Annotated in this window: 53 protein-coding genes (2 of these 53 running past the window's edge); 30 read left to right on the forward strand and 23 right to left on the reverse strand. The window is 68.3% G+C overall.

Translation table 11 applies throughout. The features are described from left to right. Nucleotides 1-252: the 3' end of an aminopeptidase P N-terminal domain-containing protein gene (locus HV742_RS07715; protein WP_175144749.1), read on the forward strand. It extends 1,092 nt beyond the left edge of the window; only the last 252 of its 1,344 coding nucleotides appear in the window; its start codon lies off the left edge, out of view; its stop codon occupies nucleotides 250-252. 62 nt (nucleotides 253-314) lie between these two features. On the opposite strand, the gene HV742_RS07720 is transcribed toward HV742_RS07715, so the two are convergent. Then, complete coding sequence (locus HV742_RS07720) at nucleotides 315-779, reverse strand: TM2 domain-containing protein (protein ID WP_049071651.1); 465 nt, start codon at nucleotides 777-779, stop codon at nucleotides 315-317. 79 nt (nucleotides 780-858) lie between these two features. Here HV742_RS07720 and HV742_RS07725 point away from each other — a divergent pair, with 79 nt between their 5' ends. From HV742_RS07725 to ruvA, 6 genes are all read left to right on the forward strand, one after another. Continuing rightward, a complete protein-coding gene (locus HV742_RS07725) occupies nucleotides 859-2,028 on the forward strand; it encodes a UbiH/UbiF/VisC/COQ6 family ubiquinone biosynthesis hydroxylase (protein ID WP_175144750.1) in 1,170 nt (389 codons plus the stop codon). An 81-nt stretch (nucleotides 2,029-2,109) separates the two neighbouring features. Further along, nucleotides 2,110-3,135: a tRNA dihydrouridine synthase DusB gene (dusB, locus tag HV742_RS07730; protein ID WP_054416514.1), complete on the forward strand. Its 1,026-nt coding sequence runs from the start codon at nucleotides 2,110-2,112 to the stop codon at nucleotides 3,133-3,135. Nucleotides 3,136-3,171: 36 nt separating this feature from the next. Continuing rightward, entirely contained in the window at nucleotides 3,172-3,411 is a 240-nt protein-coding gene (locus tag HV742_RS07735; RefSeq protein ID WP_006217670.1) for a helix-turn-helix domain-containing protein, read from the forward strand. A 101-nt stretch (nucleotides 3,412-3,512) separates the two neighbouring features. After that, a complete protein-coding gene (gene purH, locus HV742_RS07740; RefSeq protein ID WP_049071647.1) occupies nucleotides 3,513-5,102 on the forward strand; it encodes a bifunctional phosphoribosylaminoimidazolecarboxamide formyltransferase/IMP cyclohydrolase in 1,590 nt (529 codons plus the stop codon). Beyond that, nucleotides 5,102-5,650, forward strand: coding sequence for a crossover junction endodeoxyribonuclease RuvC (gene ruvC, locus HV742_RS07745; protein WP_049071645.1), 549 nt, complete (start codon nucleotides 5,102-5,104; stop codon nucleotides 5,648-5,650). The genes purH and ruvC overlap by 1 nt, the downstream gene beginning before the upstream one ends. A 90-nt stretch (nucleotides 5,651-5,740) precedes the next feature. Continuing rightward, nucleotides 5,741-6,313, forward strand: a complete 573-nt coding sequence (gene ruvA, locus HV742_RS07750; protein WP_006393160.1) for a Holliday junction branch migration protein RuvA — start codon at nucleotides 5,741-5,743, stop codon at nucleotides 6,311-6,313. Nucleotides 6,314-6,416: 103 nt separating this feature from the next. Here the strand turns inward: ruvA and HV742_RS07755 are convergent, their stop codons facing one another. From HV742_RS07755 to HV742_RS07775, 5 genes are all read right to left on the reverse strand, one after another. Then, a complete protein-coding gene (locus HV742_RS07755; protein ID WP_175144751.1) occupies nucleotides 6,417-7,337 on the reverse strand; it encodes a complex I NDUFA9 subunit family protein in 921 nt (306 codons plus the stop codon). A 115-nt stretch (nucleotides 7,338-7,452) separates the two neighbouring features. Further along, nucleotides 7,453-8,418 carry a threo-3-hydroxy-L-aspartate ammonia-lyase gene (locus HV742_RS07760; RefSeq protein WP_049071641.1) on the reverse strand — a complete coding sequence of 322 codons (966 nt, stop codon included), beginning with the start codon at nucleotides 8,416-8,418 and terminating at the stop codon, nucleotides 7,453-7,455. Between the two features lie 91 nt (nucleotides 8,419-8,509). Further along, on the reverse strand, nucleotides 8,510-9,583 hold the full coding sequence (gene ruvB, locus HV742_RS07765; RefSeq protein ID WP_049071640.1) for a Holliday junction branch migration DNA helicase RuvB: 1,074 nt from the start codon (nucleotides 9,581-9,583) through the stop codon (nucleotides 8,510-8,512). A gap of 96 nt (nucleotides 9,584-9,679) precedes the next feature. Next, entirely contained in the window at nucleotides 9,680-11,233 is a 1,554-nt protein-coding gene (locus HV742_RS07770) for a sensor histidine kinase (RefSeq protein WP_049071639.1), read from the reverse strand. Beyond that, on the reverse strand, nucleotides 11,233-11,934 hold the full coding sequence (locus HV742_RS07775; RefSeq protein WP_175144752.1) for a response regulator: 702 nt from the start codon (nucleotides 11,932-11,934) through the stop codon (nucleotides 11,233-11,235). Before HV742_RS07775 ends, HV742_RS07770 begins: the two co-directional genes overlap by 1 nt. A gap of 222 nt (nucleotides 11,935-12,156) precedes the next feature. Between HV742_RS07775 and HV742_RS07780 the strand changes: the two genes are divergently transcribed. Together HV742_RS07780 and recQ are read left to right on the forward strand one after the other, a co-directional pair. Further along, nucleotides 12,157-13,464 carry a hypothetical protein gene (locus tag HV742_RS07780; RefSeq protein WP_059269409.1) on the forward strand — a complete coding sequence of 436 codons (1,308 nt, stop codon included), beginning with the start codon at nucleotides 12,157-12,159 and terminating at the stop codon, nucleotides 13,462-13,464. A gap of 94 nt (nucleotides 13,465-13,558) precedes the next feature. Beyond that, a complete protein-coding gene (gene recQ, locus HV742_RS07785) occupies nucleotides 13,559-15,388 on the forward strand; it encodes a DNA helicase RecQ (RefSeq protein WP_175144753.1) in 1,830 nt (609 codons plus the stop codon). 102 nt (nucleotides 15,389-15,490) lie between these two features. On the opposite strand, the gene HV742_RS07790 is transcribed toward recQ, so the two are convergent. Together HV742_RS07790 and HV742_RS07795 are read right to left on the reverse strand one after the other, a co-directional pair. After that, the gene (locus HV742_RS07790) at nucleotides 15,491-16,546 is read right to left on the reverse strand and encodes a cytochrome d ubiquinol oxidase subunit II (RefSeq protein ID WP_100502908.1); all 1,056 of its coding nucleotides are present in this window, start codon (nucleotides 16,544-16,546) and stop codon (nucleotides 15,491-15,493) included. Continuing rightward, a complete protein-coding gene (locus HV742_RS07795) occupies nucleotides 16,543-17,886 on the reverse strand; it encodes a cytochrome ubiquinol oxidase subunit I (protein ID WP_175144754.1) in 1,344 nt (447 codons plus the stop codon). Before HV742_RS07795 ends, HV742_RS07790 begins: the two co-directional genes overlap by 4 nt. Nucleotides 17,887-18,022: 136 nt before the next feature. Between HV742_RS07795 and HV742_RS07800 the strand changes: the two genes are divergently transcribed. Then, nucleotides 18,023-19,789, forward strand: coding sequence for a glutamine--tRNA ligase/YqeY domain fusion protein (locus HV742_RS07800; protein WP_063580729.1), 1,767 nt, complete (start codon nucleotides 18,023-18,025; stop codon nucleotides 19,787-19,789). Between the two features lie 268 nt (nucleotides 19,790-20,057). Here HV742_RS07800 and HV742_RS07805 read toward each other — a convergent pair whose 3' ends face one another. From HV742_RS07805 to HV742_RS07815, 3 genes are read right to left on the reverse strand one after another with little or no spacing between them, the layout of a single operon-like run. Continuing rightward, the gene (locus tag HV742_RS07805; protein ID WP_082707123.1) at nucleotides 20,058-21,050 is read right to left on the reverse strand and encodes a Bug family tripartite tricarboxylate transporter substrate binding protein; all 993 of its coding nucleotides are present in this window, start codon (nucleotides 21,048-21,050) and stop codon (nucleotides 20,058-20,060) included. 50 nt (nucleotides 21,051-21,100) lie between these two features. After that, nucleotides 21,101-22,342, reverse strand: a complete 1,242-nt coding sequence (locus tag HV742_RS07810; protein WP_175144755.1) for a CaiB/BaiF CoA transferase family protein — start codon at nucleotides 22,340-22,342, stop codon at nucleotides 21,101-21,103. After that, nucleotides 22,339-23,265: a hydroxymethylglutaryl-CoA lyase gene (locus HV742_RS07815; RefSeq protein ID WP_175144756.1), complete on the reverse strand. Its 927-nt coding sequence runs from the start codon at nucleotides 23,263-23,265 to the stop codon at nucleotides 22,339-22,341. The genes HV742_RS07810 and HV742_RS07815 overlap by 4 nt, the downstream gene beginning before the upstream one ends. Nucleotides 23,266-23,368: 103 nt before the next feature. Here HV742_RS07815 and HV742_RS07820 point away from each other — a divergent pair, with 103 nt between their 5' ends. The 4 genes from HV742_RS07820 (at nucleotide 23,369) to minE (ending at nucleotide 26,385) form a co-directional block, all read left to right on the forward strand. Further along, nucleotides 23,369-24,100 (forward strand): IclR family transcriptional regulator, encoded by a 732-nt coding sequence (locus HV742_RS07820; RefSeq protein ID WP_059269407.1) that lies wholly within the window; start codon nucleotides 23,369-23,371, stop codon nucleotides 24,098-24,100. Nucleotides 24,101-24,190: 90 nt separating this feature from the next. Continuing rightward, entirely contained in the window at nucleotides 24,191-25,120 is a 930-nt protein-coding gene (minC, locus tag HV742_RS07825) for a septum site-determining protein MinC (protein WP_049071626.1), read from the forward strand. A gap of 188 nt (nucleotides 25,121-25,308) precedes the next feature. Then, entirely contained in the window at nucleotides 25,309-26,124 is an 816-nt protein-coding gene (minD, locus tag HV742_RS07830) for a septum site-determining protein MinD (protein WP_049077490.1), read from the forward strand. A 3-nt stretch (nucleotides 26,125-26,127) separates the two neighbouring features. Continuing rightward, entirely contained in the window at nucleotides 26,128-26,385 is a 258-nt protein-coding gene (gene minE, locus HV742_RS07835) for a cell division topological specificity factor MinE (RefSeq protein ID WP_006388977.1), read from the forward strand. 130 nt (nucleotides 26,386-26,515) lie between these two features. Here the strand turns inward: minE and HV742_RS07840 are convergent, their stop codons facing one another. The 5 genes from HV742_RS07840 to ettA all read right to left on the reverse strand — a co-directional run bounded on the left by HV742_RS07840 (nucleotide 26,516) and on the right by ettA (nucleotide 29,901). Next, the gene (locus tag HV742_RS07840) at nucleotides 26,516-26,740 is read right to left on the reverse strand and encodes a YMGG-like glycine zipper-containing protein (RefSeq protein ID WP_049071625.1); all 225 of its coding nucleotides are present in this window, start codon (nucleotides 26,738-26,740) and stop codon (nucleotides 26,516-26,518) included. Between the two features lie 190 nt (nucleotides 26,741-26,930). Next, nucleotides 26,931-27,464 carry an isochorismatase family protein gene (locus tag HV742_RS07845; RefSeq protein WP_049071623.1) on the reverse strand — a complete coding sequence of 178 codons (534 nt, stop codon included), beginning with the start codon at nucleotides 27,462-27,464 and terminating at the stop codon, nucleotides 26,931-26,933. A 67-nt stretch (nucleotides 27,465-27,531) separates the two neighbouring features. Beyond that, a complete protein-coding gene (locus HV742_RS07850) occupies nucleotides 27,532-27,909 on the reverse strand; it encodes a type II toxin-antitoxin system VapC family toxin (RefSeq protein ID WP_049071622.1) in 378 nt (125 codons plus the stop codon). Further along, nucleotides 27,896-28,102, reverse strand: a complete 207-nt coding sequence (locus tag HV742_RS07855) for a type II toxin-antitoxin system VapB family antitoxin (protein WP_175144757.1) — start codon at nucleotides 28,100-28,102, stop codon at nucleotides 27,896-27,898. The genes HV742_RS07850 and HV742_RS07855 overlap by 14 nt, the downstream gene beginning before the upstream one ends. A gap of 125 nt (nucleotides 28,103-28,227) precedes the next feature. Beyond that, a complete protein-coding gene (ettA, locus tag HV742_RS07860; RefSeq protein ID WP_006388972.1) occupies nucleotides 28,228-29,901 on the reverse strand; it encodes an energy-dependent translational throttle protein EttA in 1,674 nt (557 codons plus the stop codon). A 106-nt stretch (nucleotides 29,902-30,007) separates the two neighbouring features. On the opposite strand from ettA, the gene HV742_RS07865 reads away from it, so the two are divergent. Next, nucleotides 30,008-30,871 (forward strand): AAC(3) family N-acetyltransferase, encoded by an 864-nt coding sequence (locus HV742_RS07865; protein WP_254600995.1) that lies wholly within the window; start codon nucleotides 30,008-30,010, stop codon nucleotides 30,869-30,871. 13 nt (nucleotides 30,872-30,884) lie between these two features. On the opposite strand, the gene HV742_RS07870 is transcribed toward HV742_RS07865, so the two are convergent. After that, nucleotides 30,885-31,811 carry a DMT family transporter gene (locus tag HV742_RS07870; RefSeq protein WP_175144758.1) on the reverse strand — a complete coding sequence of 309 codons (927 nt, stop codon included), beginning with the start codon at nucleotides 31,809-31,811 and terminating at the stop codon, nucleotides 30,885-30,887. A 99-nt stretch (nucleotides 31,812-31,910) separates the two neighbouring features. On the opposite strand from HV742_RS07870, the gene HV742_RS07875 reads away from it, so the two are divergent. Continuing rightward, on the forward strand, nucleotides 31,911-32,699 hold the full coding sequence (locus tag HV742_RS07875; protein ID WP_175144759.1) for an AraC family transcriptional regulator: 789 nt from the start codon (nucleotides 31,911-31,913) through the stop codon (nucleotides 32,697-32,699). 110 nt (nucleotides 32,700-32,809) lie between these two features. Next, nucleotides 32,810-33,340 carry a hypothetical protein gene (locus HV742_RS07880; RefSeq protein WP_175144760.1) on the forward strand — a complete coding sequence of 177 codons (531 nt, stop codon included), beginning with the start codon at nucleotides 32,810-32,812 and terminating at the stop codon, nucleotides 33,338-33,340. Between the two features lie 480 nt (nucleotides 33,341-33,820). Here HV742_RS07880 and HV742_RS07885 read toward each other — a convergent pair whose 3' ends face one another. From HV742_RS07885 to HV742_RS07910, 6 genes are all read right to left on the reverse strand, one after another. After that, complete coding sequence (locus tag HV742_RS07885; RefSeq protein ID WP_068956062.1) at nucleotides 33,821-34,816, reverse strand: ABC transporter ATP-binding protein; 996 nt, start codon at nucleotides 34,814-34,816, stop codon at nucleotides 33,821-33,823. Beyond that, on the reverse strand, nucleotides 34,813-35,793 hold the full coding sequence (locus tag HV742_RS07890) for an ABC transporter ATP-binding protein (protein WP_175144761.1): 981 nt from the start codon (nucleotides 35,791-35,793) through the stop codon (nucleotides 34,813-34,815). Before HV742_RS07890 ends, HV742_RS07885 begins: the two co-directional genes overlap by 4 nt. A gap of 149 nt (nucleotides 35,794-35,942) precedes the next feature. Continuing rightward, the gene (locus HV742_RS07895) at nucleotides 35,943-36,857 is read right to left on the reverse strand and encodes an ABC transporter permease (RefSeq protein ID WP_026382652.1); all 915 of its coding nucleotides are present in this window, start codon (nucleotides 36,855-36,857) and stop codon (nucleotides 35,943-35,945) included. Next, entirely contained in the window at nucleotides 36,857-37,846 is a 990-nt protein-coding gene (locus tag HV742_RS07900) for an ABC transporter permease (protein ID WP_006388963.1), read from the reverse strand. The genes HV742_RS07895 and HV742_RS07900 overlap by 1 nt, the downstream gene beginning before the upstream one ends. Nucleotides 37,847-37,912: 66 nt before the next feature. After that, the gene (locus HV742_RS07905) at nucleotides 37,913-39,484 is read right to left on the reverse strand and encodes an ABC transporter substrate-binding protein (RefSeq protein ID WP_175144762.1); all 1,572 of its coding nucleotides are present in this window, start codon (nucleotides 39,482-39,484) and stop codon (nucleotides 37,913-37,915) included. Nucleotides 39,485-39,723: 239 nt separating this feature from the next. Continuing rightward, on the reverse strand, nucleotides 39,724-40,218 hold the full coding sequence (locus HV742_RS07910) for a MarR family winged helix-turn-helix transcriptional regulator (protein WP_068951015.1): 495 nt from the start codon (nucleotides 40,216-40,218) through the stop codon (nucleotides 39,724-39,726). A gap of 371 nt (nucleotides 40,219-40,589) precedes the next feature. Between HV742_RS07910 and HV742_RS07915 the strand changes: the two genes are divergently transcribed. The 13 genes from HV742_RS07915 to HV742_RS07975 form a co-directional block, all read left to right on the forward strand. Continuing rightward, nucleotides 40,590-42,815 (forward strand): ferredoxin family protein, encoded by a 2,226-nt coding sequence (locus HV742_RS07915; protein ID WP_175144763.1) that lies wholly within the window; start codon nucleotides 40,590-40,592, stop codon nucleotides 42,813-42,815. A gap of 11 nt (nucleotides 42,816-42,826) precedes the next feature. After that, nucleotides 42,827-44,371, forward strand: coding sequence for an indolepyruvate oxidoreductase subunit beta family protein (locus HV742_RS07920; RefSeq protein ID WP_175144764.1), 1,545 nt, complete (start codon nucleotides 42,827-42,829; stop codon nucleotides 44,369-44,371). Between the two features lie 22 nt (nucleotides 44,372-44,393). Continuing rightward, entirely contained in the window at nucleotides 44,394-45,371 is a 978-nt protein-coding gene (locus HV742_RS07925) for a PDR/VanB family oxidoreductase (RefSeq protein WP_175144765.1), read from the forward strand. 27 nt (nucleotides 45,372-45,398) lie between these two features. Continuing rightward, nucleotides 45,399-46,712, forward strand: a complete 1,314-nt coding sequence (locus tag HV742_RS07930) for an aromatic ring-hydroxylating dioxygenase subunit alpha (protein WP_020925006.1) — start codon at nucleotides 45,399-45,401, stop codon at nucleotides 46,710-46,712. Continuing rightward, nucleotides 46,709-47,200: an aromatic-ring-hydroxylating dioxygenase subunit beta gene (locus HV742_RS07935; RefSeq protein ID WP_059269399.1), complete on the forward strand. Its 492-nt coding sequence runs from the start codon at nucleotides 46,709-46,711 to the stop codon at nucleotides 47,198-47,200. The genes HV742_RS07930 and HV742_RS07935 overlap by 4 nt, the downstream gene beginning before the upstream one ends. A 9-nt stretch (nucleotides 47,201-47,209) precedes the next feature. Further along, a complete protein-coding gene (locus tag HV742_RS07940) occupies nucleotides 47,210-48,841 on the forward strand; it encodes an AMP-binding protein (protein ID WP_175144766.1) in 1,632 nt (543 codons plus the stop codon). Then, nucleotides 48,838-50,013, forward strand: a complete 1,176-nt coding sequence (locus HV742_RS07945; protein WP_175144767.1) for a thiolase family protein — start codon at nucleotides 48,838-48,840, stop codon at nucleotides 50,011-50,013. Before HV742_RS07940 ends, HV742_RS07945 begins: the two co-directional genes overlap by 4 nt. Further along, on the forward strand, nucleotides 50,010-51,251 hold the full coding sequence (locus tag HV742_RS07950) for an SDR family NAD(P)-dependent oxidoreductase (protein WP_175144768.1): 1,242 nt from the start codon (nucleotides 50,010-50,012) through the stop codon (nucleotides 51,249-51,251). Before HV742_RS07945 ends, HV742_RS07950 begins: the two co-directional genes overlap by 4 nt. 31 nt (nucleotides 51,252-51,282) lie before the next feature. After that, a complete protein-coding gene (locus tag HV742_RS07955) occupies nucleotides 51,283-52,068 on the forward strand; it encodes a cyclase family protein (RefSeq protein WP_068951001.1) in 786 nt (261 codons plus the stop codon). A gap of 38 nt (nucleotides 52,069-52,106) precedes the next feature. After that, the gene (locus tag HV742_RS07960; protein ID WP_026382659.1) at nucleotides 52,107-52,835 is read left to right on the forward strand and encodes an SDR family NAD(P)-dependent oxidoreductase; all 729 of its coding nucleotides are present in this window, start codon (nucleotides 52,107-52,109) and stop codon (nucleotides 52,833-52,835) included. Between the two features lie 163 nt (nucleotides 52,836-52,998). Continuing rightward, nucleotides 52,999-54,147 (forward strand): ABC transporter substrate-binding protein, encoded by a 1,149-nt coding sequence (locus tag HV742_RS07965; protein ID WP_006388950.1) that lies wholly within the window; start codon nucleotides 52,999-53,001, stop codon nucleotides 54,145-54,147. A gap of 141 nt (nucleotides 54,148-54,288) precedes the next feature. Beyond that, nucleotides 54,289-55,329, forward strand: coding sequence for a branched-chain amino acid ABC transporter permease (locus HV742_RS07970; protein WP_054416489.1), 1,041 nt, complete (start codon nucleotides 54,289-54,291; stop codon nucleotides 55,327-55,329). Further along, a protein-coding gene (locus tag HV742_RS07975; RefSeq protein WP_175144769.1) for a branched-chain amino acid ABC transporter ATP-binding protein/permease crosses the window boundary here: on the forward strand, nucleotides 55,326-56,066 show its 5' portion. It continues 1,053 nt past the right edge of the window; the window shows 741 of its 1,794 coding nt (coding positions 1-741); its start codon is at nucleotides 55,326-55,328; its stop codon lies beyond the right edge, outside the window. The genes HV742_RS07970 and HV742_RS07975 overlap by 4 nt, the downstream gene beginning before the upstream one ends.

Here is a 56,066-nt window from a genome sequence, read left to right on the forward strand (position 1 = left end):
GATGTGGGCGACTACCGCCAGCCGGGCGGCGCTGCCGGCGCGGAACGCCCGTGGCGCAAGCTGGAAACAGGCATGATGCTGACGATCGAGCCGGGCATCTATGTGCGCCCCGCCGACGACGTGCCCGAGGCCTACTGGAACATCGGCATCCGTACCGAGGACGACGCGCTGGTGACGGACGAGGGCTGCGAGCTGATCACCCGCGGCGTGCCGGTGCAGGCCGGCGAGATCGAGGCGCTGATGCGCGAATGAGCGGGCGGCGCGCAGGCCGGCCGGCGTGGCCTCGGCCACGCTCGTGAGGGCGGCCCGAGGGGCTACAGTGTCAGGCCGTCCAGCCAGCCCATCGCCACCCACACATAGACCACCACCATCGCGATCGCGAACATCGACACGGTGGCGCCCACCAGGCAGGCCAGGATGGCCACCAGCACCGGCCCCCAGCCGGTCCTGGGGGACGGCGGCAATCCGGGGTTGTAGCGGCGGTCGAACTTCTCGTCGGGCATCAGCGAGAACACCGCGCTCTCGATGAAGCCGTCGATCATGGGAATGAACACCAGGAAAAAGGCCGGGTTGTCGTACCAGACCGGGTAGTAGCGGAACGCGCAGAACAGGCTGAGCAGGGACAGCGCCGTCACCAGCCAGGCGTAACGCCGGCCCAGGTACCACCAATGTGCGCCGAGCCACCCGAACAGACAGGCCAGCAGACCGACGGCGACCTTGCCGCGGGGGCGGCGCGGGATTGCGGCGGACAGCGAAGAAGAAGCCTCGAGCTGCGTCATATCAATCAACCGGTGAAGGGTCCCGGGCGCCAAGCCGCGCCGGCAGACCTGGATTGTAGTGGACGGGTAAAATCCCGGCATGACTATCTCCGCCTTCGACATTGCGATTCTCGGCGCCGGCCCCGTGGGGCGTGTCCTGGCGTTGATGCTGGCGCGCGTGGCGCCGGACCCCTCCCGCATCGCCCTGCTGCAAGGCGCCAGCCCGGCCCCCGTGACGCCAGCCGCCGCCATTCCCGCGGCCGATCCGCGCGTGCTGGCCATGAACCATGGCAGCCGCGTGCTGCTCGAATCGCTGCACGCCTGGCCCGCCAAGGCGGCGGACATCCTCAATATCCACGTCTCCCAGCGCGGCCGGCTTGGCCGCAGCGTGATCCGCAACACCGACTTCGACGTGCCGCAGCTCGGCTGCGTGGTCGCCTACTCGGCGCTGCACGCCAGGCTGGAGGAATGCGTGGCCGCCAGCGGCGTCACGCTGCTGTCCGGCCCGCCCGCCGTGGTCGACGGCCAGGACGCCGACGGCGTGCGCATCAGCCAGGGCGACACCGCCCTTGCCTGCCGCATCGCCGTGCAGTCCGACGGGGCCGGAGGCAGCGATGTGCGCCGCGACTACGGTCAGCACGCCCTGCTGACCACCACCCAAGCCAGCCTGCCGCGCCGTGGCTGGGCCTGGGAGCGCTTCACCGCCGAAGGGCCGCTGGCGCTGCTGCCGCATCCGCAGATGGCGGACGCCTATTCGGTGGTCTGGTGCAGCGCGCCCGAGCGCGCGGCCGAACTGGCGGCGCTGGACAACACCGCCTTCTCGCAGGCGCTGACGACGGCCTTTGGCGACCGCCTGGGCCGCCTGACGTGCCAGGCGCCGCGCCATGTCTTCCCGCTGGCGCTGAGCGCGCGCCGCGGGCTGGTGCAAGGCCGCGTCGCCGTGATCGGCAATGCGGCGCAGACGCTGCACCCGGTGGCCGGCCAGGGGCTCAACCTGGGACTGCGCGACGCCGCCCGGCTGGCCCAGTCCCTGGGCGGCTGGCTGACCCAGCCGAATGCCAGTCCCTCCCACGCGCTGCAAGACTTCGCCCGCGCGCGCCAGGTCGACCGGCTCATCACCGCCAGCGTCACCGACCTGATGCCGCGCATCTTCGCCACCGGCCTGGCGCCGGTCGAACACGCCTGTGGCCTGGCCTTGCTGGGCCTGGATCTGGCCGCGCCGCTGCGGGCGCCGCTGGCGCGCCATCTGCTGCAGGGCTTCCGGGCCTGATCCTCCCTTTTTTTGTCGGCCTGTTACCAAGCTGTTGCGGACGAAAAAAGAGGGTTCGATCGAGCCGGTTAAAATGTGACCATGCGCATCGGCCCGTGGACTCTCCCCAACAACGTTCTGGTCGCGCCCATGGCGGGCGTGACGGATCGTCCTTTCCGACAGCTCTGCAAGAAATTGGGGGCCGGTTACGCCGTCTCGGAGATGGCCGCCAGCAACCCGAAGCTGTGGGACAGCGTCAAGACCTCGCGGCGCCTGAACCACGACGGCGAGATCGCCCCCATTTCGGTGCAGATCGCCGGCGCCGACCCGGCCATGATGGCCGAGGCCGCCGTGTTCAACGCCCACAAGGGCGCGCGCATCATCGACATCAACATGGGCTGCCCGGTGAAAAAGGTCTGCAACGTGGCCTCGGGCTCGGCCCTGCTGCGCCACGAAGACCTGATCGCCCGCATCCTGGACGCCGTGGTCGAGGCCTGCGCGCCGCTGGGGGTGCCGGTCACCCTCAAGACCCGCACCGGCTGGGACCGCGACAGCCGCAACGCCCTGCGCGTGGCCAGACTGGCCCAGGATGCCGGCATCGCCGCCCTGACGCTGCATGGACGCACCCGCGCCGACCTCTATACGGGCGAGGCGGAATATGACACTATCCGCGCCGTCCGCGCCGAGCTGAAAATTCCGCTGATCGCCAATGGCGACATCGACTCGCCCGAAAAGGCCAGGCGCGTCCTGGATTACACTGGCGCCGACGCGGTCATGATCGGCCGGGCGGCCCAAGGGCGTCCCTGGATCTTCCGCGAGGTCGACCATTACCTGCGCACGGGCGAAACACTGGCCCCTCCCAGCTATGGGGAAATGCGCGAACTGCTGCTCGAACATCTCGACGACCACTACCGCTTCTATGGCGAACACACCGGCGTACGCACGGCGCGCAAGCACATAGGGTGGTATCTGGACGGCCTGCCGGGCGCGGACTCGTTCCGCGACCGCATGAACCTCATCGACAACACCCGCGACCAGTGGCGGGCGGTGTCGGAATGGTTCCTCAATCTTTCCCGTGACGGCAACCCCAACCCGGCGCCTGTCGCGAAAGCCCTGCTGGCGGCATAACCGCCTCAACACCAACATAAAAATATCTGTACTCCGATGAGCAAGAAAGATGTCCTGGAAGAATGCGTGCGCGCCAGCCTGGAGCGCTATTTCGAAGACTTGGGCGAATCCGAGCCCCACGACATGTGGGACATGGTGATGCGCTGCGTGGAGCGCCCGGTCCTCGAAGTGGCGTTGGAACGGTCCGGCGGCAACCAGTCGCGGGCATCCGAAATGCTGGGCATCACGCGCAACACCCTGCGCAAGAAACTGCTGGCCCATAACATCCAGGTATAGCGCATCGCCGCGCGGGCGGCCGCTGGCGCGCCCCGCATGACAGATTTCCCATCCCGACCTGAAGCGAGACAGGCGCCCGCGCCCCACTCCCGTCCCTCACCATGAAAATCGAAACCGCCCTGCTTTCGGTGTCCGACAAGACCGGCATCGTTGAATTTGCCCGCGCCCTGGCCGCGCGCGGCGTGCGCCTGCTGTCGACCGGCGGCACCGCCAAGCTGCTGGCCGAGTCCGGCCTGACCGTCACCGAAGTGGCCGCCCACACCGGCTCGCCCGAGATCCTGGACGGCCGCGTCAAGACGCTGCATCCGAAGATCCACGGCGGCCTGCTGGCCCGCCGCGACAGCGCCGAGCACATGGACACCATCAAGGCGGCCGGCATCGATCGCATCGACATGCTGGTGGTCAACCTGTATCCGTTCCGCGAAACGGTGGCCAAGCCCGACTGCACCTTCGCCGACGCGGTCGAGAACATCGACATCGGCGGCCCGGCCATGCTGCGCGCCGCCGCCAAGAACCATGGCACCGAGGCCGGTGGCGTGACGGTGGTGATCGACCCGGTCGACTACTCGCGCGTGCTGTCCGAAATGGACCAGGGCGGCGGCACCTCGTACGGCCTGCGCCTGGCGCTGGCCGCCAAGGTCTACGCCCACACCGCCGCCTACGACGGCGCCATCGCCGCCTACCTGACCAGCCTGACCGACGCCGAACCGGCGCAGGACGCCGTGCCGGCGCGCCAGGAATGGCCCGGCACCCTGACCCTGCAGGTCAAGCAGGAACAGGCCCTGCGCTACGGCGAGAACCCGCACCAGACCGCCGCGTTCTACGTCGACGCGCAGCGTCCGGCCGGCCTGCTGGGCAACTACCGTCAGCTGCAGGGCAAGGAACTGTCGTACAACAACATCGCGGACGCCGATGCCGCCTGGGAATGCGCGCGCAGCTTCGAGGCGCCCGCCTGCGTCATCGTCAAGCACGCCAACCCCTGCGGCGTGGCGGTCGCGGCCGACACGCTGGGCGCGTACCAGCAGGCCTTCAAGACCGACCCGACCTCGGCCTTCGGCGGCATCATCGCCTTCAACCGCCCGGTCGACGCCGCCACCGCCGAGGCCGTCAGCGCCCAGTTCCTGGAAGTGCTGCTGGCCCCGGCCTATGACGGCGCCGCGCTGGCCATCCTGGCCGCCAAGAAGAACGTGCGCGTGCTGGAAGTGCCGATGGGCACGGGCCAGAACGCCTTCGACGTCAAGCGCGTCGGCGGCGGCTGGCTGGTGCAGAGCCCGGACGCCTACAACGTGCCGCGCGACGCCCTGAAGGTGGTGACCAAGCGCCAGCCCACCGAACAGGAAATGAACGATCTGGCGTTCGCCTGGAAGGTCGCCAAGTACGTCAAGTCCAACGCCATCGTGTTCGTCGGCGGCGGCATGACCCTGGGCGTCGGCGCCGGCCAGATGAGCCGCATCGACTCGGCCCGCATCGCCTCGATCAAGGCCGAGAACGCCGGCCTGACGCTGAAGGGTTCGGCGGTCGCGTCGGATGCCTTCTTCCCCTTCCGCGACGGCCTGGACGTGGTGGTGGCCGCGGGCGCGACCTGCGTGATCCAGCCCGGCGGCAGCGTGCGCGATGACGAAGTCATCGCCGCGGCCGACGAGCATGGCATCGCCATGGTGCTGACCGGCACCCGCCACTTCCGCCACTGATGCGCGTCCTCGGCATCGATCCCGGCCTGCGCCGCACCGGCTTCGGTGTGATCGATGCCGACGGCCCGCGCCTGCGTTATGTCGCCAGCGGCACCATCGTGGTGCCGCCGGCGCTGACGCTGTCCGAACGCCTCAAGGTCATCCTGGACAACCTGCGCCAGGTGGCGCGCGACACGCAGCCCGACGTGGCCGCGCTGGAAATCGTCTTCCTGAACACCAATCCGGCCTCGACCCTGCTGCTGGGCCAGGCCCGCGGCGCGGCGCTGTGCGCGCTGGCCGACAGTTCGCTGGCGGTGCATGAGTACACCGCGCTGCAGATCAAGAAGGCCGTGGTCGGCACCGGCCGCGCGGCCAAGGAACAGGTGCAGATGATGGTGCAGCACCTGCTGGCGCTGGACGGCACCCCCGCCCCAGACTCGGCCGACGCGCTGGCCTGCGCCATCTGCCACGCCCACGTCGGCCCCTTGCAGGACCGGCTGACGGAATTGGGCACGCGCCTGAGCCTGAGCGGCAAGACCCGCCTGCGCAACGGCCGCCTGCTCGGCTGAGCCCCGCCCCCCGCTTCGCGCGGACCCGTATAGAATCCCCGCATCCGCCGCGACTGACGCGGCCCCATCTTCTGCCAGGCCATTGCCACCATGATCGGACGCATCACCGGAACCCTGATCGAGAAACTGCCGCCCACCGTCTGCGTGGACGTCAACGGTCTGGGCTATGACATCGACGTGCCCATGAGCACGCTGTACTCGCTGCCGGAAACCGGCGCGCGCGTCACGCTGTACACGCACCTGACCGTGCGCGAAGACGCCCACATCCTCTACGGCTTCGCCACCGCGGGCGAACGCAGCGCCTTCCGTGAACTGATCAAGGTCAGCGGCATCGGCGCGCGCACCGCGCTGTCGGTGCTGTCCGGGCTATCGGTGGCCGACCTGGCCCAGGCCATCACGCTGCAGGAATCGGGCCGCCTGACGCGCGTGCCCGGCATCGGCAAGAAGACCGCCGAACGCCTGCTGCTGGAAATGCGCGGCAAGCTGGGCGCGGACATCGGCGCCACCGCGCATCCGGTGCAGGATAACCAGTCCGACATCCTGAACGCCTTGCTGGCGCTGGGGTACTCCGAGAAGGAATCGTTGTCGGCCCTCAAGACGCTGCCCGAAGGCGTGGGCGTGTCCGACGGCATCAAGCAGGCCTTGAAAGCGCTGGTGCGCTGAAGACGCGCCCTCCGGGCCGCCGCTGGCGGATCATTGCGGTCGTGGCAGGCGCGGGGCAAACGTCATGCGCCTGCGGCCCCCCCGCCGACGCAGGCGGCCCGCCCTAGCGCGCCGCCCCCAGGTAACCGGGCGCCACCGCCTCCAGCCCGGTCGGCACCACGTTCAGCTCGGGCGCCATCGGCGCGCCGCAGATGTTGTCGCTGCGCAGGGAATCGAGGTTGTCGCGCGACATCAGCGGCGGGCCCGGCAGGCATTCGAACAGCAACGCCTGCATGCGGCCCACGCCCATCGGCACGCTCACCACCGGACGCGGATGGCCGGCCCAGCCGGCGCACAGGCGCGCGATCTCGCCCAGGGTGTAGACCTGCGGCCCGCCCAGCTCGTAGGTCTTGCCGCAGGTGTGCGTATCGCCCAGCGCCGCCAGCATCGCCGACACCACGTCGCCCACGTACACGGGCTGCATGCGCGCGTTCGCGCCGGCCAGCGGCAGCACCGGCAGCCAGCACGCCAGACGCGCGAACAGGTTGGTGAAATTGTCGTCCGGTCCAAACACCACCGAAGGACGGAATATGGTCCAGCCCCCTTCGCGCCAATCGGCCAGTTCCTGCTTGATGGCCGCCTCGCCGTCGCCCTTGGAACGCTGGTACATGCTGGCGCCATTGGAATCCGCCCCCAGCGCGCTGATGTGCAGCAACCGGCGCACGCCCTGGCGGCGGCAGGCCCGCGCGATACGCTGCGGCAGGTACACGTGCGCCTGCGCGAAGTCGGAACCGTAGGGACGGCCGGCCTTGCCATGCAGGATGCCGACCAGGTTGACCACCACATCGCAGTCGCGCACCAGGCGATCGAGCGCGTCATCGTCGTGCACGTCGCTGGCAAGCAGCGTGACGGTGGGCAGAAGCTGGAGTTCACGCCCCTGGCCGTAACGGCGGGTGGGCACCAGGATCTGGTGCTGTCCGCCCGCCAGCCGGGCGATGAGATGACGGCCGATGAAGCCGGTGCCGCCAATGACAAGGATACGCATGAAGCAGCCCCTGTTCTTCAGGATTCAGGCCCGATTCTGCCCTGCACGGGCCGCCTCCGCAAGCGTGCCACCAAAGCACCGGACGATATCCCGCCGGCGCCTCAGCCTGAACGGGTCAGCCGGCCAGCAACTTGCCGTAGGCCGGAAGATCGACGTTGCCGCCGCTGATGATGACGCCGACCCGCGCGCCCCGCACCGGCACCACGCCCTGCAGCACGGCCGCGGCCGCGAGACAGCCGGTGGGTTCGACCACCATCTTCATGCGCTCGGCGAAGAACTTCATGGTCGAGACCAGTTGCTCATCCGTCACCGTGACGATGTCGCGCACGTGCTTCTGGATGAGCGGGAAGGTCAGATGGCCCAGATGCGTGGTGGCGGCGCCGTCGGCCAGCGTCTTGGGCGCCTGGATGCGGACGATCTCGCCCTTGCGCAGCGACTGTTGGCCGTCGTTGCCGGCTTCCGGTTCGACCCCGTAGACCAGGCAGCGCGGACTGAGCGCGAACGCCGACAGCGCCGACCCCGACAGCAGGCCGCCGCCCCCCAGGCACACGAACAGGTAGTCCAGCTCGCCGACATCCTCGAACAATTCCTTGGCCGCGGTGCCCTGGCCGGCGATCACGTCCTCGTGGTCGTACGGCGGAATCAGCGTGGCGCCGGTCTCGGCCTGGATGCGACGGGCGATCTCTTCGCGATCCTCGGTGTAACGGTCGTAGGTGACGATATGGCCGCCGTAGCCTTCGGTGGCGGCGCGCTTGGCCGCGGGCGCGTCCAGCGGCATGATGATGGTGGCCTTGACGCCCTGCAGCCTGGAGGCCAGCGCGATCGCCTGCGCATGGTTGCCCGACGAGAACGTGACCACGCCGGCGGCGCGCTGCTCGGGCGTCAGCCGGGCGATGGCGTTGAAGCCGCCCCGGAACTTGAACGCGCCCATGCGCTGGTAGTTCTCGCACTTGAAGAACAACGAGGCGCCGGCGATGGCGTCGGCCGTGGTCGAGGTCAGCACCGGCGTGCGGTGCGCCTGGCCAGCCAGGCGCTCGCTGGCGCGCGCGACGTCGTCGAAGGTGGGCAGTTCGGGCAGCATGTAAACGGTCCTTTGATTGCGAAGAGAATCGAAAGCAGAACCTACGGATCATAAACCCCGGGACGCCCCCTCCCCGGGATGCCCGACCGATTTATTTGCCGAACAGCTCGCCGCTGCCGCTGGCGGCGCCGGCGGGCGGCGTCAGGCCCAGATGGCGCCAGGTGGTCAGCGTGGCCGTGCGTCCGCGCGGCGTGCGCTGCAGGTAGCCGTGCTGGATCAGGTAGGGTTCGATCACGTCCTCGATGGTGTCGCGCTCTTCGCCGATGGCCGCGGCCAGGCTGTCCACGCCCACCGGGCCGCCATCGAACTTGTGAATGATGGCTTCGAGCAGCTTGCGGTCCATCAGGTCCAGGCCCTGCGGGTCGACCTCGAGCATGGCCAGCGCGCGGCCGGCGACGTCGGCGTCGATGGTGCCGCCGGCCTTGACCTCGGCGTAATCGCGCACGCGCCGTAGCAGGCGGTTGGCGATACGCGGCGTGCCGCGGGCGCGGCGCGCCACCTCGGCGGCGCCATCGGAAGTAATGGTGGCGTTGAGCAGGCCCGCGCTGCGGGTGACGATGCGGCCGAGATCGTCGGCGTTGTAGAACTCCAGCCGCGAAACGATGCCGAAGCGGTCGCGCAGCGGGTTCGTCAGCATGCCGGCGCGGGTGGTGGCGCCGACCAGCGTGAACGGCTGCAGGTCGAGTTTGACGCTGCGGGCCGCCGGCCCTTCGCCAATCAGGATGTCGATCTGGAAATCCTCCAGCGCGGGGTAGAGAATTTCCTCGACCACGGGCGACAGGCGGTGGATCTCGTCGATGAACAGGACGTCGTTCTTTTCCAGGTTGGTCAGCAGCGCGGCCAGGTCGCCCGGGCGCTCGAGCACGGGGCCGGAGGTCTGGCGCAGCTGCACGCCCATTTCGTGCGCGATGATGTGGGCCAGCGTGGTCTTGCCCAGCCCGGGCGGGCCGAACAGCAGCACGTGGTCCAGCGCCTCGCCGCGCTTGCGGGCGGCGGCGATGAAGATTTCGAGCTGTTCACGCGCGCGCTGCTGGCCGACGTATTCTTCCAGCGCCTTGGGCCGCAGGGCGCGTTCGATCGACTCCTCGTTGGGCGACGCCGGCTGGGGCGCCACGATACGGGGCGCGTCGGGACGGGAGGAAAGCGAATCGGACTGGATGGCCATGGTGCGGGAACGACAGGATACTGAGCGGGATGCTGCATCGTACCGTAACCGCCGGGCGCGGGGCCGGCGCCGGGCGCAAAACGGGCCCGGGCCGGATCAGGCGCCGTCCGCGACCGGCAGCTTGACCCGCACGCACAGCCCGCCCGATTCGGCCTGCAGCAATTCCAGCGAGCCGCCGTGGGCGCGGGCGATGGCCTCGGCCAGCGCCAGGCCCAGGCCGACGCTGCCGGTGCGGGTGCGGGCGTCGTCCAGGCGGCTGAACGGCCGCAGCGCCTCCAGGCGGCGTTCCGGCACGATACCGGGGCCGTGGTCGGCCACGTCCAGCACCGCGTGGCGGCCTTCGCGCCGCAGGCTGACGTCGACGGGCGGCGCGCCGTGGTTCAGGGCATTGCCGATCAGGTTGTCGAGCAGGCGGCCCAGGGCGACCGCGTCGCCCTGCACCACCAGCGTGTCGTCGCCGTCCGCGGTCTTGAGGTGAATGTCGGTGCCCGCGCCGCGCCAGGCATTGACGCGCTCGGTCAGCCAGTCGGGCAGCACCATCGACGCGTATCGGTAGGCCGCCGGATCGGTGCCGCGCACGAAACCGATGAACTGGTCGACCATGTGCTGCATGTCCTGCAGGTCGGTGCGCAGCCCTTCCTTCAGGGCCGAATCGTCGGCCAGTTCAATGCGCAGCCACATGCGCGACAGCGGCCCCTTCAGGTCGTGCGGCAGGCCCGACAGCAGCGTGCGCCGGACCGAATCGGATTCGGCCAGCGCGTCCAGCATGGCGTTGAAGCGTTCGCCCAGCACGCGGGTTTCGTGCGGACCGGAGGGCTCGACCCGCTGCGGCTGGCCGGCGGCCAGGCGGTCGGCGGCGTCGGCGAGCCGCGTGATGGGCCGGGTGATGTGCCAGGAGAAGCCCACCGCCAGCAACAGCAACAGGCCCAGTCCGCCCAGCCAGGCGGCGATCAGCGGCGTGGCCACCGGGGGATCGAGGCGGTCCAGCGGGATCACCAGCCATTCACGCAGGCGCGGCGCATCCTCGCTGGCCGGATTGGGCGCCAGCGAGATGAATATCTCGGGCGTGGGGCCGCGCGACAGCGCCACCCGGGTGCCGTCGTTCAGGCGTTCGTTGAGTTGCTGCACCAGGCCACGCAGGTCGCGGCGGATGTCGTCGGGCTCGGGCTTGTAGCGGCGCACGCGCTCCTCGTGCTCGCGCTGGCGCTCTCGTTCGGCCTGCGCGTCGTCCATGTCGCGTTCGCCGCCGCGCATCTCGGGCGGCAGGGGCGGCCCCTGGATCTGCGAACTGGGCGGCGGTGGAGGCGGAGGCGGCGGATGCTGCATGTTGCGCGGCGGCGGCCGGCGGCCATTGAAGCGTTGCAGCTTGGCTTCGGCCGGCAGCACCCGCGACCACAGGCGCCATTGGTTCTGCGAAGCCGCCCGCACGAAATCGGCGCGATCCTCGGCCGGCACCTGCGACACAGCGGCGCGCAGGGTGCGGATGGTGGTGGTGATGTAGCCGATGGCCACGTCTTCCATGAACTTGTGGCGGAAGTACGAGACCGTCACGAGCGTGGCCGCCTGCGTCAGCAGCACCGACCCGAGAATCAGCAGGATGAGCCGCGCCCGCAGCGAACGCGGAACCAGGAAACCGGCGGAAAGGCGCATCAGGGCGAGAACCGGTAGCCGATGCCCCAGACGGTCTGGATCCAGCGGGGTTGCTTGGGATCGTCCTCGATGACGCGGCGCAGGCGCAGGATGGCGATGTCGATGGCGCGGTCGTTGCGTTCGCCGGCGTCGTCGTCGCGCGCCAGCGCCAGCAGGCGTTCGCGCGACAGCGGCTTGCCGGCGTTGCGCACCAGGGCTTCGAGCAGGTTGATTTCGCCGCCGGTGAGCTTGACCACCGAGCCGTCGCGCGACAGCTGACGCGTGGAGGGATCGAACAGGAACGGCCCGAACGCGACCGGGGCGTCCTTGGTCAAGGCCGACGGGCCACGCTTGCGCCGCAGCACGGCCTCGATGCGGGCCAGCAGCTCGCGCGGATCGAAAGGCTTGCCGACGTAATCGTCGGCGCCGGCCTCCAGGCCGATGATGCGGTCGACGGCCTCGTCGCGGGCGGTCAGCAGGATGACGGGAATGTCTTCGCCCTGTTCGCGCAGGCGGCGACAGGCATCGGCGCCGTCGCCGCCGGGCAGCATGCGATCCAGCACCAGCAGGTCGGGGGCGTAGCGGGTGATGCGTGACGGCAGGTCGCTGGCATCCGGCGCCAGCAGCGTGTCGTAGCCGTGGCGGTTCAGGTAGTCGGCCAGCAACTGGCGCAAGGCCGGGTCGTCGTCGACGACCAGCAGCTTGGTGTGGTGATTGTCCATGGTTGCCATAGTGGAGCCGTCCGCCGCTGGCGGCAAGAGCCGGGAAATCATCTGAAATATACCTGTTGCACGATGTTTGCCGGCGATGCTGGCCCGTTGCCGCCGACATCGCCGCCAGCCGGGACTGGCCCTAAAATACTGGACATTGCCCCGCATACGCTGGTCCGGTTTACTAAAAATCGTTTACAGCTGGGGCAACGTCCCCTTTCTACACTGTTGGTTATGGTCGCCCCTGCATCCTGGCGCAGGCGGCTGCTGCACACGGCGTTGACGGCTGGCCTGGCCAGCCCGTTGATCCCCGCGTCCGGCGCGCCCGCCGCCCCCTCGTCTCCCCCGCCGGCCCCGGCCTATGTGGCGCGCGGCATCGGCGTGCTGTCGCCGGTGCAGCCGGTGCCGGTGCGGCCAGCGCCGTCGATGGCGTCGCGGGCCGTGCCGCTGGACCCGTCGCCCTGCGACCTGCAGACCAGCGAGCCGGCCATGGACACCAGCGTGGCCGGGGGCAACGCCGATGCCGACGTCATACCGGGGACGGGCTCAACCCTGTCCGGCGACGCCGCCGCCAGCCCCCTGGGCTGTGAGCCCCCACAGACGGCCGCGGCGCCGGCCGATACCCCCGACTACTCGTTCGACCTGGAAAGCGGGGACGTACCACGGGTGCCCGTGGTCGTGATCTCCGGCGTATCGCGGCCGAGCCGCCCCTGGTTCGCCTCGGTCAGCGGCCAGGACGGCCTGCGCTACGGCGGCGACCGCAACTGGGTCTACCGCAACACCACCGGCCCCTCGTTTTCGGTGGGCAACATCAACGCCAATGCGCCCACCTGGGGCAGCAGCGCGCCGGTCGGCGGGCTGCAGATCTCCAATCTGCCGAGCACCACGGCGCCGCTGGCAGAGGGCAGCTTCGGCTATTCCTCGTCGCTGGGGCGACTCAACCGCATGGATCCATCGGCCACCTCCGGGGCGGTCGACTATGGCGCTTCGGTCGGCAACAGCACCGTGCGCTACGGGCTGACGCCGGTGCTGACGCTGGAAGGCCAGATGCAGAGCGCGCCGTCGCTGACCACCCGCGGCATGGGCACCACCTATGCCGCCGGCGACTACGGCACCTTCCAGGCCGGCGCCACCCAGAGCTCGTTCGATGCCGCCAGCGCCTGGCGCTACCGCTTCGGCTACAGCGTGGACGTGGCCGACGCGGTCAACCTGGGCTACACCAACGAACAGATCGGCGCCGGCTTTGGCGACCTGTCGACCTATTCCGGCGGCGTGGCCGCGGCGCCGCAGACCCGCAACACCCTGACCGCCGGGGTGCCGATCACCGGCTGGGGCACGCTCAGCGGCACCTATTCGGGCCTGCACGAAGGCTCGGCGCTGGCCGAGCAGCGGGTCGGCCTGAGCCACAGCATGTTCGTGGCGCCCAAGGTCAAGCTGGCGGTGGGCGCCGACCGCGACATCATTTCGGGCAATTACGAGTGGCGCGCCAACCTCAGCATGCCGGTGGACACCTTCATGCGCGGCACCTGGCTGAGCTGGTGACGCGGCCGGGCCGGTGGACGAAAATGCCCCCCCGCGCCCGGGCCGCCAAATTTGCGGCTTAAAATCCCCGCCATGATGCTCACGGCCTACCCCCATGTCTGACACGCGCGCCCTCGGAGTCCTGCAGCGCGTTTTCGGTTACGAATCCTTCCGCGGCGACCAGCAAGCCATCGTCCAGCAAGTCATCGACGGCGGCGACGCGCTGGTCCTGATGCCCACCGGCGGCGGCAAGTCGCTCTGCTACCAGATCCCGTCCCTGGTGCGCGAAGGCACCGGCATCGTCGTCTCGCCCCTGATCGCGCTGATGCAGGACCAGGTCGACGCGCTGACCGAACTGGGCGTGCGCGCCGCGTTCCTGAATTCGACCCAGGAATGGCGCGTGGCCCGCGACGTCGAACAGGCTTTCCTGGCCGGCGAGCTGGACCTGCTGTACGTGGCGCCCGAACGCCTGCTGACCGACCGCTGCCTGCAACTGCTGGAACGCGGCAACATCGCCCTGTTCGCCATCGACGAGGCCCACTGCGTGTCGCAATGGGGCCACGATTTCCGGCCGGAGTACCTGGGCCTGTCGATGCTGCACGAGCGCTGGCCGGACGTGCCGCGCATCGCGCTCACCGCCACCGCCACCGCCGAGACCCGCACCGAGATCGCCCAGCGCCTGTCGCTGACCGACGCGCACCACTTCGTCTCCAGCTTCGACCGCCCCAACATCCGCTACCGCATCGTCGAGAAGAACGAGGTGCGCAAGCAGTTGCTGGACATGATCCGCACCGAGCACGAGGGCGAGTCCGGCGTGGTCTACGCCCTGTCGCGGGCACGCGTCGAGGAAACCGCCGAATTCCTCTGCAACCAGGGCATCGACGCCATGCCCTATCACGCCGGGCTCAGCCCCCAGGTGCGCGCCGCCAACCAGGCGCGCTTCCTGCGCGAGGACGGCGTGGTCATGGTCGCCACCATCGCCTTCGGCATGGGCATCGACAAGCCCGACGTGCGCTTCGTGGCGCACATCGACCTGCCCAAGTCGGTCGAGGGCTACTACCAGGAAACCGGCCGCGCCGGCCGCGACGGCCTGCCCGCCACCGCCTGGCTGGCCTACGGCCTGCAGGACGTGGTGCAGCAGCGCCGCATGATCGACGAGTCCCCCGGCGACGACGCCTACCGCCGCCGGCTTGGCCAGCAACTGGACGCCATGCTGGGCCTGTGCGAAACCGTGGAATGCCGCCGCGTGCGGCTGCTGGCGTACTTCGGCCAGCACATCACGGCCTGCGGCAACTGCGACGTCTGCCTCGACCCGCCGCAGGCCTGGGACGGCACGGTGGCGGCGCAGAAGGTGCTGTCCGCCGTGTACCGGCTGTGGAAGGAACGCGGCCAGCGCTACGGCGCCGGCCACATCATTGACATCCTGCGCGGCAAGGTCACCGACCGCACCAAGCAGCACGGCCACGAAACGCTCAGCGTGTTCGGCGTGGGCGAAGACCTCAGTGATACCGCCTGGCGCGGCGTGCTGCGCCAGTTGCTGGCGCAGGGCCTGCTGACCGTCGACAACGAAGGCTACGGCACGCTGGCCCTGACCGAAGGCAGCCGCGCGGTGCTCAAGGGCGAGCGCCAACTGATGCTGCGGCGCGAATCCGAGAAGAAAGCCCGCTCCGGCAAGACCAGCGGCAGCCGCGCCAAGGCCGCCGCGATCGACCTGCCCGCCGAACTGCAACCGGTGTTCGAGGCGCTGCGCGCCTGGCGCGGCGAAGTGGCCAAGAGCCACGGCGTGCCGGCCTACGTCATCTTCCACGACGCCACGCTGCGCGAGATTGCGCTGGCCCAGCCCGACTCGATGGACGCGCTCAGCCACATCAGCGGCGTCGGCGCGCGCAAGCTGGAAGCCTACGGCGAGGAAATCCTGCAGCGGGTGGCGCGGCCGGTGCTGTAAGGCCGGGCTTGGCGCGGCATCCCCGGGAGCCGGGGCGGCCGAAGACGGCGGCGCGGCACGGCGGATGGCATGGCCATCCGCCGGCGCCTCACCCCCGCGGCATCAAGGCGACGGCGGCGGCAACAGCGGCACGGGCGCGCGCTCCTTGCCGAACACCGAGCGATAGGCCAGGATGTTGAACACCAGCACCACCGGGATTCCCACCACCGCGCCGGCCATCACCAGGCGCATCGAGCCCAGCGCGCCGGCGCCGTCCCACAGCGTCATGTCGTCCAGGATCAGGTAGGGGAACAGGCTGTAGGCCAGGCCGCTCAGCATCAGCAGGAACAGCGCCACGCACAGCACGAACGGCAGCCAGCTGAAGCGGTCGGCGCGGCCCGGCAGGCGCGCCAGCAGCATTTCGGCGGCGACGAAGCCCGCCAGCATCATCACCCACACCGTGGCCGCCAGGCTCAAGTGGGCGATGTTGCTCCATTTGTAGAAGATGCCGGCGTTGGCCAGGCCCAGCGTGACGGCGATGGCGACCATCCCCACCGCGGTCCAGCGAATGGCGTGGCGCGCCCAGTTGGCGGCGCGGCGCTGCAGGTCGCCGTCGACCCGCATCACCAGCCAGGACGCGCCCAGCAGCACATAGGCCGCCACCGCGCACAAGCCGACGAACAACGCGAACCAGCCATAGCCCGCGTCGGATTGGTAGCCGGTGGCGATGCGGCCTAGCAGCATGCCCTGGCCGAACGCGGTCATCAGCGAGCCGGCCCAGAAGGCGAAGATCCAGCGCGGCTTGGACTCGTTGCGGGCGCGGATGCGGAACTCGAAGGCCACGCTGCGCAGCACCACGCCCAGCACCATGAAGGTGAGCGGTCCATACAATTTGCCCAGCACCGCGCCCCAGGCGAACGGGAAGGCCGAGGCAAACAGGCCCATGCCCAGCAGCAGCCAGAACTCATTGGCGTCGCGCCAGGGGCTCAACAGGCTCATCATGCGCCCACGCTCCTGCTCGGGCGCCAGCTGCAACAGGATGCCCACGCCCAGGTCGAAGCCGTCCAGCACCACGCCCGCCGCGATGACGACGAACAGCAGGCCCATGAACGCCAGCGGCATCCAGAAGGATGGATCATCGGGGCTCAGGCCCTGCGAGGCGGCGAGCATGGCGATCATGATGCGCCTCCGCCAAGTTTGCGCACCGGCACCACGCCATACCGGGCCGCGTGGAACAACATGCCGGCAAACGCCGCCAGCAGCAGCGCGTAGAGCAGGCCATAGCCGATCAGGCCATACAGCACGGTGCTGGACGACATGGTGCCCAATACCTCGGTCTGGGTGACGGTGCCATTGACGACGAAGGGCTGCAGGCCGATCACCGAGAACCACCAGCCGGCCACCACGGCGATGCCGCCCGAGAACATCATGCCGCAGAGCACGCGCTGCCACCATTGCGGCAGCACCGAGACATCCATGCCGCGGCGCCAGGTCCAGAGAAAGGTGACCCAGGACACGGCCAGCATCAACAGGCCCAGCCCGGCCGCGACTCGCAGCGACCAGAAGGTCAGCGCCACCGGCGGCAACATGCCGGAATACTTGTCCAGGCCCTGGTAGGTGCCGTCGTCATTGCGGTGCAGCCACCTGCCGCCGGCGTTGTTCCAGGTCCAGTCGGCCACATTGGCGTGGTTGCGAGCGTCCGGCCAGCCGAACAGCACCAGGCGCGGCTCGCTGCCGCTTTCCCAGTAGCCTGCTGCGGCGGCGGCCTTGGCGGGCTGGTACTTGGCGACCACCTGGCCGGCGCCGGTGGCCACCGGCAACTGCAGCACGGCGGCCAGCGCCGCGATCACCAGGCCGGTCTTGAAGGTGGCGCGTTCGCCGTCGCCGAGCGGGCGGCGCAGGGATTGCAGCGCGGTCACGCCCATCATCAGGAAGGCCGCGGCCAGGGCCGCCCCTACCACCACCACGGCCATGCGCCAGCCGACGGACGGGTTGAACACCACCGCGGTCCAGTCGTAGACCTGGTAGCGGCCATCGACCAGCACGGCGCCGTCCGGCGTCTGCATCCACGATTGCAGCGCCAGCACCCAGAACAGCGCCACCAGCTGCCCCACGGCCACCATCAGCACCGCCAGGGTGTGGGCGCCGTCGGACACGCGGCGCTGGCCGAACAGCATGACGCCCAGGAAACACGACTTGAGGATGAAGACCGACAGGATGCCGTAGCCCAGCAACGGGCCGGCGACGTTGCCGATCTTGTCCATCAGGCCGGCCCACAGGCTGCCCAGCTGGATCAGCACCGGCACGCAGGCGGCCAGGGTGAGCACGAAAGACAGGGCGAAGATGCGCACCCAGAAACGGTAGGCGGCGGTCCAGCCGCTCCGCCCCGACAGGCGGGCGCGGATCTTGAAGAACAGCAGGACCCAGGCGAGCGCCAGGGCCACGGCGAGGAACAGCGCCAGGAAGCTCAGGCTGGCCACGAATTGCGCGCGGGCCAGGGAAAGGGTCGAGATATCCATGATGGCCCGTAGTGTAGAGCCAGTTACACGACAATGGGGGCCAGTTTGAAACCGCTTGCAGCGGGCCAAAAATGGCTTGTCCCGGGAACGTGGCAAAATTGACGCTTTGTCGCTGCTTTTTCCTATTCTTTCAAGAATGACCTCCGCCACGACGCCGACCCCCGCCGCATCCAATTTCCTGCTCAACATCGTCGAAGACGACCTGCAAGCCAACCGCTTCCAGGGCAAGCGTTGGGCGGGCAAGCCTGGGCCGGCCTCCGTGCAGCAGCAGGGCGAACCCGATCCGGCGAAGATCCGCACCCGTTTTCCGCCGGAGCCGAACGGCTATCTGCACATCGGCCACGCCAAGAGCATCTGCGTGAACTTCGGCCTGGCCCGCGACTTCGGCGGCGTCTGTCACCTGCGCTTTGACGACACCAACCCCGAAAAGGAAGACCAGGAATACGTCGACGCCATCATCGAGGCGGTGCACTGGCTGGGCTTTGACTGGAAGGCCGACGGCCGCGACAACCTGTATTTCGCCAGCGACTACTTTGGCTATATGTACGAGTTCGCCGAGGCGCTGGTCGAGGCCGGCCACGCCTATGTGGACGAGCAGAGCCCCGACGAGATCCGGGCCAACCGCGGCACCCTGACAGAACCCGGCGTCGACTCGCCCTGGCGCAACCGCCCGGCCGCCGAGTCGATCGCGCTGCTGCGCGAGATGCGCGACGGCAAGCATCCGGACGGCAGCCTGGTGCTGCGCGCCAAGATCAACATGGCGTCGCCCAACATCAACCTGCGCGACCCGGTCATGTACCGCGTGCGTCACGCCACTCACCACCGCACGGGCAACCAGTGGTGCATCTACCCGATGTACAGCTGGGCGCATCCGGTGGAGGATGCGCTGGAAGGCATCACCCACAGCGTCTGCACGCTGGAGTTCGAGGACCAGCGCCCGTTCTATGACTGGATCCTGGAACGCCTGGCCGAACTGGGCAAGCTGGCCCGGCCGCTGCCGCACCAATATGAGTTCTCCCGCCTGAACCTGAGCTACGTGGTCACCAGCAAGCGCAAGCTGCTGCAGCTGGTGCGCGAAGGCCACGTGGACGGCTGGGACGATCCGCGCATGCCGACCATTTTCGGCCTGCGCCGCCGCGGCTACACGCCGGCTTCGATCCGCCTGTTCTGCGACCGCACGGCGGTGTCGAAGTCGGATTCGCGCATCGACTACAGCCTGCTGGAGCAGGCCGTGCGCGACGACCTGGACCCGATCGCGCCGCGCTCGGTGGCGGTGCTGGACCCGCTCAAGCTGGTCATCACCAACTATCCGGAAGGCCAGACCGAGATCTGCACGGCGCCGCGCAATCCGCACGATCCGGAAGCCGGCGTGCGCGAATTCCCGCTGTCGCGCGAGCTGTGGATCGAGCGTGACGATTTCCGCGAGGAAGCGCCCAAGAAATACTTCCGCCTGTTCCCGGGCAACCTGGTGCGTTTGAAGTATGGCTATGTGGTGCGCTGCACGGGCTTCACCAAGAACGAGGCCGGCGAAGTGGTCGAGGTGCAGGCCGAGTACCTGCCGGAGACGCGCAGCGGCACGCCGGGCGCGGACAGCGTCAAGGTCAAGGGCAATATCACCTGGGTGAGCGCGGCGCATGCGGTGCCAGCGCAGATCCACCTGTACGACCGCCTGTTCGCGGATCCGCGGCCGGATGGCGGCGACAAGGATTTCCTGGCCTGCCTGAATCCGAATTCGAAGGAGACGGTGACGGCGTGGCTGGAGCCGGGCACGGTGGCGACGCCGGGGGCGACGTGGCAGTTCGAGCGGCTGGGGTATTTCACGGCTGACTTGAAGGAGTCGACCGTGGAGAAGCCTGTGCTGAATCGGGTGGTGACGTTGCGGGATTCTTGGGCGCAGGGGTGAACGGGATTTGCCTTTTTGCGTTGTGCATTGAAAAAAGCGCCTTCGGGCGCTTTTTTTATGGCCCGCGAGGTTGTGGGCTTCGTAGGCCGCGCCTCGCGCGGTGGGCCGGGCTGGATACAGGGGTTCCGGAGAGGGTTGCGGGGCCCGCCAAAATCGGCCGCGCGGGCGGCCGGTTTTGGCATACGTGGGGTCTGGCGTCGGGGCGATGGGCGCTGCGCGGAGGGGGGCGTGGTGGTTGCTTGGGGGCGGGGGCGCCCCCCGCCCTCTTTCAGTCCAGTTTGATGTTGGCGGCCTTTACTACGTCGGCCCACTTGGCGGTTTCGCTTTTCATGTAGGCCTCGAAGTCGGCGGGGGTGCCGCCCAGGGGTTGGCTGCCTTCGTCTTCCAGGCGCTTGACGACGGCGGGTTCCTTGAGGACGGCCTGCATGCGGGCGTTGAGCTGGTTGACCATGTCGGCGGACATGCCGGCGGGGCCGACCAGGCCGGTCCAGGCGGAGGCCTCGAAGCCGGGGTAGCCGGATTCGGCCACGGTGGGGACGTCGGGCAAGGCGGCCAGGCGGGCGTTGGAGGTGACGGCCAGGGCGCGCAGCTTGTTGGCGGCGAGCAGGGGGAAGGCGGTCTGCGGGGTGATGAAGTAGAGGTCGGTCTGGCCGCCGACCAGGTCGGTGACGGCGGGGCCGGCGCCCTTGTAGGGGACGTGCAGGAACTCGACGCCGGCGCGGCGCGCGAGCATGACGCCGGACATGTGGCCGATGGTGCCGTTGCCGGCGGAGGCCAGGCGCAGCGAGGCGGCGGGTTTTTTCCTGGCGTCGTCGACGAGGTCGGCCAGGGTCTTGTAGGGCGAATCGGCGCGCACCACCAGGACCACCGGCTGGGCGGCGACGAGGCCGACCAGGGTGAAGTCCTTCTTCGGGTCGAAGGGCATCTTCGGATACAGCGCGGGGTTGATCGCGAGGTTGGCGGCCTGGCCCATGCCGACGGTGTAGCCGTCGGGCTGGGCGCGGGCCACGTAGTCCATGCCGATGTTGCCGGTGGCGCCAGGCTTGTTCTGCACCACCAGGTTCCAGCCGGTGGCCACGCCCAGGCGCTCGGCCAGCAGGCGGCTGACGACGTCGGTGCCGCCGCCCGGCGGCATCGGCACGACCAGGTTGATGGGACGTTCGGGATAGGCGGCGATGGCGGGCGCGGCGCCGGCCAGGGTGGCGACGGCGATCGCGGCCGCGGCCAGGCGGCGCGGCATGAGGCGCGAAAGGACTTGCATGAGGTTGTCTCCAGATGGAATGCGTAGCGGAACGGCCGGGGCCGGCCGGGTCAGTTCACGGGCCCGACGACGCCCGCTTCGTTCAGGGCCGCGATCTGCGTCGCGCTCAGCCCCAGGGTTTCCAGCAATTGGGCGCCATGCGCGCCCAATGCCGGGGGATCGATACGTACGCCGGGGCGGCGGCCGCCCAGCGTGATGGGCAGCAGCGGCACCTTGGCATGCGCGTTGGCCGCGCCGCTGCCCGCACCGTCTTGCGGCAGGGCGATGTCGGCCAGGCCGCCGGTGGCGGCCAGGTGCGGATCGTCGAACAGGTCCTGCGGCTTGGCGATGGGCGCGTAAGGCAGGCCGTGCGCCTCGAAGCGGGCGGCGATGGCGGCGGCCGGCTCGGACGCCAGGCGTTCGCGCAGGATCGGCATCAGCCAGGCGCGGGCCTCGACACGGTCGTTGTTGCCCGCCAGGCGCGCGTTGGCGGCCAGGTCGGCGAAGCCGAAGGCGTCGCAGAACAGCTTCCACTGGGTGTCGGACACCACGGCCAGGAAGATCTGTTCGCTGTCCTTGACGGTGAAAACGTCGTACACCGCCCACGCCGAGATGCGGCTGGGCATGGGCGCGGCCGGTTTGCCGGTGACGGCGTACTGCATCATGTGGTGGCCGACCAGGAACACGTTGTTCTCGAACAGCGCGCTCTGCACTTCCTGGCCGCGGCCGGTGCGCTGGCGTTCGAGCAGCGCGGCCATGGCGCCCATGGCGCCGAACATGCCGCCCATGATGTCGTTGACGGCCGCGCCCGCCCGCAGGGGCCGCCCTTCCGGGCCGGTCATGTAGGCCAGGCCGCCCATCATCTGCACCACTTCGTCGAGCGCGGTGCGGTGCTGGTAGGGGCCGGGCAGGAAGCCCTTGTGCGAGACATAGATCAGGCGCTCGTTCAGCCTGGACAGCGTGGCGTAGTCCAGCCCCAGCCGGGCCATGGTGCCGGCCTTGAAGTTCTCGCTGACGATGTCGGCGGTGGCGATCAGCTTGAGCACCAGTTCGATGCCACGCGGATCCTGCAGATTGACTGGCAGGCTCTTCTTGTTGCGGTTGAACATGGTGAAGAAACCCGCGCCCGAGCCTTTCAGGCGGCGCGTATTGTCGCCCTGCACCGGCTCGATCTTGATGACCTCGGCCCCCAGGTCGGCCAGCATCATGCCGCAGGTGGGACCCATCACCATGTGGGTGAATTCGACCACCCGCACGCCTGTCAGCGGCAGCGCCGGTTCGTCGCTGGCTGGATGTGCGTCATGCGTGCTCATGCGGCCTCCCGCGCGTAGGTGAATCCTTTCGGCAGGCCCGCGTCGGGCACGTGACCGTACAACGGTTCGTCCGGCAGCCCGTCGCGCAGCGCGGCGCGGGCCGCCATCAGCGCGTCGACGTCGATGCCGGTATCCAGGCCCATCGACTCCAGCAGGAACACCAGGTCCTCGGTGACGATGTTGCCGGTGGCGCCGGGCGCGTAGGGGCAGCCGCCCAGGCCGCCCTGGCTGGCGTCGAAGGTGTCGACGCCGACCTCCAGCGCCGCCACCACGTTGGCCAGCCCCTGGCCGCGGGTGTTGTGGAAATGGGCGCCGCCGGCGCGCGCGCCCAGCTCGGCGCGCAGCGCCTTGAACAAGCGGCGCACCTGCGCCGGATTGGCGTAGCCGGTGGTGTCCGACAGCCCGACCTCGTCGACGCCCAACTGCGCCATGGCCACCGCCATGCGCAGCGTGTCGGCTTCCGGCACCTGGCCGGCCAGGGTGCAGCCGAAGGCGGTGGACAGCCCCGCCTCCAGCGTCACGCCAGGAAAGCGGGCATTGCGCAGCGCCACCACCGCCGCGACTTCGTCACGCATCTGCGCGTGGGTCTTGCGCACGTTGGCCAGGGAGTGGGCCTCGCTCACCGACACCGGCAGCGTGACCTTGGCCGCGCCGGCCTCGAAGGCGGCCTGCGCGCCGCGCAGGTTGGGGGCCAGCGCCGCGACGTGCAGGCCGGGCAGTTCGCGCGCGGCCGCCACCACGTCGGCGGCATCGGCCATCTGCGGCAGCAGCTTGGGCGGCACGAACGAGCAGACCTCGATTTCGCGCAGGCCGGCCGCCGCCAGCGCGCCGATCCAGCGCAACTTGGCGGGCGTGGGCATGACGGCGGCGATGCTCTGCAACCCATCCCGGGGGCCGACCTCGCTGACTAGAATCTGGGGCATTGACTTTCTCCTTGTCGTTCTATAAGATAGAACGTCGTTCTATAAATTATTCCCCATCCGGATTCCGGGTGTCAACCCTGCCTGCCCGAAAGGCCGCTTCGCCATGCCCAGAAAAGCCAGCCAGCCCTCCCTCGCCGACCAGCACGCCGCGCCCGGGGGCGCCGCCGCGGTCGATCGCGCGCTGTCGGTGCTGTCCGCCTTCCGCGCGGGCGACGCCTCGCTGTCGCTGGCGGAACTGGCCGAGCGCACCCAGCTCTACAAGAGCACCGTGCTGCGCCTGCTGGCCTCGCTGGAACATGGCCGCCTGGTGCAGCGCACGGCGGATGGCCAATACGCACTGGGCGCGGAGATCGCGCGGCTGCACGCCGTGTATGCGGCGTCGTTCTCGCTGGAAGGGGTGGTGATGCCGGTGCTGCGGGAACTGACCCGCGTGACCCGCGAAAGCGCCGCGTTCCACGTGCGCCAGGGCGACCATCGCCTGTGCCTGTACCGGGTGGATTCGCCGCAGCCGGTGCGCGACCACATCAAGGCCGGCGACCTGCTGCCGCTGGAACGGGGCGCGGGCGGACGCGTGCTGATGGCCTTCGCCGGCGCGGCCGGCGAGCCGTACGAGACCATCCGCCATAGCGGCGTGGTGGTGCTGGAGGGCGATCGCATGCCCGAGTTGTCCGGCATCTCGGCGCCGGTCTTCAATGAAACGGGCGCCCTGGCCGGCGCCGTCACGCTGACCATGCCGACGCCTCGGCTGCAACGCGAACATGCGGCGCTGGTGGTGGCCGCCGCCGCCGAAGCCACCCGCAACCTGGGGGGTTTTTACCCTTGGCCGAACGATTGAACGGGGCCTGGGCGGGTTATCATGCCCGACAATCCGCAGCCGGTTGCGCGCGCCCCTTCCAGGCGCCCCGAACCGCCAGCCCCAATCAAGATGAACACTGAATCCCTAGCCCTGGACTTCAAGAGCGCCACCCTGTATGCGATCCGGGTGGTCCTGCACAGTGCCGACCCCGCACGCCTGAACGCCGCGCTGGCCAAGCGCATGGCCGACGCCGGCAGCTTCTTCGAGAACGAGCCCGTGGTGATCGACGCCAGCCGCGTCGAGGACGCCATTGACTGGCCCGCGCTGGTCGCTGCCCTGCGCGGGCACAACCTGCCCCCCATCGGCGTGGTCGCCGAAGGCGCCAACCTGGCCGCGGCCCGCGCCGCCGGCCTGACGCCGGTGGAGCTGTCGACGCCCGCGGCCCGTCCCGCGCAGGTGATCGACACGGCGCCGCCCAACGACGTTGCCACGCCGGTGCCGTCGGTGCCGGCCGCCGCCGTCGAGATCGCGCCCGCCCCCACAGCCGCCGCCGAAGCGCCGGCCGGCAAGGCAACGGAAGGGGCATCGGAAAAGGCAACCGAAAAGACGGCCGATAAATCCGCGGACAAGACTGCCGGCAAACCCGCCGCCGAGCCGCTGCCCGAGCGCGCCGCCGCCAGCACCACGTCGGCGCCGAGCCCGACGCCGGCCGCGCCGCAGTCGTCCTCGGCATTGGTCATCACCAAGCCGCTGCGATCCGGCCAGCGGGTCTACGCGCGCCACACCGACCTGGTCGTGATCGGCATGGTCAGCCAGGGCGCCGAGGTCATCGCCGACGGCAACGTGCACGTGTACGGTCCGTTGCGCGGCAAGGCCATGGCCGGCGCGCGCGGCGACACGTCGGCGCGCATCTTCACCACCCACCTGGACGCGGAGCTGCTGGCCGTGGCCGGCGTGTACCGCGTAGTCGAAGACAAGCTCGACCGCTCGCTGCACAACCAGCCCGCGCTGGTGCGGCTGGATGGCGACACCCTGCGCATCGAGGCCCTGAAAGCCTGAGATGCCCTGCCCCGGATCCAGGCCGGCCGGACGGGCGCGAGACCGCGCCAACGCGGAAGGGTCCTGCAACGCAATACTCTGTCAGTCCCGAACGGGCCGTGCCCGTTCAACACATTCTGTAAGAAGCCTTACACGGGCTTTTTGCTTTACGATAACGCGATTTATTCGAACATAAGGGTTTGATCGTCATGACACGCATTGTTGTGGTGACTTCCGGCAAAGGCGGCGTGGGCAAAACCACGACGAGCGCCAGTTTTTCCGCGGGCCTCGCGATGCGGGGCCACAAGACCGCTGTCATCGACTTCGACGTCGGCCTGCGCAACCTCGACCTCATCATGGGCTGCGAGCGTCGCGTGGTGTATGACTTCGTCAATGTGATCCAGGGCGAAGCCACGCTCAACCAGGCGCTGATCAAGGACAAGCAGCTTGAAAACCTGTTCATCCTGCCCGCCTCGCAGACGCGCGACAAGGATGCGCTGACGCAGGAAGGCGTGGAAAAGGTCATCAACGACCTGAAGGAAATGGGCTTCGACTACATCGTCTGCGACTCGCCCGCCGGCATCGAGACGGGCGCGCTCATGGCGGCCTACTTCGCCGACGACGCGCTGGTCGTGACCAACCCCGAAGTGTCGTCGGTGCGCGACTCCGACCGCATCCTGGGCATCCTGGCGGCCAAGTCCAAGCGCGCCGTCGAGGGCGACGAGCCGGTCAAGGAATTCCTGCTGCTGACGCGCTACAACCCCAAGCGCGTGGTCGACGGCGAAATGCTGTCGCTGGGCGACATCGAGGACATCCTGCGCATCAAGCTGATCGGCGTCATTCCCGAATCCGAAGCCGTGCTGCAGGCCTCGAACCAGGGCCTGCCCGCCATCCACCTGAAAGATACCGACGTCTCCGAGGCCTACAAGGACGTCGTGGCCCGCTACCTGGGCGAAGACAAGGCCCTGCGCTTTACCGACTACGAAAAGCCGGGTTTCCTGAAACGCCTGTTCGGAGGCAAGTAAGCAATGTCCTTCCTGTCGTTTCTGCTTGGTCAAAAGAAAACCTCCGCATCCGTCGCCAAGGAACGGTTGCAGATCATCCTGGCCCACGAGCGGGGCCGTGGCGATTCGCCCGACTACCTGCCGCAGTTGCAGCAGGAATTGATCGCGGTGATCTCCAAGTACGTCAAGATCAACCCCGAGGACATCAAGGTGCACCTGGAACGCCAGGACACCCTCGAAGTGCTCGAGGTCAAGATCGAGATGCCGCAAAGCGAGACCTGACGCGTTCCGCGCGCCGCTGGCCGGCGCCGGATCCGCATGCGATGCGCGCAAAAAAACGCCCGGCAATGCCGGGCGTTTTTGCGTTCGGCGCGGTACGCCAGCGTGCGCTGGCGCCCGCCCGGTCCAGGGCTCAGTGCTTGCCCACCTGATCGCCGATGACACCGCCGATGGCCGCGCCCCCCACCGTGCCAAGAATGCCGCCGTTGGTGATGACCGCGCCCGCCACACCGCCGAGCGCCGCACCGCCCACCGTGCTTTTCTGACGATGGCTCATGCTGTCCCACGACGAGCAACCCGCCATGGTGGCGGCCATGGCGACAGCGACACAGATTTTGGAAAGAGATGCGATTTTCATGATGAGGCTCCTATTCTTGTACCCGGGGCCGCTCCTGGGTCCAGACGCGAGCGCACGACACCCCTTATGGGTTTAGAACCTTCAGGATCGCAAAATATCCCGCGCGGCGGTGTGAGGTTTGCCCAGGAATTGTGTCAAACGGCGAGGGAATCTTTGCGACTCCCCGGGACAATGTTGCAGCCAGGCCCGGCTATTTGACCAGACGTAACACGTCGCGGAAACGGGCGTGCTCGCAAGTTTCCATCCACTCGAAAATGGCCATTTCCGTGGTGACGATCTCGGCCCCGTGGGCGCGCGCGCGGCGCAGCGCGGCATGGTGGTCGGACGATTTGCGCGAACCGGCCGCATCGGCCACCAGCACCGCCTTGTAACCCAGCTCAATCAAACCGATAACGGTCTGCAACACGCAGATGTGGGCCTCGCAGCCAGTCACCAGCACGGTCTTGCGCGCCGCCGGCAGCCAGGCGTCGAAGCCGCGTTCGCGCGCGGCCGAGAAGTGCATCTTCTGGAAAGTGGATTGCACCCATTCGGCGAGCGGCGCCACGGTGACGCCCAGCATCTTGCTGTGGTGCTCGGTGGCGACCACGGGTACGTCGAGCAGCCGCGCCGCCTGCGCCAACTTGGCGTTGGCCGCCACCACCGCGTCGCCGTCGTGGATCACGGGCATCAGGCGGCCCTGCATGTCGACGATGAGCAGCGTGGAATCGGAGGCTTGCAGCAGCATGGGAGGTCTCCTGGGGTTGAAGGCGGTATCGACGATACGGTATGACCATCACGCCAAACCGCTTCATTCAATGATATCTCGGGGGATCAACCGCCAGGCTCAAGGTGTTGGCGAGTGCCCGCAGCCGTTTGTCCCGGGTCCATAGCGCAGCGCCAGGTGTCAGTCGCGTGGACGCCAACAAGTGTAAATCCACATAGCCGATGCCCTTTCCAAACAATTTCTCGCTTTGAAGAAAGTGCATGACTTCGTCATGACTCGCACGCACGACTTGAGGCAATAGCGACATCGCGCCCAATACGACATCACGTCGGCCCAACGAACCCAGCGCCAATTCACCCGCGATGAACGGGTGCATCAATACACTTTCTTCCTCCAGCAAGCGCACCAGATATGGCTCGCCGTCGGATAAATGGTCTATCCAGATGGAAGTGTCAACCAGGATCATTGCGTTCCGTCTGCCGCCGCGGGATAGGCTTCAACTTGGGCGAACTGCCACCAAGCTTGGCCAACCGCTTCGCGGCCTCTTTCTGCACGAGCTGGGTCAACGCTCGCGTTACGAGCGCCGATGTCTCCTGGACGCCGGTATAGGTACGGGCCAATTCGAGCAGGTCGTCATCGAGCGTCACAGTCGTACGCACACTGGCCTCCTTGCAATGATTGGAGCAAAAATTCGCATCAGATGATGAACTTTTTGATTCTATCATCCGAAAAAAAAATCCCGGCGCGCAATGGCCGGGATTTTCGGACCGCCTGACAGGCCGGCTTACTTCAGCGCCTTGTAGCGCAGGCGCTTGGGCTTGGCGCCCTCTTCGCCCAGGCGGCGCTTCTTGTCGGCTTCGTACTCCTGGTAGTTGCCGTCGAAGAACACCACTTGCGAATCGCCCTCGAAAGCCAGGATGTGCGTGGCGATACGGTCCAGGAACCAGCGATCGTGGCTGATGACCATGACGCTGCCGGGGAACTCCAGCAGCGCGTCTTCCAGCGCGCGCAGCGTTTCGACGTCGAGGTCGTTGGACGGTTCGTCCAGCAGCAGCACGTTGCCGCCGGCGATCAGCGTCTTGGCCATGTGCAGGCGGCCGCGTTCACCGCCCGACAGCTGGCCGACAACCTTGTTCTGGTCGCCGCCCTTGAAGTTGAAGCGGCCCAGGTAGGCGCGCGAGGACATCTCGAACTTGCCCACGGTGATCAGGTCGGCGCCGTCGGCGACCGCGTCGAACACGGTCTTCTTGTCTTCGAGCGCGTCGCGCGACTGGTCGACGTAGGCCAGCTTGACGGTCTGGCCGATCTTCACTTCGCCCGAATCCGGTTGCTCGCGGCCCGCGATCATGCGGAACAGCGTCGATTTACCGGCGCCGTTGGCGCCGATGATGCCGACGATGGCGCCAGCCGGAATCTTGAAGCTGAGGTTGTCGATCAGCAGGCGGTCGCCGTAGGCCTTGCTGACGTTGTTGAATTCGATGACCTCGTTGCCCAGGCGCTCACCCACCGGAATGAAGATTTCCTGGGTCTCGTTGCGCTTCTGGTATTCGTAGGACGACAGTTCCTCGAAGCGGGCCAGGCGCGCCTTGGCCTTGGCCTGGCGCCCCTTCGGGTTCTGGCGCACCCACTCCAGTTCCTTCTTGATGGTCTTCTGGCGGGCCGATTCGGAAGCCTCTTCCTGCTTGAGGCGGTCTTCCTTCTGCTCCAGCCACGAGCTGTAGTTGCCCTTCCAGGGAATGCCGTAGCCGCGGTCCAGTTCGAGGATCCATTCGGCGGCGTTGTCCAGGAAGTAGCGATCGTGGGTCACGCCCACGACGGTGCCCGGGAACTTGTGCAGGAACTGTTCCAGCCACTCGACGCTTTCGGCATCCAGGTGGTTGGTGGGTTCGTCCAGCAGCAGCATGTCGGGCTTGGACAGCAGCAGGCGGCACAGCGCCACGCGGCGCTTTTCACCGCCGGACAGGTTGCCGACGATGGCATCCCAGGGCGGCAGGCGCAGCGCGTCGGCGGCGATTTCCATCTGGTGTTCGATGTCGTCGGCGCCGCTGGAGGCGGCGGCCGCGATGATGGCTTCCAGCTCGGCCTGTTCGGCGGCCAGCGCGTCGAAGTCGGCATCGGGCTCGGCGTAGGCCGCGTAGACCTCGTCCAGGCGCTTCTTGGCGGTGACCACCGCGCCCAGGCCTTCCTCAACCGCCTGGCGCACCGTGTGCTCGGGGTTGAGCTGCGGCTCCTGCGGCAGGTAGCCGATGTTCAGGCCCGGCATGGGGATGGCTTCGCCTTCGATCTCGCGATCCACGCCCGCCATGATCTTCAGCAGCGTCGACTTGCCCGAGCCGTTCAGGCCCAGCACGCCGATCTTGGCGCCAGGAAAAAACGAAAGCGAGATGTCACGCAGGATCTGCCGCTTGGGCGGCACGATCTTGCCGACGCGGTTCATGGTGTAGACGTATTGGGCCATGGGCTCGTATAGGGAAAGAAAGCTGATGAATCGCTGATTGTAGGCCGGAACCCGGACAGGCGCGCGGGCGGGGTCCGCGCGCGGGTGACAAGGCTATATTTACGGCTTGTGTCCGTTCCATGACGCCTTTCGCGGCGCCCTGCCCACCCCGATGACCGAAGCCGACCTGCTGGCCCGCACCCCGTTTCCCGCCACCCGCGACAGCCTCGCGGCGCAATTGCGCGAGGGCGGCCTGCGCCCCGGCGACACGGTGCTCGTGCACACCTCGCTGCGCGCCCTGGGCTGGATCGCGGGCGGTCCCGTGGCGCTGATCCACGCCTTGCTCGATTGCGTCGGTTCCGACGGCCTGGTGGCGATGCCGGCGCACTCCTCCGACCTGACCGATCCCGCGCAATGGCAGGCGCCGCCGGTGCCGGCCGCCTGGCTGGACACCCTGTGCGAGCACATGCCGGCCTACGATCCCGCCATCACGCCCACGCGTGGCATGGGCGCGGTGGCCGAACTGTTCCGCACCTGGCCCGGCGCCGTGCGCAGCCTGCATCCCACCTGCTCGTTCGCGGCCGTCGGCGCCGGCGCCGACGCGCTGACCGCCAACCACCGGCTGGACGACCCGCTGGGCGAAACCTCGCCGCTGGCAAAGCTGCTGCGCGCCGACGCCGAGATCCTGCTGCTAGGCGTCGGCTTTGACGTCTGCACCATGCTGCACCTGGCCGAACAACGCGCGTGGCCGACGCGACCGCGCCAGCCCGAAGCCTCGCCCATCATCGAGCACGGCCGGCGTGTCTGGAAGCGTTATGACCAGCCCGCGCTGCTCGACTCCGACCATTTCCTGCCGGTCGGCCAGTCGTTGATCGACGCCGGACTGGCGCGGCGCTTCGCGCTGGGCGCGGGCCACGGCCTGCGCGTGCCGGCCAGGGTGGCGGTGGAACACGCCCAGCGGTACTGGCAGGGCAAGCCCGTGCCCGACTGAGGCGCGTGGCGCCCTACGAGGCTGCCCGCGCGCGGCGGCCCGCGGCGAAGGGCGCCCGCATCTGCGCCAGCATCACGCCGGCCAGCGCCATCGCGCCGCCGACAATGTGGAACAGGTGCGGTTTCTCGTCCAGGAACAGCGCCGCGATCGCCACCGTGGCCACCGGCATCAGGTTCAGGAACACGCTGGCGCGGGCCGGCCCCAGGTGGCGCACGCCCTGCATCCACAGGAACGGCGCGAACAGCGACGGGAACAGGCCGGCATACAGCACCAGCGGCAGATTATCGCCATTGAGCGGCGAGGCCGGCGCCATCAGGAAGGCGGGCAACTGGAACAGCACGCCGAACGCCACCTGCACGTACAGCGACACCCATGGCCCGGCCGGCAAACCCCAGCGCCGCAGCAGCACGCCGTACAGCGCGTAGGCCAACGCCGCCACGCCCATCAGCACATCGCCATGGTTCGCGCCCACCGACAACAGGCGCGCCGGATCGCCTTCGCCGATCAGCAACGCCAGCCCCGCCAGCGACAGCAGGCCGCCCAGCAGCGCCATCAGGGAGGGACGCTCGCGCAACACCACGGCGCCGACCGCGATGGTCAGCAACGGAATCATCGCGGTGATGATGCCCATGTTGGTGGCGGTGGTGCTGCCGGCCGCGACGTAGGCCAGGCCCTGGTACAACGCCATGCCCAGGCCGCCCAGCACCGCGAACTTGGGCAGGTACGGCCACAGCGCGCGCCGCTGGCGCCAGGCGGCCGGCAGCGCGAACGGCGTCAGCAGCAGCCCGGCCAGCGCCCAGCGGTAAAAGCCGATGGCGGCCGGCGCGATCACGCCGGCCGCCATCTTGGTGACGATCATGTTGACCGACCAGATCAGCGCCGCCAGCAGCGGGAACAGCAGATAGCGGGCGGGAGTGGGCGAAACATCGGCGCGCGTCATGGGGATACAGCCAAAAACAGGATAACGGCCGGCCAGTGTAGGACCTGTCTGACTCGCTGTATATAATGAAAAACCGACAATCCCCAGCGAACTTCGGACATGGACCTCGCCGACTCCCCGCCCAGCCTTGGCCCGGGCCGCCCCTATCCGCTGGCCTGCCGCATCCTGCACTTCCTGCCGCACTCGCGCATCCAGCGCCACAGCTCGCCCTGGGGCGAACTGAATTTCGCCCTGTCCGGCATCATGGAAATCGGCATCGAGGACAGCACCTACCTGTCGCCGCCCCACTACGCCATCTGGATACCGCCGCACGTCTCGCACTGCTGCCAGAACCAGGGGGAAGTGCACTACGCCTGCATCGACATCCCGGCCGCCGCCTGCGCCGCCCTGCCCGCCAGGCCCTGCACGCTGGAGATCAGTCCCGTCATGCGCGCCATTCTGGGCGACTTCGAACGGCGCGGCATCGCCTATCCAGATACGCCGGAAGACCGGCGCCTGGCGCAAGTGGTCATCGACCAGATCCGCATCGCGCCGGCCTACGCCAGCTACCTGCCGTCCGCCACCGAACCCGTTCTGGCTCCCATCCTCGCCGCCCTGCAGCGCCAGCCCGGCGACAAACGCGGCGCCGCCTACTGGGCCGCCACCGCCGGCATCACCGAACGCACCCTCCTTCGCCACTGCCAGCAACACCTGGGCATGTCGTTCAACGAGTGGCGCCAACGCTTGCGCGTGGTCAGCGCGCTGGAAATGCTCGACGCCGGCCAACCGGTACAGGCCGTATCGCGCGAACTCGGCTACAGCACGCCGTCCGCCTTCATCGCCATGTTCCAGCGCCTGACCGGCCAGTCACCCGACAGCGCCCGCAAGCGCGCCCCGGCGGCCGCCTGAAGGCCGCGTAATCCAAGCGCCCGATGCAAGCTGCGCGCGATCGCGAGACAATAGCGTATGCATTTTTTTCGTAACGCCGTCCCCGCGGCATCATCGCGCCAGGAACCCCCATGTCCGCCTCCGCCACGCCCCCGCCTTCCCTGACCCACTTCAGCGCGACCGAGCTGGACATGCTCGCCAAGACCGCCGACGCCCTCAGCGCCTACCTGGGCAAGCCCGTCCTGGCCGAAGTGGTGCTGGGCGAAGAAGGCACCGAATGGGTCACCTATGGCGTGCCCATCGACGAAAACGCCGAGCCCGACGAAGCCCAGACCCACGTCCAGCTCGGCGGCCCCGGCGCCCGCCTGCTCGGCAACCGCGGCGGCCTGCCCCCGAGCGGCGACGACACCTACGACTGCCTCTATCTCTGGGCCATCCAGATCTCGCTGAACGAAGGCGAACGCTTCATCAAGCTCGACCACGACGGCGAAGAGTCCGCCTGGTCCGACAACCTGGAAGACGTCCTTCCCTTCGCCCTGACCGAGGAACCCCTGCCCGATCCGGATGAGGAAGACGAAGAAGGCGACGACGAGGACGACGAGGACGAAGACGACGCCCACGACCACCCCCACGACCACAACGATCCGGGTCATCGTCACTGAACACTATGACAGACGCAGGGCACGATACCCCCACATCCGCCCGCCGATAAAAAAAAGGGCTTCCAAGAAGAAGCCCTTTGCCAAACTCACTGCCCGAGACACCCCGCGCCGAAACCGACCACCCGGCACCGCCTCGACGCCCCACCACCCAGACGCTGCAACGGGCCGCCCGCGCGGCCCCGTTGCAGCAGCCCCGCAAGACCCTCTCCCCCCACGACAGTGCCGGCAAACACGCCAAGCACACCAGTCGCCCCAGCACCCGTCATGAGCCGCTGACGCAAGTCTGTCGCGGCGGGCGGCGGCGGGCGCGGGGCGTGTAGATGCGCCCGACGGAATCCGAAGGCAGCCGCCGCAGGCGGCAACGAGGATGAGGAAGGGGCAGTCCGGAGCGAACGCTCCGGACCGCAATCGTAGCCCCGCGCCCGCCGCCGCCCGCCGCGACAGACGCCTCAAGAACTCAACAAACTGCCCACACTGGAATCACCCCGCAATCCTCCCCTCCTCCACCGCATGGCAAGCCACCACCGCCACTCCCGCCATCCGAGCCACCGGCGCCTCCGCCCTGCACCGCTCATTCGCATGCGGACACCGAGGATGAAACGTGCACCCCGACGGCGGATTCAACGGATTCGGCACTTCCCCCGCCACCGCCGTGCGCGGCTTGCCGGCCCCGTCGATATCCGGAATCGCCGCCAGCAGCATCCGCGTATACGGATGCCGCGGCCGCGCGAACAGCTCATCGCGCGGCGCCACCTCCACCATCCGCCCCAGGTACATCACCCCGACCCGATCGGCCACGTGATGCACCACCGCCAGGTTGTGCGAGATGAACAGATAGGTCAGCCCCAGCTCGCGCTGCAGGTCCTTCATCAGGTTCAGCACCTGCGCCTGCACCGACACATCCAGCGCCGAGGTCGGCTCGTCGCACACCAGGAACTCCGGATTCACCGCCAGCGCCCGCGCGATCGAAATCCGCTGGCGCTGCCCGCCCGAGAACTGGTGCGGATAGCGGCCCTGGTCGGCCGGATCCAGCCCCACCTGACGGAGCAGCTCGCCGACCCGCGCCGTGCGCTCGGCCGGCGTCATCTTCGTGTGCGTCAGCATCGGCTCGGCGATGATGCGGCCGACGCGCCAGCGCGGATTCAGGCTCGCGTACGGATCCTGGAAAATCATCTGCAGCCGCTTGCGCAGCTCGCGCCCGCCCGGCTCCGCCATGCGCGACAGCGGCTGGCCGTCGAAACGGATATCGCCGCGCGTCAGCCCATACAGCCCCACCAGCATGCGCGCCACCGTCGACTTGCCGCAGCCCGACTCGCCCACCAGCGCCAGGGTCTCGCCGCGATTGATCTCGAACGACACGCCGTCCACCGCGCGCAGCATCACCCGCGGCTTGCCCGCCAGCTTGCGCTCCAGCCAGGGCGGCGACACATCGAACCAGCGCGCCGCGTCCTTCACTTGCACCAACGGCGTGCTCATGGCGTCACCTCGACTTCGTTCTCATGCAACCAACAGGCCGCGCGGGAGGTTCCCGCCGGCATCAATTCAGGCCGGTCCTGGCCGCAGCGCGGCAGGCGCCGCCCGCAACGCGGATTGAAGGCACAGCCCGGGGGAATCGCGTTCAGCCGCGGCATGCTGCCGTCGATCTGCACCAGCCGCTCGGCATGTCCTTGCAGCGACGGGATCGATCCCATCAGCCCCATCGTGTACGGATGGCGCGGCTGATGGATGACGTCGCGCACGGGGCCGATCTCGGCCACGCGTCCCGCGTACATCACCGCCACCCGGTCCGCCGTTTCCGCGATCACGCCCATGTCGTGCGTGATCAGCATCACCGCCGTGCCCTGTTCGCGGCACAGGCGCTTGAGCAGCTCGATGATCTGCGCCTGGATCGACACGTCCAGCGCCGTGGTCGGCTCGTCCGCCACCACCAGCTTGGGCTCGGCCGCCAGCGCCAGCGCGATCACCACACGCTGGCGCATGCCGCCCGAGAACTGGTGCGGATAGTGGTCGATGCGCTCGCGCGCCGCCGGGATGCCGGTGGCCGCCAGCAGCTCGACCGCGCGGTTGCGCGCCTGCGACCAGCTCATGTCCAGGTGCGTCACGATGGTCTCGGCCAGTTGCCGGCCCACCGTGTACAGCGGATTCAGGGAGGTCAGCGGGTCCTGGAACACCGCGCCGATCTCGCGGCCGCGCACGCGGCGCATCTGCTCGTCGGGCAGGTTGTCGATGCGCCGGCCCGCCAGCAGGATCTCGCCGCCGGCGATGCGGCCGGGCGGTTCCAGCAGGCCGATGATCGACGCGCCGGTCAGCGACTTGCCGGCGCCCGATTCCCCCACCACGCCCAGGACTTCGCCCGCCTGGATCGAAAAGGACACGTCGTCCAGGGCCAGCAGCGTGCCGCGACGCGTGGGGAACTCCACGCGCAGGTTGCGGACTTCAAGTAATGCGCTCATAGGTATTTCTCAAATTCGTGTTCCACGTACAGCGCCCCCGAGGCCGATGAAATGCCGACGGGGCCATCGGGATGCCGCGGAGCCGGCTTCGCCGGTCCGCCAGCATGCCCCCTTGAGGGGGAAGCGCGCAGCGCTTCGGGGGTGGGCCATCACCCTAAGCGCGGGTTGAGTGCGTCGCGCAGCCAGTCGCCCAGCAGGTTGACCGACAGCACCAGCAGCACCAGCGCCGCGCCCGGGAAGATGGTGATCCACCATTCGCCGGAAAACAGGAAATCGTTGCCGATGCGGATCAGCGTGCCTAGCGACGGCGCCGTCGGCGGCACCCCCACCCCAAGGAACGACAGCGTCGCCTCGGTGATGATGGCCGTCGCCAGGTGCACGGTGGCCAGCACCAGCACCGGCCCCAGCACGTTGGGCAGCACGTGGCGGAACATGATCACGGGCGAGGCCACGCCGATCACGCGCGCCGCCTGCACGTACTCGCGGTTCTTCTCCACCAGGGTCGAGCCGCGCACCGTGCGCGCATACTGCGGCCAGCCGGCCAGCGCGATGGCGCCGATCAGCACCGGGAACGCGATGATCTCGTGCAGCTCGCGCGGCACCGCCGCGCGCGCCACGCCGTCGATCAGCAGCGCGATCAGGATCGCCGGGAACGACAGCTGCACGTCGGCGATGCGCATGATGAAGGCATCGATGCGCCCGCCCGCGTAGCCCGAGATCAGCCCCAGCACGATGCCGATCAGCATCGACAGCAGCACCGAGGCCAGGCCGATCAGCAGCGACACGCGAGTGCCGTACAGGATCGCCGAATACAGGTCGCGGCCCTGGCTGTCGGTGCCCAGCAGATAGGTCGACTGGCCGTTGGGCGACCAGGCCGGCGGCAGCAGCGCGTCCAGCAGCTCGACCTTGGTCAGGTCGAACGGATTGTGCGGCGCCACCCAGCCGGCCCCGAAGGAGCCGATCAGCAACAGCGCCAGCATGACGGTGGCGACAATGGCCACGGGCGCCCGGCGCCAGGCCCAGGCAATATCGCTGTCCCACCAGCGTTTCAGAACGGCACGCATCAGTGGCCACCTCCGCCGCGGGTCAGCCCGGAGCGCAGGCGCGGGTCCACGACAAAATACAGAAGATCGACGATCAGGTTGATCACCACGAACACCAGCGCGATCAGGCACAGGTACGCGGCCATCACCGGCACGTCGGCGAATTGCACCGCCTGGATGAACAGCAGCCCCATGCCGGGCCACTGGAACACCGTCTCGGTCACGATGGCAAAAGCAATGATGCCGCCCAGCTGCAGGCCGGTGATGGTGATGACGGGCACCATGGTGTTCTTGAGCGCGTGGCCGAAATGGATGGCGCGCCGCTTCAGGCCGCGGGCGCGCGCGAACTTGATGTAGTCCGAACGCAGCACCTCCAGCATTTCGGAGCGCACCAGCCGCAGCACCAGCGTCATCTGGAACAGCGACAGCGTGATCGACGGCAGGATCAGGTGCTTCCAGCCATTGGCGGTGAACAGGCCGGAGGTCCACCAGCCCAGCGCCACGGTATCGCCGCGGCCGTAGCTGGGCAGCCAGCCCAGTTGCACCGAGAACACCAGGATCAGCAGGATGCCGATCAGGAAGGTCGGCAACGACACGCCCAGCAGCGAGCCGGCCAGCAGCAGCTGCGACAGCAGGCTGTTGCGCTTGAGCGCGGTGTACACGCCCAGCGGCACGCCCACCACCAGCGCCAGCAGGGCCGCCACCAGGGACAGCTCCAGCGTGGCCGGCAGGCGCGACTTGAGCAGGCTCGAGACCGGTTCGCTCTGGCGCAGGGAAATGCCGAAATTGCCTTGCGCGGCGTTGGCCACGAAGTGGCCGAACTGGACGATGGCGGGCTCGTTCAGCCCCAGGCGCTCACGCAGCTCGATGCGCTCGGCATCGGTGGCGTCCTGCCCCAGCATGATGGTGACAGGGTCGCCGACATATTGAAAAAGCACGAAGGCCAGTAGCGCGACGGTGAGCATCACCGCTACGGCCTGCAACAGGCGACGCAGTATGAAAGCAAACATAGGCGGGAAAGGCAAAACGGCGAAGCCCCGCGGGGCTTCGCTGTCTGGTTAGCCGGAAGGGCGGGGTCAGTCGACCTTGACCCAGTCGGCAACGAGGCGGTTGTCCGCGCGGTGGATCACCGACACGTTCTTGCGCATGGCCCAGGGAATGACCTGGTCATGCAGCGGGATGTGGCCGAATTCCTGGGCATGCACCTCCAGCACCTTGCGGATGTCGGCGTCGCGCTTGGCCACGTCGGTTTCGGTCTTGATGCGGTCGATGATCGCATCAAGGTCCTTGTTGCTGTAGTTGCCCAGGTTGTACATGCCGTCCGCGCCCTCGCCCTTGGTGCGGATCAGGTTCTGCAGCGTGTACATGGCGTCGAACGTCGGCACGCCCCAGCCGAACAGGTAGGCGCTGGTGTCGGAGTTCTGCACCTTGGGGAAGTAGGTCGAACGCGGCATGGCGTTCATGGTCGCCTTCACACCCACCTTGGCCCACATGCCGACCACGGCCTGGCAGATGGCTTCGTCGTTGATGTAGCGGTTGTTGGGACAGTCGAGCGTGAAGTTCAGCGTGCCGTCATAGCCGGCGTCCTTGAGCAGGGCACGGGCCTTCTCGGGATCGTAGGGCACGCGCTTGTGCAGCGACTCGGCCCAGCCATGGACCTGCGGCGCGATCATGGTGCCGGTGGGCGCCGACAGGCCGCGCATCACCGCGCGCTTGATGGCGTCGACGTCGATGGCGCGGTACAGCGCCTCGCGCACGCGGATGTCCTGGAACGGGTTCTTGCCCTTGATGTTGGAATACTGCAGCTCGGGACGCTTCTGGTCCAGGCCCAGGTAGATGGTGCGGTACTCGTTGCCCTCGACCACCTTGGCCGACTGGCGCAGGCGGTCCAGATCCTGAGCGGCCGGATCGAGCACGAAGTCGATCTCGCCGGACAGCAGCGCGGCGGTGCGCGTGGCGTTCTGCTTGATCGGCGTGAACACCACTTCGGTCACGTTGCCGACCTTGCCGGCCTTGTTCCACCAGTCCTTGTTCTCTTCGAACACGGTGCGCACGTCGACTTCGCGTGACTTCAGCTTGTACGGGCCGGTGCCGTTGGTGTTGCGCGCGCCGAAGGTCTCTTCCTTGTTGACGAAGTCCTGCGGCTTGGCGATGTTGTTCTTCTCCGACCAGGCCTTGTTCATGATGAACACGTTGGGCAGCTGGCGCAGCAGCACCGGGTTGGGCGCGGTGGTCTCGATCTCGACCGTCAGGTCGTCGATCTTGCGCGCTTCCTTGATGCCGGTGGTGTAGGCCTTGTAGTTCGAAGTGGGCGCCATGGCGCGATGCACCGAGAACACCACGTCGTCGGCCGTGAAGGCGGCGCCGTCGTGGAACTTGACGCCGGGGCGCAGCTTGAAGCGGTACAGCGTGGGCGAAACCTGGTCCCACTCGGTCGCCAGGCGCGGCACCACCTTGAAGTCCTTGTCGTAGTCCACCAGCGGTTCATAGACGTAGCTGTTGGCGGCAATCGTCATGCCTTCGTTCTGCGAGTGCGGATCAAAGGTGAGGATGTCGCCCTGGGCGGCCCAACGGAAGGTCTTGGCCTGCCCGATCGAGGGCACGGCCACGGCGGCGGCGATCGCGATGGCAATCAAAGTGCGGCGCATAGGTTCAACTCCTGACTGTAGTCTGAATACCGGCGCGATATTGCCTAGGCCCAAGACCCGCGTCAATTAAGGGTTTATGCGTACCGGAGGGGGTTTTCAGAGGGAGAACATATTTAGGGACGTATAAAAATATGACAAAAAAATCGCTGGCCCGGTATGTAAACAGCGTTCGGTCGGCCCATCCCATCCCGGCCCCCCGGATCGGGGGCTTGTTTGCCGCCCGGCCCGCGCGCACCGCCCTATTCGTCGGCGTCCAGCGGCAGGTCGAGCGGCACGTGCTCGGCCATCAGGCGGCGCAGCATGTCAATCAGCAGGGCCGCCTGATCCTCGCCGAACGGCGCCAGCACCGCCCTCTGGTGCTGCATGGCCTGCTCGCATAGCGCGGCGATCAGATGGCGGCCCTTGGTGGTGATGACCACGCGCGTCTGGCGGCGGTCGGCGCGCACTTCGGTGCGTGTCACCAGCCCTTCGGTTTCCATGCGCTGCACCACCTTGCTCAAGGTCGGTTGCTTGGTGATCGCCAGCACCGCCAGGTCGCCGATGGTTTCGCCAGCGCTGCCTTCCAGGCTGGCCAGCACCCGCCATTCGGTGACCGACAGGCCAGCCGCTTTCACCTGCTGATGAAACTCCGCCGAGATGCGCTGGCTGGCCTGCGCCAGCAGATAGGCCAGGTAGTCATCGACGAACCGCGCACCGCCGTCCCGGGTACCGCCGCCGTGCTTGTCCGACCGCATGTTGTTCCGCTCCCACGCATCAATATTGAATAGGCGACCCGAGGCCGGCAGGCGCATTGCACCACGATGGCGCGCGCTGGCGCCATGACGCGGCGCAATGCTGTTGCGCAGCACAGGGTATACCCCGAATCGCAACCCGTTTTTGCACCATCAAAGCGCGTTTTCACGAGCACTCGGATAGAGAACAACCAGTATATACACCCTTGTTTTTGCGTGATATTTTTTTGATTCCATGAAATTTCATCTTTTTTGTTGACAGCTAAAACGTTGACTCCTAAAGTATTTTTCAGAGCGAAATTTCGTGACATGGGCGTGCTGCGCAGCAGCATGGCTTCGGGACCCGGATGCCGGTCCGCGTGGAGGAGTTCGAGATGGCTGAAAGGTCTTTCAAGAAAGAAGTCCAGCAGTTGCGCATCGGCGCGGGCGAGGAGTTCCGCGGCGAGGGGATTCTCGCGGTCACCAAGGCGCTGCTGCAGTCCGGCGTGGGCTATGTCGCGGGCTACCAGGGCTCGCCCATCTCGCACCTGATGGACGTGCTGGCCGACGCCAACGACATCCTGCAGGAACTCGGCGTGCACTTCGAGGCCAGCGCCTCGGAAGCCACCGCCGCCGCCACGCTGGCCGCCTCGGTCATGTACCCGATCCGCGGCGCGGTCACCTGGAAATCCACCGTCGGCACCAACGTCGCCTCCGACGCGCTGGCCAACCTGGCCTCGGGCGGCGTCACCGGCGGCTCGCTCATCATCGTCGGCGAAGACTACGGCGAAGGCTCGTCCATCATGCAGGAACGCTCGCACGCGTTCGCCATGAAATCGCAGATCTGGCTGCTCGATCCGCGCCCTAACCTGGAAAGCATGGTCAAGGCGGTGGAAGACGGCTTCGCGCTGTCGGAGGCCAGCAAGACGCCAGTGATGCTGCAACTGCGCATCCGCGGCTGCCACGTGCACGGTCGCTTCATTGCCAAGGACAACCAGCGGCCGGCGTTCTCGCTGGCCCAGGCGCTGGAAAGCCCGGCGCGCGACACCAGCCGCATCGTGCTGCCGCCGGCCTCGTTCCTGCACGAGCAGGAAAAGATCAAGGAACGCTGGCCCGCCGCCATCCGCTATATCAAGGAGCACAGGCTCAACGAGCACTTCGATGGCGACCAGGACGACATCGGCCTGATCTTGCAGGGCGGCCTGTACAACGGCGTGATCCGCGCCCTGCAACTGCTGGGCCTGGCCGACAACTTCGGCAACAGCCGCATCCCGCTGTATGTGATGAACGTGGCCTACCCCGTGATCGAGGACGAGGTCATCGACTTCTGCCGCGGCAAGCGCGCCGTGCTGCTGCTGGAGGAAGGCCAGCCCGACTACCTGGAACAGGCCCTGCACGCGGTGCTGCGCAAGGCCGGCGTCGATACGAAGCTGTCCGGCAAGGACGTGCTGCCGATGGCGGGCGAATACACCACCCAGGTGATGCGCGACGGCCTGCGCGAATTCCTCAAGCGCGAACGCCCCGAATCGCTGCAGACCCATCCAGCCGTGGCCGCCGACGCCGGCGCCGCCGAGCCCGCGCTGCAGGTCACCGAGATCACCCGGCCCAAGCCCGCGCCGCGTCCGGCCGAACAGCCCATCACCTTCCACAAGCACGTCGCGGAACTGGCCGCGGTGGTGCCGCCGCGCCCGGCCGGCTTCTGTACCGGCTGTCCGGAGCGGCCGATCTTCTCGGCCCTGACGCTGGCGCAGGAAAAGCTGGGCCAGCACCATATCTCCTGCGACATCGGCTGCCACCTGTTCTCGATTCTGCCGCCGTTCAACCTGGGCGCGACCACCATGGGCTACGGCCTGGGCGCGTCCAGCGCCGCGGCCTTCAACGTGCCGGCGGCCAAGCGGCCCATCTCGATCATGGGCGACGGCGGCTTCTGGCACAACGGCCTGGCCTCGGGCATCGGCAACGCGGTGTTCAACAAGTACGACGGCGTCATCGTCATCGTCGACAACTTCTATGCCTCGGCCACCGGCGGGCAGGACATCCTGTCCTCGCGCGCCGAGAATCCGGACCGCTCCACCAACAATCCCATCGACCAGGCCGTGCGCGGCGTGGGCGTGAAGTGGGTGCGCACGCTGGACCGCACCTATGACGTGGCCAAGGTGCGCGCCACCATCGAGGAAGCGCTGACCACCGACATCAAGGGCCCCAAGGTCATCATCGCCCAGTCGGAATGCATGCTGAACAAGCAGCGCCGCATCAAGCCGCTGTTCAACCAGGCGGTCAAGGCCGGCAAGCGCGTGGTCAAGGAACGCTTCGGCGTCGACCCCGACGTCTGTACCGGCGACCATGCCTGTATCCGGCTGTCCGGCTGCCCGTCGCTGACGGTCAAGGACAGCGGCGATCCCCTCAAGGAAGATCCGGTCGCCCACGTCGAGAGCAGTTGCGTCGGCTGCGGCAACTGCGGCGAAGTGGCGCACGCCGCCGTGCTATGCCCGTCCTTCTACCGCGCCGACATCGTCCACAACCCCAGCGGCCGCGACCGTTTCCTGGCGCGCCTGCGCCAGGGCGTGATCGGCTACCTGCAGCGCCGCCGCGAAGCGCGCCTGGCCAAATTCGCCCTGTGAGGACCCGCCCCATGAACCCGGTGGCATTGCAGCAAGGCACTCCCATCAAGATCGCCATCCTGGCCATGGGCGGCCAGGGCGGCGGCGTGCTGGCCGACTGGATCGTCGACATGGCCGAGCACGCCGGCTGGTGGGCCCAGACCACTTCGGTGCCGGGCGTGGCGCAGCGCACCGGCGCCACCATCTATTACCTGGAGCTGCTGCCCGAGTCCGACGTGGCCCGCGCCGGCCGTCCGCCCGCGCTGGCGCTGATGCCCACGCCGGGCGACGTCGATCTGGTGGTGGCGGCCGAACTGATGGAAGGCGGCCGCGCCATCCAGCGCGGGCTGGTGACGCCCGACCGCAGCGTGCTGATCGCCTCGTCGCACCGCAGCTACGCGGTCAGCGAGAAATCGGCGCCGGGCAACGGCATCGCCGATCCCAACAAGGTGCTGGAAGCCGGCCGCGCCGCGGCCCGCCGTTTCCTCTGCTTCGACCTGCAGGACCTGGCCGACCGCGCCGGCAGCGTCATCAGCGCCAGCCTGTTCGGCGCCGTCGCCGGCAGCGGCGCGCTGCCGTTCTCGCGCGACGACTTCGAGGCCACCGTGCGCCGCGCCGGCGTCGGCGTGGACGCCAGCCTGCGCGCCTTCGCGCTCGGCTTCGAGGCCGCCGACCAGGCGCCCGCGCAGCCGGCCGCGATCGACCTGACCCGGCCACAGCCGGTCGTGCCCGAACGCGCCGCCAGCCCGGCGGCGCAAGCGCTGCTGGACCGCATCACGCGCGATTTCCCCGCCTGTGCGCAGCCGATGTTGACGGCCGGCGCGCGCCGCCAGATCGAGTTCCAGGACCTGGCCTATGCCGAGGACTACCTGGCCCGCATGGCCGCGATCCGCGAACTCGACGCGCGCCACGGCGGCGAATCGAAGCAATGGGCGCTGACCTGTGCCGCCGCGCGCTACCTGGCCACCGCCATGGCCTATGACGACGTGATCCGCGTGGCCGACCTGAAGACGCGCGGCAGCCGCTTCGAGCGGGTGCGCGCCGAGGTCGGCGCCAAGCCGGACCAGTTGGTCTACACCACCGAATTCATGCATCCGCGGCTGGAGGAAATCTGCGGCACGCTGCCGGCCGGGCTGGGCCGCTGGCTCGAACGGTCGAAGGCCTTCGGCGGTTTCGTTGAACGCCGCCTGGGCAAGGGACGCCGCATGCAGAGCGGCACGCTGGGCGGCTTCCTGATGCTGTACACGCTGGCCGGCATGCGGCGCTTCCGCCGCCGCACGCTGCGCCACCAGATCGAATCCGAGGGTCTGACCCAATGGCTCGACCTGATCGCCAACCTGGCGCCGCGCGACTACGACCTGGCGGTCGAGACCGTCAACTGCCGCCGCCTGGTCAAAGGCTACAGCGACACCCACGTGCGCGGCGGCGGCAAGTACCGTCAATTGATCGCGGCCGCCGCCCAACTGGCGGGCCGGCCCGATGCCGCGGCTTCGCTGCGCGCCTTGCGCCAGGCCGCGCTGGCCGACGAGAAATGCGGCCCCATGGAACGCCAACTGGCCGAGAAACTGGCCGCCTGACATCGAGATAGAGACGAACGCCGTGCAAACCCTGAAACTCATCGTCCGTGAAGTCCGCCAGGAATCGCCGCTGATCCGCTCGCTGCGCCTGGCGCGCGAAGACGGCGGCGCCCTGCCCGCCTTCGGCCCCGGCGCCCACCTGAAAGTCAGCGTGCCCGGCCTGCGCGAACCGCGCTGCTACTCGCTGGTGCAACTGACGCCGGAAGCCGGCCGCTTCGCCGAACCCGTCGAATACCGCCTGGGCGTGCGGCTGGAAGAAGCCAGCGCGGGCGGCTCGCGCCACATGCACGGTCTGGCGGTGGGCGACACGCTCAGCGTCGAAGGACCGAAGAACGATTTCCCGCTGCACGAGGGTCCGGCTGGCGACGAACCGGTGGTGCTGATCGCCGGCGGCATCGGCATCACGCCGGTGGCGTCGATGGCGGCGGCGCTCAAGTCCGCCGGCCGCGCCTTCGAACTGCACTACAGCGGCCGCAGCCGCGACCAGCTGGCGTTTTTGCCGGAACTCCAGGCGCTGGCTGGCGACGCGCTGGTGCCCCATGCCGACGACGACGCTTCCTGCCGCTTCGACCTGAAGGCGCTGCTGGACGCCGTCAACCCGCGCCAGCACCTGTACGTCTGCGGCCCCAAGGGCCTGATCGACGCCGTCATCCAGGAAGCGCGCGCCCGCCACTGGCCCGACGCTCACATCCATTTCGAGCTGTTCGCGACCGCCGCGCCGCAGGCGGGCGACCAGCCCTTCGAGGTCGAGCTGCGCCAGTCCGGCCGGGTGCTGACGATTCCCGCCGACAAGACCATCGTCGACGTCATGGAAGAAGAAGGCTGCGACCCGATGTACGACTGCAAGCGCGGCGAATGCGGCGTGTGCCAGGCCACCGTGCTGGAGGGCGAGCCGGACCACCGCGACTACTACCTGTCGGATACCGAGAAAGCCAGCGGCAAGATCATCCAGATCTGCATCTCGCGCGCCAAGTCGGCGCGCCTGGTGCTGGACCTGTAGGGCCGGGCGCGACAAGAGGAGACTCCCATGGCCAAATACCGCGACAACCCCGACGCCATCCGCGCCCTGCTGCGCGAGACCGAGGTGCACAAGGACCTGTTCATCGACGACGAACTGTTCGACCTGGAGATGGAACGGCTGTACGCCAACACCTGGGTCTACGTCGGCCACGACAGCCAGGTGCCCAACCCCGGCGACTACATCACCACCACCGTCGGCAACCAGCCGGTGGTGATGGTGCGCCACAGCGACCGTTCGGTGCGCGTGCTGCACAACCGCTGCCCGCACAAGGGCACCATGGTGGCGGGCGACGCCTGTGGCAACACCGGCAAGTTCTTCCGCTGCCCGTACCACGCCTGGACTTTCAAGACCGACGGCAGCCTGCTGTCGATCCCGCTGAAAAAAGGCTATGAAAACACCGGCCTGGAGCAGTGCGAGGCCAGCCAGGGCATGGCGGCGGTGAAAGACGTGCGCAACCATCGCGGCTTCGTGTTCTGCCGCCTGAACCCGAACGGCCAGTCGTTCGAGGACTTCTTCGGTGACGCGCTGTCGACGCTGGACAACATGGTCGACCGCTCGCCCGAAGGCCGGCTGGAAGTGGCCGGCGGCGTGCTGCGCTACATGCACCGCTGCAACTGGAAGATGCTGGTCGACAACCAGACCGACACCTGCCACCCTATGGTGGCGCACGAGTCGTCGGCCGGCACCGCGGTCAAGGTCTGGGAACAGGCCCCGGCCGGCACGCCCAAGCCGATGGCGGTGGAACTGTTCGCGCCATTCATCTCGCCCTACGAGTTTTTCGAGAACATGGGCATCCGCGTCTGGGAAAACGGCCACGGCCACACCGGCGTGTCCGATTCGATCCACGCCGCCTATTCGGGCATTCCGGGTTACTGGGAGTCCATGGTCGCCGCCTATGGCGAGGAGCGCGCCCGCCAGATCCTGGGCGACGTGCGCCACAACACCGTGTACTTCCCCAACATCATGGTCAAGGGCCCGATCCAGACCCTGCGCGTGTTCAAGCCGATCGCCGCCGACCGCACCCTGGTGGAGTCGTGGACCTTCCGCCTGGTCGGCGCGCCCGACCTGCTGCTGGAACGCACCCTCATGTACAACCGCCTGATCAACGCGCCCACTTCGGTGGTCGGCCACGACGACCTGGAGATGTACGAGCGCGCGCAGGATGGCCTGCAATCGCGCGCCCGCGACTGGGTCAACGTCGGCCGCCTGTACGACCCCGCCGAGCTCGGCCAGAAGAACGTCACCACCAACGGCACCAACGAATGGCAGATGCGCAACCAGTACCGCGCATGGGGCCGCTACATGACGGAGCAGGCATGAGCTTGAGCGACCGCGACCTGATCGATTTCGTCTACGCCGAGGCGCGCCTGCTCGACGAGTTGCGCTTCGAGGACTGGCTGGAGCTGTATACCGAGGACGGCCATTACTGGATGCCGCTGGCCCACGGCCAGACCGACGCCCGCCTGCACGCCTCGCTCATGTACGAAGACAAGCTGCTGCTGCGCGTGCGCGTGGAGCGCCTGGCCGGCCAGCGCACCTTCTCGCAGCAACCCAAAAGCCGCTGCCATCATCTGCTACAGGCGCCCACGGTCGAACACGACCATCCCGATTCGGCGCCGGACCAGGGCCGCCACGTGGTGCGCACCGCCTTCCATTACGTCGAGACGCGGCAGGACGCGCAGACGCTGTACGCCGGCTGGGCCACGCATCACCTGGTCGAGCAGGACGGCGCGCTGCGTATCCGCCTCAAGCGCGTCGACCTGGTGAACTGCGACGCCGCGTTCGGCAACATCCAATTGTTCATGTAGGAGCGGCTTGTGAGCCCCACCGTCCACCAGGCTTTCCTGGACACCGCGGCCCGGCATGGCGCCCGGCCCTTCCTGTGCATCCTGCCGGAAACCGCCGACATCTACGGCATCGGCGCCGGCGAGCTGACCTACGCCCAGGCGGCCGCCGCCATCGAGACGCTGCGCGCGGCCTACGCCCGCGCCGGCTACGGCCACGGCCACCGCGCCGGCCTGCTGCTGGAAAACCGGCCGGCCTTCTTCCTGCACTGGTTCGCGCTGAACGCGCTGGGCGTGTCGGTGGTGCCGATCAACCCCGACCTGCGCGCGGCCGAACTGGAGTACCTGACGGGCCATTCCGAGATCGCGCTGGCGGTGGCACTGCCCGAGCGCCACGCCGACCTGCTGGCCGCCGCCGAGCGCGCCGGCCGGCCGCTGCGCGTGATGGGGCCGGACGCCGCCCCGCCCGCCGCGCCCTTCCCCGCGCCGCTGGCGGGCGCGCCCGACGAACTGACCGAATGCGCGCTGCTGTACACGTCCGGCACGACCGGCCGTCCCAAGGGCTGCATCCTGCCGAACCGCTATTTCCTGCACGCGGGCGGCTGGTACGCCCGCATCGGCGGCCTGGCCGCGCTGCGCCCCGGCGAGGAACGCATGCTGACGCCGCTGCCGCTGGTGCACATGAACGCCATGGCCTATTCCGCCATGGCCATGGTGCTGACCGGCGGCTGCCTGATTCCGCTGGACCGCTTCCATCCCAAGACCTGGTGGGACAGCGTGCGCGAATCCGCCGCCACCGTGCTGCACTACCTGGGCGTGATGCCGGCGTTCCTGATGAAGGCCGAGCCGTCGGCGCGGGACAGGCAACCAGCCATCCGATTCGGTTTCGGCGCGGGCGTCGACCGCAAGCTGCACCAGCCCTTCGAGGAACGCTTCGGTTTTCCGCTGCTGGAAGCCTGGGCCATGACCGAAACGGGCGCCGGGGCCGTCATCATCGCCAACCAGGAGCCGCGCCACATCGGCAGCAGCTGCTTCGGCCGCGAAGAGGATGACGTGCTGGTGCGCATCGTCGCCGATCACGGCGGCGAGGCCGCCGCCGGCGAGCCGGGCGAGCTGCTGGTGCGCCATGCCGGCGATGACCCGCGCTACGGCTTCTTCGCCGGCTACCTGAAGGACGCCGAGGCCACTTCGCAGGCCTGGGAGGACGGCTGGTTCCACACCGGCGACATCGTGCGCCGCGAGGCCGACGGCGCGCTGCGCTTCGTCGACCGCAAGAAGAACGTGATCCGCCGCAGCGGCGAGAACATCTCCGCCGTGGAAGTCGAAAGCGTGCTGCTGCAGCATCCGCTGGTCAAGGCCGTGGCGGTGGCCGCCGTGCCCGACCCGGTGCGCGGCGACGAGGTGCTGGCCTGCGTGGTGGCGGAAACCGCGCCCGCCGACGCCGCCGCCCGCGCCGACGCGGCCCGCGACATCGTGCAGTGGAGCCTGCAACAACTGGCCTATTACAAGGCGCCCGGCTACGTCGCCTTCGTCGACAGCCTGCCGCTCACCACCACCAACAAGATCCAGCGCGGCGAAATGAAGGCGCTGGCGCCGACCCTGCCGGGCACGGCCAGCTGCGTCGACACCACCGCCATGAAGAAGCGCCAGGAGCCGGCCCGATGAGCCCGCCGCGCGCCCGCTACGACGGCGTGGTGGCGGCCCTGCCCGTCAGCATTCCGTATGAGCGCTATTCCACCCATGCCGCGCATTGGTGGCTCGGCCGCGCGCTGGGCGCGCTGATCCGCCAGGCCGGCATCGCCAAGACCGACGTCGACGGCCTGTGCGTGTCCAGCTTCACGCTGGCGCCGGACACCGCCGTGGGCCTGACGCAGCACCTGGGCATGAGCCCGCGCTGGCTCGATCACATCCCCATGGGCGGCGCCAGCGGCGTGGCCGCGCTGCGCCGCGCCGCGCGCGCGGTGCAGGCGGGCGACGCCGGCATCGTCGCCTGCATCGCGGGCGATACCAACCAGGTCGACTCGTTCCGCAACACCGTCAGCCAGTTCTCGCGCTTCGCCCAGGACGCGGTCTACCCCTATGGCGCCGGCGGCCCCAACGCCAGCTTCGCGCTGCTGACCGCGCACTACATGCGCGGCACCGGCGCCACCCGCGAGGACTTCGGCAAGGTCTGCGTGGCGCAGCGCGACAACGCGCTGCGCTATCCGCACGCGCTGATGAAGAAGCCGCTGACGCTCAAGCAATACCTGGACGCGCGCGTCATCACCGACCCGATCCACCTGTTCGACTGCGTCATGCCCTGCGCTGGCGCCGACGGCTTCCTGGTGATGAGCGAAGACCGGGCGCGGGCGCTGAACCTGCCCTACGCCCGCATCCTGTCCACCATCGAGCGCCACAACGCCTGGATCGAGGACCCGATCCAGACCCGCGGCGGCTGGACCATGGACATCGACGAACTCTATGGCATGGCGGACGCGGCCCCGGCCGACATGGACTTCCTGCAGGCCTACGACGACTACCCCGTCATCAACCTGATGCAGATGGAAGACCTGGGCTTCTGCGCCAAGGGCGAGGCGCCGCAATTCGTGCGCGCCAACACCTTCACCGTCGACGGCAGCTTCCCCTTCAACACCAACGGCGGGCAGTTGTCGGTGGGCCAGGCCGGCGCCGCCGGCGGCTATCTCGGCATGGTCGAGGCGCTGCGCCAGCTGACCGGCACGGCCGGCGGCACGCAGGTGGCCAACGCGCGCCTGGGCCTGGTCAGCGGCTTCGGCATGATCAACTACGACCGCGGGCTGTGCACCGCCGCGGCCATCCTGGCCAGGAGGGACGCATGACCGAGCCGCTAGCCAAGCCGCCGCGCAAGAATCCCGTGGCGCGCACGCGCCAGCCGACCCTGCCGCCGGGCGCCCGCAGCCGCGCCGCCCTGGGCCTGACGGCCGCGGCCGCCGAAGGCCGCTTCGAGCTGCAGACGTGCGCCGATTGCGGCGCGGTGCAGTACCCGCCGCGCGAAGTCTGCGGCCATTGCCTGTCGGAGCGCCTGCCGTGGCGGCCGGTGGATCCCAACGGCCTGCTGCTGGTCAGCACCACCCTGCACCACAGCAACGATCTCTATTTCCGTGAACGCCTGCCGTGGCGCGTGGGCACCGTGCGCATGGACGCCGGCCCGTCAGTTGTCGCGCACGTGCACCAGGATTGCGCCGACGGCGCGCGCGTGCGGCTGGCGCTCAAGCTCGACCGCGGCGGCCAGGCCGTGATGATCGCCCTGCCCGAAAGGAATACGCCCCATATGGAAGACGACAAGACCCTGCGCGAGTCCTCGTGCGATCCGAAATTCCGCCGGGCGCTGGTCACCGACGGCAAGTCGGCGGTGGGCCAGGCGGTGGCGCGCGCCCTGCTCGACGCCGGCTGCCCGACCGTGTTCCTGGGCGATCCGCAGGCCTGGCGCCGCGACGCCGGCTTCGACGCGCTGGCGGCCGATCCACGGGTGCAGGCGCTGGCGCTGGACGTGACCGACAGCGACTCGGTCGAACGCGCCGCCGCATCGATCGGCGGCAAGGTCGAGATCCTGGTCAACACCGCCGACCTGGAACGCGAAGGCGGCCTGCTCGGCCGCAAGGACGTCAACACCGCGCGCGACGCCCTGGACGTCAATGTGCTGGGCCTGATGCGGCTGGCGCAGGGTTTCGGGCCAGCGCTATGCGGCCGCGCCGCCGACGGCGTCAACAACGCCACGGCCTGGGTCAACGTGCTGTCGATCTACGCCCACGTCAACCTGCCGGCGCGCGGCATGTGGTCGGCCTCCAAGGCCGCCGCGCTGTCGCTGGCGCAATGCCTGCGCGCCGAAATGCGGCCGGCCGGCGTGCGCGTGGTGAACGTGTTCCCCGGCCCGGTCGACCACGAATGGGAGCAGCGCACGCCGCCCCCGCGCGTGGCGCCCACGGCCATCGCGAGCGCCATCGTGCGCGCGCTGAAGGATGGCGTCGAGGACGTGTACGTCGGCGACGTGGCACAGGAATTCCGCGCGCGGCTGGCGGAGAACCCCAAGGGACTGGAACGGGAACTGGGCGCCTGACGCCCCGACACGAAAACCAAAGGAGCAACAGATGAGCCAACCCATACTTGCCCAATTCATGACCGAACTGGTGTCGGGCCGCATCCGCCTGGTGGACCTGACCGAGACGCTGACGCCCGAATTCCCCACCATCGTGCTGCCGCCGGAATTCGGCCAGGCCTGGCCGTTCCGCATCGAGGAAATCTCGCGCTATGACGAGCGCGGCCCGGCCTGGTACTGGAACAATTTCTCGTGCTCCGAGCACACCGGCACCCACTTCGATGCGCCGGTGCACTGGGTCACCGGCAAGGACCAGCCCGACAACACCGTCGACACCATCCCGGTCGAGGCCTTCATCGCCAGCGCCTGCGTCATCGACTGTTCGGCCGAGGCGCGCGACAACCCCGACTTCCTGCTGACCATCGACTTCGTCAAGAAGTGGGAGGAACAGCATGGCCGCATCCCGGCCCGTTCCTGGGTGCTGATGCGCACCGACTGGTCCAAGCGCGCCAAGCCGGCCGAATACCTGAACATGCAGGAAGACGGCGCGCATTCGCCCGGCCCCGACGCCGAGGTGGTGCCGTGGCTGATCAAGGAACGCGACGTGCACGGCTTCGGCACCGAATCGGTGGGCACCGACGCCGGTCAGGCCCATCACCTGAATCCGCCCTACCCCTGCCACTACTTCATGCACGGCAACAACCGCTACGGCCTGCAGTGCCTGACCAACCTGGACCAACTGCCGCCCACCGGCGCGGTGATTTTCTCGGCGCCGCTCAAGATCCGCAGCGGCTCGGGCAGCCCGCTGCGGGTGCTGGCGCTGGCGCCGCGCGCCTGAGCGGCCGTCAAGAACAACAGAACACAGGGGGATTCACCATGACGCAAACCAACGTTGCCATCGTCACCGGCGGCAGCGCCGGCATCGGCGCCGAAATCTGCCGCAGCATGCTCGACGCGGGCTACGAGGTGATCTCGATGGCGCGCCGCGCCGCCGACTTCAGCCATCCGCGCCTGCACAACGTGCAGGTCGACCTGCTGGACGCCGACGCCACGGCCCAGGCCGGCGCCGAGATCGCCGCGCGCTTTCCGGTCAGCCATGTCATCCACAACGCCGGCGTCATCTGGCCCAACCTGCTGCCGCAGGTGACCCAGGAGGAACTGCACGGTCTGACCCAGATCCACCTGGGCGCGGCCATCAGCCTGGTGCAGGCGGCCCTGCCCGGCATGCAGGAGCGCCATTTCGGCCGCATCGTCATGATGTCCTCGCGCGGCGCGCTGGGCCTGCCCACCCGCACCGCTTATTCCGCCACCAAGGCCGGCATGGTGGGCATGGCGCGCACCTGGTCGCTGGAACTGGCCCCCTTTGGCATCACCGTCAACGTGGTGGCGCCCGGCCCGATCCAGACCGACATGTTCTACGAAGTGATCGAACCCGGCAGCGAACGCGAAAAGCAGCTGGCCAACGGCATCCCGGTCAAGCGCCTGGGACGCTCGGACGACGTGGCGCGGGCGGTGATGTTCTTCGCCGACCCGGCCAACAGCTTCGTCACCGGCCAGACGCTGTTCGTCTGCGGCGGCGCCAGCGTCAGTTCCATCACCATCTGACCGGCGTCCCACGCATCCGCTTCGGGTTTTGACGGATAGGTAAGCACGCAGACCGCGTCTACAGTGCAGTGCCAGAAAGTTGAAGCCAAAAGCAATTTTCGCGGTATCCGTTTTCTCCGTTTTCCAGCCGCACCCACTCTGCCCCCTATCCGGAGGTTTTGCCATGCTGTCGAAGAAACTCCCCCTGGCCGCCGCCGTGCTGGCCACGCTGGTCTCCCTGCCCGTCCTGGCCCAGGTCAAGGTCGGCGTGGTCACCTCGTCCACCGGCCCCACCGCGCTGGTCGGCATTCCGCAAAAGAACACCGTGCCGCTGCTGCCCAAGAAGATCGGCGACCTGACCGTGGAATACATCTCGCTGGACGACGCCAGCGATTCCACCAACTCGGTCACGGCCTTCAAGAAGCTCATCACCGAACAGAACGTGGACGCCCTGATCGGGCCGTCGGGCTCGCCCAACGCCATGGGCGTGATCCAGTTCGCCGCCGAGGCCGGCGTGCCGATGCTGGCGCCGGTGGGCACCGCCGCCGTGGTGCTGCCGATGAACGAGCAGAAGAAGTGGGTCTTCAAGACCACCCAGAACGACGACATCATCGCCCGCGCGCTGGTCGACCACATGGCCAAGACCGGCATCAAGACGGTCGGCTTCATCGGCCTGAACGATCCCTATGGCGAGAACTGGTACAAGGTGTTCTCCGGCCTGGCGGCCGAGAAGGGCATCAAGATCACCGCCAACGAACGCTACCTGCGCTTTGACAGCTCGGTCACCGGCCAGGCCCTGAAGATCCTGGCGGCCAAGCCCGACGCCGTGCTGGTGGCCGCTCCCGGCGCCGCCAGCGTGCTGCCGCAGACGACGCTGTTCGACCAGGGCTACAAGGGCAAGTTCTACCAGACCCACGGCGCCGCGCTGCCCGACTTCCTCAAGCTCGGCGGCAAGAAGGTCGAAGGCACCGTGCTGGCCGCCAGCCTGATGCTGGTGCTGCCGGAAATGCCCGACAGCAACCCGTCCAAGAAGGTCGCCAGCGACTACATCGCCGCCTACGAAAAACTCAACGGTTCCAAGCCCGCCACCTTCGGCGCCAACGTCTACGACGCCGGCCTGCTGCTGGAAAAGGCCATCCCGCTGGCGGAGAAAGCCGGCAAGCCGGGCACCAAGGAGTTCCGCAGCGCGCTGCGCGACGCGCTGGAGCAGACCCGCGAACTGGTCGGCACCCAGGGCGTCTACAACATGAGCGCCGCCGACCACAGCGGCTTCGACGACCGCGGCCGCGAACTCATCACCGTCAAGGACGGCAACTGGACGCTAGTCAAGTAACCCCCCCCTTGAACGCTGCCCCATCGAGATGCCGCGGAGCCGGCTTTGCCGGTCCGCAGGCATGCCCCCCGGGGGGAGGCGCGCAGCGCTTCGGGGGGATAAATCCGCTGCAGTGTTTTTCCGTTTTATCCGGAAGTACCGATGAATGCTCAGATCGCCCTGATACTCGGGCAGGATGGCATCACCAATGGCGCCATCTACGCGCTGCTGGCCTTGTCCATCCTGCTGGTCTTTACCGTTACCCGCGTGCTGTTCATCCCCCAGGGCGAGTTCGTCGCCTTCGGCGCGCTCACCATGGCCGCGCTGCAGGCCGGCAAGCCGGTGCTGCTGGTGTGGCTGCTGCTGGCGTTCGCGCTGGCCGAAGCCGTGGCCGACCTGATGGCGCGCGCCAGGCGGCCGGGACGCCGCGCGCCGCTGTGGCGCATCATCGCCAAGGTGGTATATCCCCTGCTGCTGGCCGCGCTGTTCTACCGCCTGCCGCTGGCGCAGCTGCCGATGGCCGTGCAGGCGCTGCTGACGCTGCTGCTGGTGGTGCCGATGGGCCCGCAGCTGTACCGCCTGTTCTACCAGCCGATCGCCTCGGCCTCGACGCTGGTGCTGCTGATCGTGTCGATCGCGGTGCACCTGGCGCTGGTCGGCCTGGGCCTGCTGGCCTTCGGCGCCGAAGGCGCGCGCACCGCGCCGTTCAGCGACGCCAGCCTGGCGCTGGGTCCGGTCAACGTCAACAGCCAGGCGCTGTGGGTGGTGGCGGTGTCGGCGCTGCTGATCGTGGTGCTGTACCAGTTCTTCGAGCGCTCGATGTACGGCAAGGCCTTGCGCGCGGCCGCCTTCAACCGGCTCGGCGCGCGCCTGATGGGCATTTCACCGGTGTTCGCCGGCAAGGCCACATTTTTCCTGGCGGCGCTGATCGGCACCGTCTCGGGCATCCTGATCGCGCCCATCACCACCATGTATTTCGATTCCGGCTTCATGGTCAGCCTGAAGGGCTTCGTCGGCGCCATCATCGGCGGCCTGGTGAGCTACCCGCTGGCCGCCGCCGGCGCCGTGCTGGTCGGCCTGATCGAGGCCTTCTCCTCGTTCTGGGCCAGCGCCTACAAGGAGATCATCGTCTTCACGCTGATCATCCCCGTGCTGCTCTGGCGTTCCCTGAAAAGCCACCACGTCGAGGAAGAAGAAGAATGACCCCGCGCCACCTCGTCCTCGTGTTCCTGGCGCTGCTGGCGGCCGCGCCGCTGGCGTTGCCGCCGTTCTACGTCACGCTGCTGAACTACATCGGCCTGTACGCCATGGTGGCGCTGGGGCTGGTGCTGCTGACCGGCGTCGGCGGCCTGACCAGCTTCGGCCAGGCGGCCTTCGTCGGCGTCGGCGCCTACACCACCGCGCTGCTCACCACCCGCGCCGACGCCCTGCCCGCCTGGCTGGCGTGGCTCGGCGCCTCGCCCTGGCTGACGCTGCTGGCCGGCCTGTTGCTGACGCTGGTGGTGGCCTACCTGCTGGGCGCCATCACGCTCAAGCTGTCCGGCCACTTCCTGCCGCTGGGCACCATCGCCTGGGGCCTGTCGCTGTACTTCGCCTTCGGCTCGGTCGAGGGCCTGGGCGGCCACACCGGCATCCCCGACGTGCCGGCCATCCACCTGTTCGGCTGGGCGCTGACGCAGGGCGATGAGATCTACTACCTGATCTGGGCCTTCCTGCTGGTGGCCATGTGGTCGACCAGCAACCTGCTCGACTCGCGCGAGGGCCGCGCCATCCGCGCCCTCAAGGGCGGCCGTGTCATGGCCGAATCGATGGGCGTGGACACGGCCCGCTCGCGCATGGTGATCTTCATCATCGCCGCGCTGCAGGCCTGCGCCTCGGGCTGGCTGTACGCGCACATGCAGCGCTTCGTCAATCCGAACCCGTTCGGCCTGCAGATGGGC

The organism is Achromobacter ruhlandii (assembly GCF_902859695.1).
Taxonomy (GTDB): domain Bacteria; phylum Pseudomonadota; class Gammaproteobacteria; order Burkholderiales; family Burkholderiaceae_B; genus Achromobacter; species Achromobacter ruhlandii.

Excerpts from the sequence above, each read along its gene's own strand:
- HV742_RS07930 (WP_020925006.1), top strand. The coding sequence starts at position 45,399 with ATGGCCAAATACCGCGACAACCCCGACGCCATCCGCGCCCTGCTGCGC.
- minD (WP_049077490.1), top strand. The coding sequence starts at position 25,309 with ATGACACGCATTGTTGTGGTGACTTCCGGCAAAGGCGGCGTGGGCAAA.
- ruvA (WP_006393160.1), top strand. The coding sequence starts at position 5,741 with ATGATCGGACGCATCACCGGAACCCTGATCGAGAAACTGCCGCCCACC.
- HV742_RS07890 (WP_175144761.1), bottom strand. The coding sequence starts at position 35,793 with ATGAGCGCATTACTTGAAGTCCGCAACCTGCGCGTGGAGTTCCCCACG.
- HV742_RS07800 (WP_063580729.1), top strand. The coding sequence starts at position 18,023 with ATGACCTCCGCCACGACGCCGACCCCCGCCGCATCCAATTTCCTGCTC.
- HV742_RS07795 (WP_175144754.1), bottom strand. The coding sequence starts at position 17,886 with ATGGATATCTCGACCCTTTCCCTGGCCCGCGCGCAATTCGTGGCCAGC.
- HV742_RS07955 (WP_068951001.1), top strand. The coding sequence starts at position 51,283 with ATGAGCCAACCCATACTTGCCCAATTCATGACCGAACTGGTGTCGGGC.
- ruvB (WP_049071640.1), bottom strand. The coding sequence starts at position 9,583 with ATGGCCATCCAGTCCGATTCGCTTTCCTCCCGTCCCGACGCGCCCCGT.
- HV742_RS07725 (WP_175144750.1), top strand. The coding sequence starts at position 859 with ATGACTATCTCCGCCTTCGACATTGCGATTCTCGGCGCCGGCCCCGTG.
- HV742_RS07770 (WP_049071639.1), bottom strand. The coding sequence starts at position 11,233 with ATGCGCCTTTCCGCCGGTTTCCTGGTTCCGCGTTCGCTGCGGGCGCGG.
- ruvC (WP_049071645.1), top strand. The coding sequence starts at position 5,102 with ATGCGCGTCCTCGGCATCGATCCCGGCCTGCGCCGCACCGGCTTCGGT.
- HV742_RS07900 (WP_006388963.1), bottom strand. The coding sequence starts at position 37,846 with ATGTTTGCTTTCATACTGCGTCGCCTGTTGCAGGCCGTAGCGGTGATG.
- HV742_RS07905 (WP_175144762.1), bottom strand. The coding sequence starts at position 39,484 with ATGCGCCGCACTTTGATTGCCATCGCGATCGCCGCCGCCGTGGCCGTG.
- HV742_RS07875 (WP_175144759.1), top strand. The coding sequence starts at position 31,911 with ATGGACCTCGCCGACTCCCCGCCCAGCCTTGGCCCGGGCCGCCCCTAT.
- HV742_RS07820 (WP_059269407.1), top strand. The coding sequence starts at position 23,369 with ATGCCCAGAAAAGCCAGCCAGCCCTCCCTCGCCGACCAGCACGCCGCG.
- HV742_RS07720 (WP_049071651.1), bottom strand. The coding sequence starts at position 779 with ATGACGCAGCTCGAGGCTTCTTCTTCGCTGTCCGCCGCAATCCCGCGC.
- HV742_RS07960 (WP_026382659.1), top strand. The coding sequence starts at position 52,107 with ATGACGCAAACCAACGTTGCCATCGTCACCGGCGGCAGCGCCGGCATC.
- recQ (WP_175144753.1), top strand. The coding sequence starts at position 13,559 with ATGTCTGACACGCGCGCCCTCGGAGTCCTGCAGCGCGTTTTCGGTTAC.
- HV742_RS07970 (WP_054416489.1), top strand. The coding sequence starts at position 54,289 with ATGAATGCTCAGATCGCCCTGATACTCGGGCAGGATGGCATCACCAAT.
- ettA (WP_006388972.1), bottom strand. The coding sequence starts at position 29,901 with ATGGCCCAATACGTCTACACCATGAACCGCGTCGGCAAGATCGTGCCG.
- HV742_RS07805 (WP_082707123.1), bottom strand. The coding sequence starts at position 21,050 with ATGCAAGTCCTTTCGCGCCTCATGCCGCGCCGCCTGGCCGCGGCCGCG.
- HV742_RS07885 (WP_068956062.1), bottom strand. The coding sequence starts at position 34,816 with ATGAGCACGCCGTTGGTGCAAGTGAAGGACGCGGCGCGCTGGTTCGAT.
- dusB (WP_054416514.1), top strand. The coding sequence starts at position 2,110 with ATGCGCATCGGCCCGTGGACTCTCCCCAACAACGTTCTGGTCGCGCCC.
- HV742_RS07945 (WP_175144767.1), top strand. The coding sequence starts at position 48,838 with ATGAGCCCGCCGCGCGCCCGCTACGACGGCGTGGTGGCGGCCCTGCCC.
- HV742_RS07775 (WP_175144752.1), bottom strand. The coding sequence starts at position 11,934 with ATGGACAATCACCACACCAAGCTGCTGGTCGTCGACGACGACCCGGCC.
- HV742_RS07870 (WP_175144758.1), bottom strand. The coding sequence starts at position 31,811 with ATGACGCGCGCCGATGTTTCGCCCACTCCCGCCCGCTATCTGCTGTTC.
- minC (WP_049071626.1), top strand. The coding sequence starts at position 24,191 with ATGAACACTGAATCCCTAGCCCTGGACTTCAAGAGCGCCACCCTGTAT.
- purH (WP_049071647.1), top strand. The coding sequence starts at position 3,513 with ATGAAAATCGAAACCGCCCTGCTTTCGGTGTCCGACAAGACCGGCATC.
- HV742_RS07755 (WP_175144751.1), bottom strand. The coding sequence starts at position 7,337 with ATGCGTATCCTTGTCATTGGCGGCACCGGCTTCATCGGCCGTCATCTC.
- HV742_RS07845 (WP_049071623.1), bottom strand. The coding sequence starts at position 27,464 with ATGCTGCTGCAAGCCTCCGATTCCACGCTGCTCATCGTCGACATGCAG.
- HV742_RS07895 (WP_026382652.1), bottom strand. The coding sequence starts at position 36,857 with ATGCGTGCCGTTCTGAAACGCTGGTGGGACAGCGATATTGCCTGGGCC.
- HV742_RS07780 (WP_059269409.1), top strand. The coding sequence starts at position 12,157 with ATGGTCGCCCCTGCATCCTGGCGCAGGCGGCTGCTGCACACGGCGTTG.
- HV742_RS07760 (WP_049071641.1), bottom strand. The coding sequence starts at position 8,418 with ATGCTGCCCGAACTGCCCACCTTCGACGACGTCGCGCGCGCCAGCGAG.
- HV742_RS07915 (WP_175144763.1), top strand. The coding sequence starts at position 40,590 with ATGGCTGAAAGGTCTTTCAAGAAAGAAGTCCAGCAGTTGCGCATCGGC.
- HV742_RS07790 (WP_100502908.1), bottom strand. The coding sequence starts at position 16,546 with ATGATCGCCATGCTCGCCGCCTCGCAGGGCCTGAGCCCCGATGATCCA.
- minE (WP_006388977.1), top strand. The coding sequence starts at position 26,128 with ATGTCCTTCCTGTCGTTTCTGCTTGGTCAAAAGAAAACCTCCGCATCC.
- HV742_RS07815 (WP_175144756.1), bottom strand. The coding sequence starts at position 23,265 with ATGCCCCAGATTCTAGTCAGCGAGGTCGGCCCCCGGGATGGGTTGCAG.
- HV742_RS07810 (WP_175144755.1), bottom strand. The coding sequence starts at position 22,342 with ATGAGCACGCATGACGCACATCCAGCCAGCGACGAACCGGCGCTGCCG.
- HV742_RS07880 (WP_175144760.1), top strand. The coding sequence starts at position 32,810 with ATGTCCGCCTCCGCCACGCCCCCGCCTTCCCTGACCCACTTCAGCGCG.
- HV742_RS07950 (WP_175144768.1), top strand. The coding sequence starts at position 50,010 with ATGACCGAGCCGCTAGCCAAGCCGCCGCGCAAGAATCCCGTGGCGCGC.
- HV742_RS07965 (WP_006388950.1), top strand. The coding sequence starts at position 52,999 with ATGCTGTCGAAGAAACTCCCCCTGGCCGCCGCCGTGCTGGCCACGCTG.
- HV742_RS07735 (WP_006217670.1), top strand. The coding sequence starts at position 3,172 with ATGAGCAAGAAAGATGTCCTGGAAGAATGCGTGCGCGCCAGCCTGGAG.
- HV742_RS07840 (WP_049071625.1), bottom strand. The coding sequence starts at position 26,740 with ATGAAAATCGCATCTCTTTCCAAAATCTGTGTCGCTGTCGCCATGGCC.
- HV742_RS07910 (WP_068951015.1), bottom strand. The coding sequence starts at position 40,218 with ATGCGGTCGGACAAGCACGGCGGCGGTACCCGGGACGGCGGTGCGCGG.
- HV742_RS07935 (WP_059269399.1), top strand. The coding sequence starts at position 46,709 with ATGAGCTTGAGCGACCGCGACCTGATCGATTTCGTCTACGCCGAGGCG.
- HV742_RS07920 (WP_175144764.1), top strand. The coding sequence starts at position 42,827 with ATGAACCCGGTGGCATTGCAGCAAGGCACTCCCATCAAGATCGCCATC.
- HV742_RS07850 (WP_049071622.1), bottom strand. The coding sequence starts at position 27,909 with ATGATCCTGGTTGACACTTCCATCTGGATAGACCATTTATCCGACGGC.